This is a genomic window from Tardiphaga sp., assembly GCF_044336785.1.
Taxonomy (GTDB): domain Bacteria; phylum Pseudomonadota; class Alphaproteobacteria; order Rhizobiales; family Xanthobacteraceae; genus Tardiphaga.
In genome coordinates, this window is the sequence record NZ_JBIIOT010000034.1 from 1 (window position 1) to 48,703 (window position 48,703).

Here is a 48,703-nt window from a genome sequence, read left to right on the forward strand (position 1 = left end):
GAGGGCGACGAAGCGACCTTCGATCTCTCGGGCAGTTGCGACCGCGTCTCGAACTTCTGCAACACCACATCTTTCATTGCGCGCTCCGCAGTCGCCTATTCGGCCCGCATCATGAGCGGGCGTGACATGCAGCAGAATGGCGGCGCACTGCGCCCGCTCACCATCATCACCCGGCCTGGCTCGATCTTCGATCCTGGCCTCACTGCGCCCGTGGCCGCCGGCAATCACGAGACGTCGCTGCGCATCGTCGACGCGATCTTCCTCGCGATGAAGGATGTGATTCCGGAGCGCCTCTCGGCCGGTGGCGCGACCACGTCGGGGATGCTGTCATTCTCCGAGCCGCGCGCCGATGGATCGTGGAAGATGCTTTATGAGGTCCATGCCGGCGGTGAGGGCGCGCGCCATGATCGCCATGGCTGCTCGGCGACGCGCGTGCATCTGACCAATACGTCGAACACCCCGGCCGAGGTCATTGAGGCCAATTACAACATCCGCGTTGAGAAACAGGCCATCCGCTGGGGTTCCGGCGGCGGCGGCAAATATCACGGCGGCGACGGCGTCGTGCGCAGCTATCGCGTGCTGGCGCCGAGCATGCATCTGACAAGCTGCGTCGAGCGCAAGCTGATCCCGCCATTCGGGCTGAGCGGCGGTGAGCCCGGCAAGGGCGGTCGTCTGACGCTGCTGCGCGATGGCGTCACCACCGATCTCGACGGCAAGCTCAATCTTGTCCTGCAACGGGACGATGTCATCACCGTCGAGATGTGCGGTGGCGGCGGTTTCGGTACGGCGGTCTGAGGAGAGAACCATGAGCAGACTGCTACGCACCGGACTCAATGCCGGCGACAGCGCCCCGCTCACCGTGGTCGGCGGCGAGGGCGTGTATTTCCATCTCAAGGATGGTCGCAAGCTCATCGACGGCAGCAATACCGGCGGCGGCCTCGGCCATCGCCATCCCCGCATGGTGGAAGCGATCCGCAATGCCGCCGATACGCCGGTCGTCAACGAAGGCTGGACATGGATCGGCCGCGAACAGGCCGCCGACGATCTGATGGATACCGCCTTTGCAGGCGAGGACTGGGTCGGCGGCGTGCGCTTCTGCATCTCCGGCAGCGAAGCCAATGACATGGCGCTGTCACTGTGCCAGGCGCTGACGCAAAAGTCCGCGCTGGCGACGCGTGAGCGCGCCTATCACGGCATCGTCGGCCTGTCGCGCAGCATGACCGTGCAGCCGCACTGGCATGGCGGCCTTGCGGTGCAGGCCGGTGGCTCGCGCCTCCCGGCACCGATGGCGCCGGTGAAGATTCTTCCGGCACCGGATGGTGCGATCTATGGCTCGTTGCCGGACAATCGGCCGGTCGCGGCGCGTCTTGCCGAAGCGACGGACACACTCAGCGGCACCGCCGCCACCATCATCGACTACACCCAGGGTGGCAATTATTACGACGGCACCTATCAGGACGAAGTCGCACGCCATGCGGCGGCGGCGGAGTCGATCTGGATCGCTGACGAGGTCGTCACCGGCGCCGGCCGTGCCGGTCGCTGGTTCGCGTTTCAGGGCGCAGCGAGCCGGCCGGATATCGTGACCCTCGGCAAGTCGCTCGGTGGCGGCGCTGCGGCGGTGGCGGCGGTGGTCGTCTCGAAGCGGATCGTCGAGATGCTCAAGGGATCGAGCTGGCAGAATTACGGCACGCTGCGCGGTCATCCCATCAGCATGGCGGCCGTCAGCGCCTATCTGAAAGTGGTGACCGAAGAAGACATTCTGGCGCGCGTCCGCACGATGGAGGGGTTCTTCCGCAAGCGCCTGCTCGAGATTGCGCGCAGCCATCCGAGCGTCAGCCGCGTCGCCGGGCAGGGCCTGCACTGGACCGTCGAGCTGCACGGGCCGGACTGGCGCAACTGGGCCGGGGATACCACGGAAAATCCGATCGCCTCGCGTGTCGCTGCATTGGCCATGGAGGCCGGCGCGGTGATCGGCACCAGCGGGGAGCAAACCTCGCTATTCCTCGCCCCGCCCCTGATCATCAGCGAACAGGACGCCGAGCGGCTTCTGGCTGCGCTCGATCATGGCCTCGATCTTGCGGATCGGGAGCATGAACGATCGAGGCTGCATCATTGACGAGATTGCTGGAAAGGATGCCATGACTAACGCATCGCCGTTTTGGCCTTGCGGTGAGCCTCATGAATTGCCGATGCCGGACGGCATCCTGTATGACGCGCTGTCACGCGCGGCGCGGGATCGTCCTGATCATCCGGCAACGGTCTTCTATGACGGCGTGCTGGGTTATGCGGAACTGCTGCGGCAGGTGGATGCGCTGGCAGGCTATCTGCAGCACAGATGCGGCGTGCGAGCCGGCGACCGCGTTCTGGTCGCGCTGCAGAACTCGCCGCAATATGTGATTGCCTATCACGCGGTGATGCGCGCCGACGCCATCGTCGTGCCCATCAATCCGATGAACAAGGCTGCAGAGGTCAGCTACATGGCGACCGATAGCGGCGCCAGGGTGGCGATCGCCGGCAGCGAACTTGCTGAGGTTTTCACGCCGCTTCTTGCGGTTGATCTCGATGTGGTGATTGCTGCGCGCTATCGTGACTACCTGCCGGATCAGACGCCGTATGCGCTGCCGGCCTGCGTGACGCAGGATATTGCCATCCCGAACGCGCCGGGCTGGCACGAGTGGATGCATGTCATTGCAGCAGGAGAGCAACCTGCGCCGAAGACGGCAGGTCCTGATGATATGTGCCTCTTTCCCTATACGTCCGGTACGACAGGCAAGCCGAAAGCCTGCATGCACACGCATCGCAGCGTGCTGTTCACGGCCGTATTGCAAGCGCGCTGGTATGGCATGGGGAAAGACGATGTCATGACCGCGTTCATGCCGCTGTTTCATGTGGCCGGCATGCAGGGATCGATGAATTCAGCCATCGTTGCGGGGGCCACGCTGGTGATCACGGCGCGATGGGACAAGGAAATGATCCCGCCGCTGTTCGCGCGATACGGGGTCACGTTCTGGAACGCGGCGCCGACCATGATCGTGGACGTGTTGGCGAGCCCGAATTTCCGCGATGACTGCTTCGCACGGTTGAAGGTCATCACCGGCGGCGGAGCGGCGATGCCGGTCGCTGTCGCCGAACGGCTCAAATCGCGTTTCGGTCTCGATTTCGTCGAGGGCTATGGCATGACCGAAACCATGTCGCCGACCCATATCAATCCAATGGCCGCGCCAAAACGGCAGTGTCTCGGCATCGCCGTGCATGAAACGGACGCGCGGGTGATCGATCCGGATACATGCGTGGAGCTCGGTGTGGGCGAGACCGGCGAGATTATCGTCAGCGGTCCTCAGGTGCTGCGCGGCTACTGGAACAGGCCGGAGGCCGATGCGTCCACCTTCATCACAATCGGACATCGGCGCTTCCTCCGCACGGGCGACCTCGGCTATCGCGATGCCGACGGCTATTTCTTTGCCGTCGATCGGCTCAAGCGCATGATCAATGTCAGCGGGTTCAAGGTCTGGCCGGCTGAAGTGGAGGCCACCATGTATGGCCATCCAGCAATCCGGGAATGCTGCGTGATCTCCGCGCCGGACGGCTATCGCGGGGAAACCGTGAAGGCGGTGATCGCATTGCACGACAGTGCAAAAGGTTCGGTCACGCCCGAGGATATCGTGGCCTGGGGCCGCCAGACGATGGCGAGCTACAAGGCGCCACGTGCGATCGCATTCGTCGAGAGCCTGCCACGCTCCGAAAGCAACAAGATCAGTTGGCGGCTTCTGCAGGACGCCGAATGGAGCTGACGTTGACAGACGATCCGTCTCGCGGGAATTCGCGACGGTGCCTGGGGGAACCGAGACCGTATGACCAATGCAAACTGACCGGATTTGTGCGGCGAGGCTTAAATCGAGGCAGTGATTGCCTGTTAAAGCGCATTGACCTCGTTCCCACGTGCCTTCCAAATGCACAGTGCTTCGGGAAGATCACATGACGTTGAGTTTTGACTTCGCGGCCTGCAGCGGGCCGCAGCGTTACAAATTGCTGACAGGTCTGGTGGTGCCGCGCCCGATCGCATTGATCACGACGATATCTGCGGAGGGCGTCGTCAATGCCGCACCGTTTTCGTTCTTCAACGTGTTCTCCGAAAATCCGCCGCTGGTGGTCGTCGGGCTGCAGGCCAAGCCCGATGGCGTCGTGAAAGACACGACGCGCAATGTGCGGGCGACCGGACACTTCGTTGTCCACATGGTCGATGAAGCATTTTCCGCTGACATGGCCCACTGTTCGATCGGTTTTCCGGCTGAGATCGGCGAACCCGCTGCGCTGAATCTCGCCTTGGCCGATGGCATTCATGGACCGGTGCCCTATCTTGCCGGTGCGCCCGTGGCGCTCGAATGTCGCCAGGTCACGATGATGAATTTTGGCGCGGAGCGGGATCTGCTAGTTGGTGAAATTCTCGGCCTGCATGTTCGCGATGGCGTGGTTGACCCTGAAACGTTGCGGACAAACTATGAGGCCTATTGGCCGATCGGTCGCATTGGCGGCAACGTCTATGTGCGGATGGGCGACCGGTTCGAACTGAATGTGCCGAGCCTGGAGGCATGGCAGAGTGCGCGTGGGTAGAAAGTGCCCGATGCGTCACGATCATCTTGAAGATCATCACGGAGAAGCAGCGCGATGCGCGTGATCAATGTCGCAGCCGCCCAACTCGGGCCGATCCAGCGTGCCGAGGGGCGCGAGGTTGTCGTGAAGCGCATGCTTGCGCTGATGGACGAGGCGAAGAGCAAAGGCGCCGACCTCATCGTCTATCCCGAACTGGCGCTCACAACCTTCTTTCCGCGCTGGTATGTCGAGGATCAGGCGGAGGTTGATCTCTGGTTCGAACGCGACATGCCGAATGAAGCGGTTCAGCCACTGTTTGCGCGTGCCGCCGAATATCAGATGGCGATGAATTTCGGCTATGCGGAACTGACGCCGGATGGTCATCACTTCAACACCAGCATTCTCACCGATCGCACCGGGAAGATTGTCGGCAAATATCGCAAGATCCATCTGCCCGGCCATTCCGAATTCGATCCCGAGCGCGATTTCCAGCATCTGGAAAAGCGCTATTTCGAGCCCGGCGATCTCGGCTTTCCGGTCTGGCGTACGCTGGATGGGATTTTCGGCATGGCGGTCTGTAACGACCGACGCTGGCCGGAGACCTATCGTGTCATGGCCCTGCAGGGCGTCGAGATGGTGCTGATCGGCTATAACACGCCGTCTTTCAACTCGCAGAAGGGCAGCGAGGGGCCGGAGAAGCGGCTGTTCCACAACCGCCTGGCCGTGCAGGCCGGCGCCTATCAGAATTCATGCTGGGTGGTGTCGGTGGCCAAGGCCGGCGATGAGGATGGCTTTCCGCTGATCGGCGGCAGCCTGATCGTCAATCCGGATGGCGAGGTCGTCATCGAGGCAAAGACAGACGGCGATGAGTTGCTGGTCCATCCATGCGACCTCGACGACACCGTGTTCGGGAAAAAGACGATCTTCGATTTCGCCCGTCATCGGCGTATCGAGCACTATGGTCGCATCACCAGCCAGACCGGCGTGATCCTGCCGCCGGAAACGTGATGTGATTGGTTTCCGGCATGCACGACATCGGCCGGGGATCGCGTCGGCCGGCGATCAACTCGCCGCGAATTGCACCGCGCCGACCGCCATGGTGACGGCTGCCTGGGTTGGATCGATTACGGGGATGCCGAGCGCGTCTTCCAGCGGCTTGCGATGTCGCGCCATGCCGGCGCAACCCATCACAATGGCACCGGCGCCGTCCTCGTCCTTCAGCGCACGCCCGACGGCGATCATCTTGAGCAGCGTGCCGTCCCCCGATGCGGTCTCCGCAACGGTCATGTTGAGCGGGCGTTCGGCGGCAAGGCGATCCATCAATCCCATCTGCCGCAGGTACCGCAAGTGACGGTTGATCGAGCGCTGCGCGATGGCAATGACACCAAAGCGATCGGCGCGGGTCAGCGCGGTGAGCACGCCGCATTCGGCGATACCGAATACCGGGCGCGTCGTCGCCTCGCGGCAAACATGCAGCCCTGGATCGCTGTAGCAGGCGATCACGAAAGCGGCCGAAGTCGTATCGCGCGCGATCAGCTGTTGCAGCGGCATCGCGACGCGCTCGACATCGGCCTGGCTCTCCACGCCGAATGGTCCATCTTCCAGGGTCTCGCAAACAATCTCGGGCCCGGTCGGGAAGTCGAGCGGTTTCAGCGCATCGGCGAATCCTGCGGTCACGATACGGTTGGAGTTCGGGTTGATGACGAGGATGCGCGGTCGAGGCATTTCAATGCGTCCTGTATTGACGGATCCCAGAAAGGAGCAAAAATTATGCCGTGGGTGAAGACGATGATGTCACGCATCCGGCACACAGACACGCGGCAAGAGAAATGTCGTCCATATGTGCTCAGCATCGATAGTCACGGAGACAGCCATGACCGCCCCCGTATTTGACCTCATCATTCGCGGCGGACGTGTCGCCACCACCACCGACGTCTTCGAAGCCGATATCGGTATTTCAGGCGAAACAATCGCTGCCATCGGGCGCGGGCTGACTGGCGCCAAGCGCGAGATCGATGCGCGCGGCAAATTCGTGCTGCCGGGCGGCGTGGATACCCACTGCCATATCGAGCAGCTCTCGGCTGCCGGTATCGTCAATGCCGATACGTTCGAAAGTGCGACCACCTCGGCGGCTTTCGGTGGTACAACTTCCGTGATCTCCTTCGCTGCCCAGCATATTGGCATGCATTTGCCTCAGGTGCTCGAGGACTATCATGCACTGGCCCGCAAGGGTGCAGTGATCGACTATGCCTTTCACATGATCATTGCGGATCCGACCAAGGAGACGCTGGAGCGCGATCTGCCGGCCTTGATCAAGCAGGGGCATGGCTCGATCAAGATCTTCATGACCTATGACCGGCTGAAGATCGACGACGAGCAGCTCCTCGATATTCTGATGGCGGCCCGCGAGGGTGGTGCGATGTTCTGCGCCCATGCGGAGAATCACGGCATCATCTCCTGGATGGTGAAACGGTTGCTGGCACGCGGCTACACCGACCCAAAGTTTCACGCCACCAGCCATGCCCGGTTCTCCGAAGCGGAGGCGATCAACCGGCTCATCGGCCTCGCGGCACTGGTGGATCAGCCGATCATGATCTTCCACGTCTCGACTGCCGAGGGCGCAAAGGTGATACGGCAGGCGCGGGGCGAGGGGCTCAAGGTCTTCGCTGAAACCTGCCCGCAATATCTGTTCATGACGGCCGAGGATCTCGACAAGCCCGGCATTGAGGGCGCGAAATGGATGTGCAGCCCGCCACAGCGCACAGCCGCGGATCAGGAAGCGCTGTGGCAGGCCTTGTCGCTAGGCGATCTGCAGACGATTTCGTCCGACCATGCGCCCTATCGGTTCGACGACACCGGCAAGCTGCGCGCCGGACCCAATCCGAATTTCAAGCAGATCGCGAATGGTCTGCCGGGCCTCGAACTGCGCCTGCCATTGCTGTTCGATGCGATGGTGTCGAAGGGCAGGCTCGGGCTGGAGAAGTTCGTCGAGCTTACGGCGACGGCGCCGGCCAAGATCTACAACCTGCATCCGCGCAAGGGATCGATTGCGGTCGGCGCCGACGCCGATATTGCAATCTGGGATCCGGAGCGCCGCGTCACCGTGAGCGATGACATGATGCACGACCTCACAGGCTACACGCCATTTGCCGGACGCACTTTGCAAGGCTGGCCGGTGACCGTGCTGTCGCGTGGCCGCGTCATTGTTGATGATGGCAAGCGATCGGCAGAGCCGGGTTGCGGCCGTTTCCTGCCGCGGAGTGGTGGCGAAGCTGCCAGGCCGACGGGACGGCTGGTCGCGGATATGAATCCTGAGCTGAATTTCGGCGCCAAACTGCTGTGACCGCATCGCATATCAAAGAAGGAAACGGTCGATGCTCATGCACGGCGCTGGTTGCGGAGATGTAAATCCATGCATGTCCTGATCTTCGGCGGCACGGGCTTCGTAGGCCTGAATATTGCGGACAGATTGCTCGACGGCGGGCACAGCGTGACGTTGTTCGACCGCGCTCCGTTGCCGGCAGCGGCACAACGTGCCTTTGCTGCGCATGGGGAACGATTGCACGTCGTTGAAGGGGATGTCACCGATCGTGCAGCCGTGGCCGCAGTTGTCGGTAATCACGTCGACGCCCTGCTGCTTGGCGCGGCGATCACCGCGGGAGCGGCGCGCGATGCGGCCGATCCGGGCAGCATCCTGCAGGTCAATCTGGCCGCGCAAGTGCCGATCCTGGAACTGGCGCGGGATGCCGGGATCAAGCGGATCATCAATCTGTCCTCCGCGGCGGCCTATGGCGCGAGCGGCCAGCGGTTTGCGGTGCTGGAGGAAGAGACGCCATGCGATCCGGTCGCTCTCTATCCCATCACCAAATTTGCGTCCGAACGCGTCGCGGCACGGCTCGCCGATCTCTGGCAGATGGACATCATCAGCGTGCGCCTGTCTGGTGTGTTCGGGCCGTGGGAACGGGCGGGTGGTGTACGCGACACGCCATCGCCGCAAGCCTTGATCATGGCTTGCTGTACCGAACAGCGTTCGGCCCTGCTGAGCGATGCGGGCGAGAAAGACTGGGTCTATGCGCTCGATGTGGCGGCCGCCGTGCAGCTCCTGCTGGAGGCGGAGCGGCCGCGTCATGATCTCTACAATATTTCAAGCGGCATGACCTACACCGCGGAGGCCTGGGGTGAGGCATTCGCCACTCTGAATCCCGGCTTTACATGCAGGCTCGCGGGGACGGGCGAAGCACCAACGGTCATGGTGCATGGGCCGATACGTGCGCCGCTCTCGGTGCGGCGTATCGAAGACGAATTTAATTGGCACGCGAGCTTCGACTGCGGTGCATCGGCCGATCATCTGAGCCGTTGGCTGCGCGAACATGGTGGAGTGGCATGAAATGAAACTGGCTGGGCAGGTTGCGATCGTCACCGGTGCCGGATCGGGTATCGGTCGGGCCAGTGCACTGCTGTTTGCGGGCGAAGGCGCCTATGTCGCCATTGTCGATCGTGATGCGGACGGCGCCGAGGAGACGCTCGCGACATTGCGGGCGGCGGGAGGTGACGGCAAGGTTTATGTCGGCGATGTCGGCGACGCGGGGTTTGCGACGGCGACTGTCGATGCCATCGTCGCGGGTCATGGGCGCATCGATGTGCTGATGACGGCGGCGGGTTTCTCTTGCGGCGGCACAGTGGTCACGACCGATCCCGCAGATTGGGACGCGGTGTTCCGCGCCAATGTCGGCGGCACCTGGCTCTGGGCCCGCGGGGCGGTGCCGGTGATGCAGCGTCAGGGGAAGGGGGCAATCATCACGCTGGCCTCGCAACTCGCGGTCGCCGGTGGTCGGGGCAATACCGCCTATATCGCCGCAAAGGGCGCCATCGTCAGCCTGACCCGCACCATGGCAGTGGACTTCGCGCCCGATGGCATCCGTGTCAATGCGATTGCGCCAGGCGCGATCGATACGCCAATGCTCCGCCGCAGCTTTGCGCGCCATGCAGATCCCGAACCTGTGCGAGAAACCTCACGTCTGCGCCATGCCATGAAACGCTTCGGTCAAGCCGAGGAAGTGGCCGAGGCGGCGCTCTATCTGGCCGGTGACGGATCGTCCTTTGTGACCGGCATTGTATTGCCGGTCGATGGCGGCTGGCTCGCTGCGTGATCAGGACAGCGCAGGCTTGCGCTCGCGCGCCGGCCCGTTTTTTCCGCGCAGGATCTGCGCAAGCGCTGCGGCATTGTGTGAGAGCGGCTCGAAGCGGGGCGTAAGAAGATAGGCCTTCATGGCAGTTCGTGGCGCAAGTGGTCGTGAGACCAGGTCGGGCCATGCATGGCCGCGTAGCACGAATTCATCCACGACGGCGATGCCTGCACCGGATCGGACCATGGCGCAGGCATCGGGTGTAAAGCGCACCACCGTCGCGATGCGGACCGGCTCGGCGCTTGTCGCCAGCGCTTCGGTGACGATATGGCCGTAAGGCGTCTGACCACCGAAGCCGATCAATGGATAGGGCGCAAGCTCGCGGGCGCGAATGCTCCGTTGTTTGGCGAGCGGATGATCCGACGGCATGACCACATTCAACGATCCTTCGGCGATGACCTCGACATCGACGGTCGGCTCGTCGACCGGGAGCACCGAGATGCCCAGATCTGCACGCGCAGTGGCGACCCGACTGATAATCTCCAGCAGGGTCAGTGTTTCAAACTCCACCTTGAGATCGGGGAAGCGTCGGCGCAGTCTGGCGATCGCATCGGGCACCATGCTGTGGCCGGCGCTCGGGCTTGCCACGACCCGGACCGAGCCGATGCCATGGGCGCGCAATTCATCGGCGAGATCGTTGATACGCAGAACGCCGCGATGTACCTCGTCCACTTCGACGAATAGTCGTCGCGCCTCCGGCGTCGGCTGAATGCGGCCGCGGACCCGCTCGAACAACTGCAGTTTCAGTCCATCCTCGGTGTAAGCGAGCAGGCGGCTGATGGCCGGCTGGGATACGGACAGCAATCGCGCCGCACCGCTGATCGAGCCCGTCATCATGATGGCGCGAAATACTTCAATCTGCCGCAAGTTTAGGCGCATGTGCATTTACCGGTGCGAAAAGGAGGCGAGATCCCGCGTCTGACCTGCTGCCAGCCCCCATAACGACTGATTATGGCCGCAGGACAAATTAGCATACTTGGTTCTGATCTTGCTTTGCTAGTCTTCGACGTGTCGGTTTGAGCGAAGTGGAGAAAGCGTGAGCGATTGTTTCCGTCGGGCGCAGTGGTATCTGCTGCATCAAGATAAATCCTCAGCCGCCACTTGCTGTGTGCGGAGTCCTCGCTGTGAGGATTGTGTTTGATGGATGGTCTCGCTGCACATTCTGAGCTTGTTCGATCCGACCTCGCGAAGACGGCTCATCCGTCAATGCCGTGGCTGACGCCGGTATCCGCGCCGGACGGTACAACGGCGCTCGACGTTTTGATCGTCGGTGCCGGACAGTCGGGGCTTGCCATCGCATTTGCTCTCAGGCGTTCGCAGGTGACGAACATTCGCGTCATCGACAAGGCCGAGGAAGGTCGTGAAGGTCCGTGGCTCACTTACGCACGGATGCCGACGCTGCGCAGCCCGAAGGATTATACCGGCCCCGACCTGGATATTCCTTCGCTGACCTATCAGTCATGGCATGAAGCCAAATATGGCCCCGACAGCTGGCGTGATCTCAATCTTATCCCACGCGAACACTGGGCGGATTACCTGCTGTGGTATCGCCGCGTGCTCGATCTGCCGGTGCGCAACGGATGCGAGGTGATCGACATCGCGCCGGCCGATCATGACCTGCTCGCCGTGACCATGCGCACCGGACACGGCGAGGAACGCATTCATGCACGCAAGGTGGTGCTCGCCACCGGTCAGGAAGGCATGGGTGACTGGAGCATTCCGGCGCCGCTGCGTCACCTGTCGGCCGAGCGCTGCGTGCACTCCGCGGCATCCATCGACTTCGCAAGCCTGCGCGGCCGGCGCGTCGCGGTGATCGGTGCTGGCGCGTCGGCATTCGATAATGCCGCGACTGCGCTCGAACATGGCGCCGCCGCCGTTCACCTGCTTTGTCGCCGCACCGCCATCCAGCTGGTCCAGCCCTATCGCTGGCTGACATTCCGCGGATTCCTGCGCCACTTCTCGGATCTCGATGATGCATGGCGCTGGCGCTTCATGCGCGCCATTCTGGAAATGCGCGAGGCTTTTCCGCAGCCGACCTATGACCGCTGCGCGCGTCACGCTGCCTTTGATCTGCAGGAGGGTGTGCAGATCGAGGGCGCACGCGAGACGCCGGACGGCGTCGTGCTGCAGACGTCGCGTGGTGAGTGTGTTGCGGATCTCGTTGTCTGTGGCACCGGTGTCGAAATGGATTTTCGCGGGCGGGTGGAACTTCAGCACTGCGCCCACAATATTGCGCGCTGGGCAGATCGATACCGGCCGCCCGGAGATGAGCAGAGCGCACGGCTGGCGCAATTTCCCTATCTCGCCGACGACTATGCACTCTGCGAGCGCGTGGCGGGCCAGACGCCGTGGATACGCGACATCCACCTCTTCGCGATTGCGTCCACGATGAGCTTCGGGCCGTCGGGATCGTCGATCAATGCCATGACCACAGCGGTGCCAAAGCTGGTGCACGGTCTCACACGCGGCCTGTTTCGCGCCGATATCGACAGGCACTGGGCCTCGTTCAGTGCCTACGATGTTCCTCAGGCGGTCGTGCGGCAAGCGGGTGCGACCAATGCGTGAGAACCGCATCATTGCCGCATGTGATGCACGGCATTTCTGCGACATGCATCGGGATGTTGGCATGTCTATTGCTTCGATATTTGAGACTGCAGCTGCTGCCTAGATATAAACAAACGGGGACATCGTTGATGAGCATTGTGCATTCGAAGCGTGTGTGGATCGCGGCAACGTGCCTGACCTTTGCGATCGCAAGTAGCGCCCCATCCGCGCATGCGCAGACCCGTGCTGAAACGCTGCGGTATTTGACCGGCGCCGCAGTCAATACGCTCGATCCTAACATTCCGGGCTCGACCCGCGAAGCGTTCGCGGTCAGCCTGTCGACCTACGATCGTCTCGTGTCATTCGGTCGCAAGCAGATGAACGGCAAATGGGTGTTCGATCTCGACACCATTCGCGGCGAGCTCGCGGAATCCTTTGATGTCAGTCCGGACGGTCTGAAGATCACGTTCAAGCTGCGCAAGGACGCCAAATTCCAGGACGGCTCTCCGGTGACTGCGGAGGATGTCAAATGGTCGCTGGATCGGGTGGTCACCGCCAAGGTTCTCGGAAAGGCGCAGTTGCTGACGGGGTCGATGACCGATGCGAGCCAGTTCAAGGTCATTGATCCGCTGACCATCGAAATCACGCTGCCGCAGCCGGACAAGCTGGCCTTGCCGAACCTCGCCACCGTCTATCCGATCATCATCAACTCGAAGCTCGCCAAGGCCCATGTCACGGAAGATGATCCGTGGGCAGAGAAGTGGCTGAAGGAAAACACCGCGGGCAGCGGCGCCTATGTGATCGAGCAGTTCAAGCCGGGCGAGCAGGTCATCCTGAAGCGTAACGACGCCTGGAACCGCGGGCCGGATGGCAAGCAGGCCTTCTTCAAGCGCCTGATCGTGCAGTCGGTGCCGGAGCCTGCGACCCGCGCAAGTCTGGTGGAGAAGGGGGATGCCGATATCGTCATCGATCTCCAGGCCAGCGATGCACAGGCGCTCGAGGCCAAAGGCAAGCTGCAGGTGATCTCGACGCCGCAATACAATGCGATCACCTTTATCTCGATGAACAATCAGATGCCGCCATTCGACAAGCCGGATGTGCGCCGTGCGATCGCCTATGCGTTGCCGTATGACGATATGTTCAAGGCGGCGCTGTTCGGACGCGGCCTGCTGCTGGCCGGCGCGACCTGGGCCGACGGCAAGCCGCCGAGCGGCGCATTCCCGATCCCGCAGCCGATCAAGCTCGATCTCGACAAGGCGAAGGCTTACCTCAAGGCGGCCGGCTATCCGGACGGGTTCTCGACGACCTTCAGCTTCAATGTCGGCCAGTCGGCGACGGCCGAGCCGATGGCTGCGCTGCTCAAGGAGTCGCTCGGCAAGATCGGCATCAAGGTTGATATCCAGAAGCTGCCGGATGCGCAGATGTCGACGCAGATCACCGAAAAGAAGGTGCCGTTCTTCGCGGAGGGCATCGTCGCGTGGCTGCCGTCCACCGACTATTTTTATCGGAATTTCTACACCGGCAATCAGCGCTGGAATTACTCCTCCATCGACAATCCGGACCTGACTGCGCTGGCGCAGAAGGCCCGTTTTGAAGCCGACAAGGCGAAATATGAGGACGATGGCAAGAAGCTCAATGCGATGAACTTCGATCTCATGCCGCAGATCCCGCTGTGGCAGCCCAGCCAGGATGCGGTGATGGCGTCGAACATCACAGGCTACACCTATCAATTCCATCGCCAGGTCGATTATCGGGACCTCAGCCGGAAATGAACGTGATCCGGCTTCGGCACACCGCGAGCCGCCGCCTGACGGCGGCCCGCATTCCGGCAAACAGCGGCTGCGGTGACAACTATCGATGCAGCCCTGACGATCGCGGGTGTCTGACATGATGCTGCTGGTCTCGACAGCAAGACGCGCGATCATGCGCTTTGCGTCGTCGCTGCCCGCGCTGTTTGGCGTGCTTGTTCTGACCTTCCTGCTGATGCGGGTGTTGCCGGGCGATCCCGCAGTCTTCTTCGCGTCCGGCCCCAATTCGGGCAAGGAGGAGATCGAGACCATCCGCAAGCAGATGGGGCTCGATAAACCGGTACCGACCCAGCTCGTGCTATATCTCTATGATGTCGGTCGCGGCAATCTCGGCCGTTCGCTGATGACGGGGCAGGCTGTCACCAAGGACCTGCGCGAGCGCCTGCCGGCCTCGCTCGAACTCACATTCTCCGCGCTGCTCCTTGCGTTGATCTTTGCCATCCCGCTTGGCGTGATCGCGGCGTTGCGACCGGGATCGTTGATTGATCATGGTGTCCGGCTGTTCTGCGCGCTCGGGGTTTGCGTGCCAACCTTTGTCTCCGGCCTGCTGCTGATCTACATTTTCTACTACCTTCTCGGTGTATCTCCGGATCCCACCGGGCGCGTCGATATCTTCACGAGCCTGCCGCCCGCGCATTCGAGTTTCCTGCTGATCGATTTCGCAATCGCTGGAGACTGGAGCGGCTGGTGGGCAGCATTCAAGCAGTTGATCCTGCCAGCCTGCACCATGGCACTCTTCGTCATCGCCCCGTTGGCGCGGATCACGCGCGCCTCGATGCTGGCCTCGCTGGGCAGCGATTTCGTACGCACGGCGCGCTCGGTCGGCCTGTCGTGGTGGCGCATCATCGTCACCTATGCGCTGCGCAATGCCATCCTGCCCGTCATCACCATCGCCGGCATCGTGTTCTCGACCATGCTCGGTGCCAATGTGCTGGTGGAGAAAGTGTTTTCGTGGCCGGGCGTCGCGTCCTATGCCCTCGATGCGCTGCTGTCGTCGGACTATGCGCCGGTGCAGGGCTTCGTGCTGCTGATGGCCTCGGTTTTCGTCATCGTCAATCTCGTCGTTGACGTGCTCTACGGCATCGCAGACCCCAGGATTTCGATCGGATGAGCAGTGCCACCCTCCAGCACGCCGCCTTCATCCTGCGCGGCAACCCGGTCACCGGCATCGCTGCCTTCGGCGCGGCTGTGCTGATCTTCGTCGGCATCTTCGGGCCGTGGATCGTGCCCTATGATCCCATCGCGTCAAACGTCCAGAACGCCTTGATGCCACCCAGTGCCGCGCATTGGGCCGGCACGGACCAGCTTGGGCGTGACGTCTTCAGCCGGATCATCGTGGCTGCGCAGCTCGATCTCGCGATCGCGGTGTCGGCCGTCGGCATCTCTTTTGCGATTGGTGCCGTTGTCGGCGCGCTGTGCGGCTATATCGGCGGCCGGCTCGACCGCTTCGTCGGACGCTTCGTCGACGTGCTGATGGCATTCCCGCTCTTCGTGCTGGCCATGGCCATGGTCGCTGCGCTCGGCAATCGGGTCGAGAATATCGTGATCGCGACCGCGATCATCAACTTGCCGTTCTACGTTCGCTTCGCTCGTGCGGAGGTGAATGTTCGACGTAACCTTGGCTGGGTGGAAGCCGCGCGTGCCTGTGGTGACAGTCACGTCTCCGTTGTCCTGCGCTTCCTTCTGCCCAATGTGCTGCCTGCCATGGTGGTACAGATGTCGCTCAATCTCGGCTGGGCGATCATCAACGCGGCCGGGCTGTCGTTCATCGGCCTCGGTGTTAAACCGCCGACCCCGGAATGGGGTATCATGGTCGCTGAAGGCGCCCGTTTCATTTCCACCGGCAAATGGTGGCTCGTCGCTTATCCCGGCCTGGCGCTGATGCTGGCTGTGCTCTGCTTCAACCTGCTCGGTGACGGGTTGCGGGATATCCTCGATCCGAGACAGCGTACCTGATGATGACGAACAAGCCGCTGCTGGAGATCGACAATCTCAGTGTGACCTTTTCCACCCGTCACGGACCGGTCGAGGCGGTGAGGGGCATTTCGCTGTCGCTCGCCGAAGGTGAGACCCTGGGCATTGTCGGCGAAAGCGGATCAGGCAAGTCTGTGACAGGCTTTGCGATCACGCGTCTGCTGGAACGGTCCGGCCGGATTGCGCAAGGGCGGATCACGTTCCGGGATCGCGACATTACCCGGCTGACCGCCTCTGGCCTGCGCGAGATGCATGGCGCCGCAATGGCCATGATCTTCCAGAACCCGCGCGGTGCGCTGAATCCGATCCGTGCCATCGGCCAACAAATCGCCGATGCCATTCTCGCGCAGCGCAGGATCCCGGCGAGCCAGGCGCGCGAGCAGGCGCTCGAACTGCTCAAGGCTGTCAAGATCCGGGATCCCGAAAGGCGGATGGCCGCTTATCCGCATGAACTTTCGGGCGGCATGTGCCAGCGCGTGATGATCGCAATGGCAATCTCGAGTAACCCGGCGCTGCTGATCGCCGACGAACCGACGACCGGCCTCGACGTCACCACGCAGAAAGTGGTGATGGACCTGCTCGCCAGCATTGCTGCGGAGCGGGGCATGGCGATAATCCTGATCACGCATGATCTCGGCCTCGCTGCGCGTTACTGCCGCCGCGTGGTGGTGATGGAGAAGGGCAAGCTTGTCGAGCAGGCCGATGCGCTCGCTCTGTTTCATGCGCCGCAGCATCCCTATACGAAGCGTCTGGTGGCCGCATCGCCGACCGCGAGTTCACGGGTCGAGGACCTCGTCGCCGACGATGACCGGCTCGCGACGCCGACGGTTCAAGTCCCGCCGCAGATCAGATCACCCGCTGGCACGCCGCCATTGCTCGAGGTCGTCAAGCTGGTGAAGCGCTTCGATGACGGTACCGTCGGGGTCGCGGATTTCTCGATGGCCATCACGCCTGGCGAGAGCGTCGGGCTGGTTGGTGAATCTGGATCCGGAAAGAGCACGACATCGCGCATGATCTGCCGTCTGCTCGATCAGAGCGAAGGGACGATCAATTTCAACGGCGAATCCATCAGCCGGATTTCTGCGCGCGACTTCCATTCCGCGCCTCAGCGCCGCGAGATCCAGATCGTCTTCCAGGATCCGAACGACAGCCTCAATCCGCGCTACACGGCCTTCGACTGCATCGCGCATCCGCTGATCCGGTTGCTCGGCATGCGCAATGGCGCAGAACTACGGCAGCGCGTCGGCGAATGCGCCTATCGTGTCGGCTTGCCAGCCGAACTGCTGCAGCGCTTTCCGCATCAGTTGTCGGGTGGCCAGAAGGCACGGATCGGCATTGCACGCGCGATCGCTTGTCGACCGAAGCTGCTGGTGCTGGACGAGCCGACCGCAGCACTCGACGTTTCGGTGCAGGCAGTGGTACTGCAACTGCTCGACCGGCTGCGGCGCGAAGACAATCTCGCTTTTCTGTTTGTCAGCCACGACCTCAACGTTGTCCGCATGATGTGCCAACGCACCATCGTGTTGCGCAATGGCGCGATCGTCGAGCAGGGCGAGAGCCATGCATTGTTCACCAATCCGCAGACGGACTATACGCGCGAACTGGTCGCGGCCGTGCCGCATATCGAGGCCCCGCAAGAGCTCCTGAAGGCATGAAGTTGTGCGGTGGCGATGGGCATAACGCATGATTATAGGCGTCGGATAATTTGGTATTATCCGTATGGATGGTTCGGGATTAGGGTTCTGTTCGACGTGAACGACCGGGCATGGGAAAGTAATGGTGAGTACAGGCAGCGGGCTGATCGACAGGCTCAAAGAGATCGTCGGCACCGCAAACATTCTGACTGATCCACAGGATCAGGCGCCGTTTCTTTCGGACTGGCTGGGGAAATATCGTGGCACTGCCGTTGCGGTGGTGCGCCCAGGGACGACGCAGGAGGTCGCCGATGTGATGGTGGCTTGCGCCGCTGCATATGTGCCTGTTGTTCCGCAGGGAGGCCATACCAGCCTGTCCGGCGGCGCGACGCCGGACATGTCTGGCTGCGCAGTGGTTCTGTCGTTGGTTCGCATGAACCGGATCCGTGCGCTGGATCCCATCGGGCAGACCATGGCAGTCGATGCCGGCGTCATACTTGCCAATGTCCAGAACGCCGCACAGGAAGCCGGCTTTTTTTTCCCGCTCAGTCTCGGTGCCGAAGGCAGTTGTACCATCGGTGGTAATCTCGCTGCCAATGCTGGCGGTGTGGCGGTTTTGCGATATGGCGTGATGCGCGAGCTGACGCTTGGTCTCGAAGTGGTTCTGCCAGACGGCCGGATCTGGAATGGAATGAAGGCGCTGCGCAAGGACAATACGGGCTATGCGTTGCGTGATCTCTTCATCGGATCGGAGGGGACGCTCGGAATTATCACCGGCGCCGTGCTCAAGCTGTTTCCGCAGCCGACGGCCCGTGCCACGGCATTTGTTGCGGTGGCCGATGTGGGCGCAGCATTGCGTCTGCTGGGCGTAGTTCGGAAGCATTGCGGCGATCGCCTTACGGCGTTTGAATTCCTGACCGGCGAGACGCTGGCGATGATCCAGCGGCAGATCGATGATGTCCGCGTGCCACTCGGTAAGATACCGGCCGCGGGCGTCCTGATCGAGCTCAGCGATATCGATGACGAGATGGCGCTGTCTGCAAGACTGGAACGCGCGCTTGGTGCGGCAATGGACGACGCTCTGGTCACGGACGCAGTCGTCGCTCAGGACAACGCGCAGGCAAAGTCGATCTGGCGACTGCGCGAGAGCGTATCACAGGCGCTCGTGCGCGAAGGCAAAGCGATCAAGCATGATATTTCGGTGCCGGTGGCGGAGATCGCGGATTTTGTCGCCGCCGCCGATCTGGCGGTCGCGGAAGCATTGCCCGGTATACGGCCGATGGTGTTCGGTCATCTCGGTGACGGCAATCTGCACTATAATCTGATGCGCCCGCTCGCCATGAGTGAAGAGGCGTTCGTCGCCCAAGGCGGTTTGCTGACGCGGATCGTGCACGACCAGACCAGCCGGCGGCACGGCTCGATCAGCGCCGAGCATGGGATCGGTCAGCTGCGCGTCGGCGAGATGGCAGTCTGCAAGGCACCGCTCGAGCTGGAGCTGATGCAGGCGCTGAAGCGGTTGCTCGATCCGGACGGGCTGATGAATCCGGGCAAGCTGCTGCCGATGTGAATGATCAGGAATATCAGATGACATTGTTGAATGAGGCTGCGCGCGGTGTCTATGTCATCGCCGTCACGCCATTCATGGAGAATGGTGCCCTCGATCTCGAGAGCGCCGATCGTATGGTCGATTTCTATCTGGAAAAGGGCGCGACCGGCCTGACGCTGCTCGGCATGATGGGCGAGGCGCCCAAGCTCACGGCTGACGAGTCCCGTATTCTCGTCCGCCGGGTGCTGGCGCGGACGGCGGGGCGCGTGCCGATCGTCGTGGGCGTCTCTGGGCCGGGCCTCGCTGCCATGGGCGAGTTGACTAAAGCCGTGATGGACGACGGAGCTGCCGGCGTGATGGTGGCGCCGCCGGCTGGCCTGCGCACGGACGACCAGATCGTCGTCTACTACGACATGGTCGCCGAAGCGATCGGAATCGGGACGCCATTGGTGCTGCAGGACTTCCCGCAATCGACAGGCGTCCAGATCGCGCCGGCGGTGATCTTGAAGATCGTCGCGCGTCTGCCCAACATGGTCATGCTCAAGCATGAGGATTGGCCGGGGCTCGCCAAGCTCGCAGCAATCCGCGCCGCCAGCGACAATGGCACCGCACGGCGTATCTCGATCCTTGTCGGCAATGGTGGCGTGTTTCTGCCGGAGGAACTGACCCGCGGCGCCGACGGCGCGATGACGGGCTTTGCCTATCCGGAGATGATGGTCGATGTCTGGCGCGCCCATGCGGCCGGCGACGTCGAGCGCGCGCATGATCTGTTCGATGCCTATCTACCGCTCGCCCGTTATGAGCAACAGCCGGGGCCGGGTCTTGCGATCAGGAAATATATTCTGGCCAAGCGGGGGGTGATCGCATCCGCGACACTGCGGAAGCCGGGCGCACCACTATCGGCCGCCGACATCACCGACGTTGAGCGGTTGATGTCACGTCAGACGCACCGCTTGAAGGAGCTCGGCTGATGGATCTTGGACTGAGTGGCAAGACGGCGCTTGTGCTTGGCGCGAGCCGCGGCCTCGGTGCTGCCGTGGCGCAGACCCTGGTACAGGAAGGTGCGCATGTCGTCGGCGCCGCACGCCGTGCAGCCGACATTGCTGCCTGGGCAGCCGCCCTGCCTGCCGAACAGCAGGAGAGGGTAACCTCCATGCATGTGGATGTCGGCGACCTCGCCACGGTCGATACGCTTGTCGATCATCTCCTGGAGACATCCGGCGTTGATATCGTGATTGCAAACTCCGGCGGTCCACCGCAGCGCGAGGCCGGGGACGCCACGCGTGACGATTGGTTGCGCCAGTTCGAGGCCATGGCCGCGAACCTCTTCCATCTGGTGCAACGCCTGTTGCCGGCCATGCAGCAACGCGGCTGGGGACGTATCATCACCATCGGATCGACGGGCATCGAGCAGCCGATCCCGCGATTGGCGCTCTCCAATGGCATCCGAGCTGCGGTTGCGGGCTGGTCGAAGACGTTGGCGACGGAAGTGGCGGCTCAGGGCATCACCGTCAATATGGCGTTGCCTGGCCGCATCCATACCGAACGTGTCGATCAGATCGACAAAGCGGCGGCGGACCGTGCCGGCAGCAGCATCGATGCCGTTGCCAAAGCGTCGATGGCGACTATTCCAGCGGGGCGCTACGGCCGCCCGCAAGAATTCGCCGACATGGTTGCTTTTCTGGCCAGCGAACGCGCGTCCTACGTCACCGGCGCCATGATCCGCGTGGATGGCGGCCTGATCCGTAGCGTCTAGGATGAATCTCGCGCAAGACGCCTGCGCTGGGATGGCACGACTCTTGCTGCGTTCAGGCCAGGTAAAGCAGGCAGCGAGGGCAGGATTTGAAGAATGTTCTGATCCATCACGTCGGGGGCTTGTGCGCGCGGATCTGGCGCGAGATCAAAGAGTCGGTCAGGCACGCCCCGATGCATTAGGTTGTGTAATCTAGCGCCTAAGACACGCCAGGCGTTCTCATACCGAAATCCGTCGAAGCGCATAGTTTCTTTTGATTTCTGCTGAGGCGCATCGCTCTCTAAGCTTTCGCCCGCAAGCGGCTGCATCATGCTTCGCCATGAGTTGCCTGATTTTTCTGCGGACAGCTATGAAAGTGCGGCTATGACCTCTGCCACCGTCTATTTCCTGAACGGGCCCAATGCCAATCTCTACGGGCTCGACAAGAGCGGCACGTATGGCCGCGAGAGTTTCGTCTCTATCAAGAAGCGCTGTGAAGACCACGCTGCGTCGCTTGGGGTGAGCGTCGACTTCCGGCAGTCCAATCATGAGGGCATTCTGGTGGACTGGATCCAGGAGGCGCGCGAGAAAGCGGACGGGATCGTGATCAACGCGGCAGGCTTGACCTATTCGTCGGTCCCCATTCTCGATGCATTGTTGGCTTTCGATGGGCCGATCATCGAAGCGCATATGAGCAATATCTGGAAGCGCGAGCCGTTCCGCCATCATTCCTATGTGTCGCGCGCCGCAACGGGCGTCATCGCAGGCCTCGGCGCACTCGGCTACGAGCTGGCGCTAACAGCGGTGTCGCGCCTGATCGCCGAGAAGGCTGCGCAATGACGTCCGAGGTGATGGCGTTCTACAGCGCCTTCGATGACTTCGAGACGTGGCGTGAGGCCCTGAGCGCGGAAGGGATCGATCTTCGCCAGGCCGACGATATCGTGGATCCCGGGAGCGTCCGGCACGCGCTGGTGTGGAAGCCACCGCATGGCTTTTTTGCGCGCTATCCCAATCTTGGCTTAGTCGTAAATCTCGGCGCTGGCGTTGATGCGCTGGTGGGGCGTGACGATCTGCCGGACGTGCCGATCACGCGCCTGTCCGATCCCAAGATGGCGCGGATGATGGCCGGCTATGTGCTGTTCGCCGTGACGCGCCATGCACGTGACATCCCGACTTTCGAGCGTGCCCAACGAGCGCATCGCTGGCACTATATTCATCCGCGCGATCCCGAGACAATCACGGTCGGCATCCTTGGCCTCGGCGAACTCGGGCTGACCGCAGCGCGCGAATGCGCGCGGCAAGGTTATCGCGTGCGTGGCTGGTCCAATACGCTGAAGTTGGTGGAGGGCATCGAGGCATCTGCCGGGCTGGCTGCATTGCCGGATATCCTTGGCGCTAGTGACATACTTGTCTGCATGCTGCCGCAGACGCCACAAACTTGTGGGCTGCTTGATGTCGAGCGCCTCGCACAGATGAAACCCAGCGCGGTCTTCATCAACGTGTCACGGGGCAGCATCGTCGATGAGCGCGCGCTGATCGCGGCGCTGCGCTCGGGTCACATCGCGGAGGCAACACTGGACGTGTTTGCAGCCGAGCCGCTGTCGCCCGAAAGCCCGCTCTGGGCGATGGACAATGTGTTGATCACGCCGCATCTCGCATCCGTGGCGCTGCCGGGATCAGCGGCGCGGCAGATCGGCGAGAATGTCCGGCGGCTCGGGGCCGGGCAGGAGTTGTTAAGCCGGATCGACCCGCGGCGGGGCTATTGACCCCGGCGCGAACTGGCCGCCGACCGCAAAGGCGTCCCGGGCGTAATCGGCGAATGTCTGGACCGCCGGGCGTAAATCGTGGCGTTTCAGGCGCAGCGCCATGACATTCGTTGCCGGCAGCTTTTCGGTAATCGGCACCACAGCGATGCGGCTGCCGTCATAGCCGACCGTGGTCCGCGGCACGGCATTGTGGATCGAATAGCCTTGTCCATGTCCGATCAGTCCGCGGATCAGTTCCGTCGAGCGGCTGCGGAATGCGATGCGGGGCTCGATGCCAGCTGTGGCAAACAGACCGGCGAAGTAATCCCGCGAATGCGGCAGGTCGAGCAGGATGAAGGGCTCGTCGCGCAGCTCGGTCAGGCTAATGGAGGCGCGGTTCGCGAGCGGATGGTCCGCGGATAGCATGATGAAGGGTGGCAGCTCACATAGTTTCTCGCCAACGATCTCGTCGGGCAGGGCAAATGAGTAAGACAACGCCAGTTCGGTTCGCCCTGCGATCAGGCCGTCGATGATCTCCTGCTGGTTGCCGTCTTCCAACTTCACCGAGATGCCGGGCTGGCTGTTGCGAAAGCCAGACAGCAGGCCAGGCATGAAGCGCGTCGCCAGTGTGAGGAAGCACCCCACCACGATCTCGCCCTGTAAGGCACTGCCAAGTGACTGAGCACTCTGGGCAAAATCCCGCGCATGGTTGAGGAGCAACCGCGCGTCATTGACGAGCCTTTGGCCCGCCGGTGACAGAGTTACGCCCTTGGCCAAATGGCGGACAAAGATCTGGATGCCGAGTTCGGCTTCCATCTGGCTGAGCGCCGCCGAGATCGAGGGCTGCGACACATTGAGCCGCTTGGCCGCCTCCGTCACGCTGCCGGCGTCAGCCGTCTCCACCACATAGCGCAGCGCACGGAGCGAGAATTTCATTGCGTTTTCCTATGCATCTCCAAAGATAATCATATTTCCCTTATGATGTGACTTACGTCAACGTCTCTTCAGGTGAACGAGGAGCCGATGATGATCCGCACGGGCGAGCAGTACAAAGAGGGCATTCGCGATGGCCGCGAGGTCTGGGTCGATGGAGAGCGCGTCAAGGACGTGACCACGCATCCCGCGCTGAAGCCGATCATCGATATTAAGGCCCGCATGTACGACATGGCGCGTGAAGATCGCTACGCCGCCGATCTCACTTATGTTGAGAACAACGAAACGCATTCGATCTTCTACAAGCCGCCGACAGAGCAGAAGGACTGGCACGACAAGATCAAGGCCGTCGACCATGTGATGAAAGACATTGGCGGCGTCGTCACCCGCGTCGGCGACGAGACCATTGGCGAAATGTGGTCGCTGACCGATGGCCGCGACGTGTTGGCCGAGATCGATCCGCGATTCGCTGCCAATATCGATCACCACATCCGCGCGGTGATCGAGAAGGACATTTTTCACGTCTCGGCCAACACCGATCCGAAGGGTGATCGGTCGCTGCCGCCGCAGCAGCAGGATCCCGACCTGATGGTCCATGTCACCCGCGAAACGGATGCCGGCATCATCATTCGTGGCGCGAAATATGAGACCGCCGCCGCCTATGCCGATCAGGCCTATCTGAAGCCGACGGTCGGCGCCTGGGCGAACGAGAAACTATCGGATTATGCGGTCGGCTGTATCGTCAAGATGGGCGCGCCAGGGGTCAAGCATATCTGCCGCGGCGGTTTTGCCGGCCGCAACAGCTCGAAGGACTATCCGCTGGCCAACCGCTTTGACGAAGTTGAAGCGCTTGTGGTGTTCGACGACGTGCTGATTCCGTGGGAGGACGTGTTCTTCTATCGCCACACCCGCGCGGCGCAGTTCGTGCGCTCGACGTTGCATCGCTATTCGGCGTTCCCCTATGTGCTGCGTCTGCTCTACACCGCCGACATGATGATCGGCGCGGCGATGTGGAATGCCAAGCAGACCGGCCTCGACAAGCTGCAGTCGGTGAAGGAAAAGCTCGCGGATCTGGTTTGCTACCGCGAAGGTATCAACGCGCATCTCACCGCGTCGATCGCCATGGCCGAGAAGAGTTCGGGTGGCCTCCTGATGCCGCAGCAGTCAATGCTCTATGCCGGTCGTGTGTTTGCCTGTTCGCAATTGCCGGCGATGATGCACATCGCCCGCGAACTCTGCGGCGGCCAGATCTGCATCACCCCGAATGCCAATGCATTCGAGGCCGAAGGCAGTGGCAAGTGGCTCAACAAGTTCTATTCGCTCAACGACGAATGGCAGGCGGACGATCGTCGCAAGCTCCTGGCATTCGCGCGGGACCTGCTGAATTCCGATTATGCCGGCCATCGCCTGACCTTCGTGCAATTTGCGCAAGCCCCGCACTTCAATCATCTGGCCGCCGTCTACAACAATTTCGACTTTTCCGGCCCGCTGGATTTCGTCAAGAAGTCCGCCGGTCTGTCGGATCGCATCGACGGCAAGCAGTCGTGAGCGCCGCATCTCACGACGTCGTCGCCGTGGAAGACTTTCGCGACGCGATGCGAACCACCGCATCGGGCGTGGCGGTGGTGACAACGGATGGCGAGGCCGGGCGTGCGGGCGTCACGGTATCATCGCTGTGCTCGCTGTCGATGGAGCCGCCCTCGGTGGTGTTCAGCGTTCATCGTGACAATGGCGGTCTCGAAAAGCTGCTCGCGAACGGCGTGTTCGTGGCGAATGTCCTGTCCGATGTGCAGGAGCGCGTCGCCAGCAGTTTTGCCGGCCTGATCCCCGAACTGCGCGACAATCGCTTTCTCGCGGGCGAATGGTCGGACATGCTCACCGGCGCACCAGCGCTCGATGGGGCCTTGTGCAATTTCGATTGCCGCGTTGCCAGCGTGTTTGATTTCGGCTCGCATCGCATCATCACCGGCGAGGTCCTGAATGTGCGCAAGCAGACCGCGCAGCCTCTGATTTTCTTCGATCGTATGTTTCGTCGTCTCGCTGCCGCTTGAGGATTTTAGTTCATGACCCATCAGCGTTTCCGCAAGTTCAACACCAAAGAAGCCTATCCCGAGCAGTCGCTCGACAATGACGTCTGTATGGTGGTGCGCGCCAACAACACGGTCTATGTGCGCGGACAGACCGCAATGGATCTCGATGGCAAGATCGTTGGCATTGGCGATGCCGCGGCACAGACGGAAAATGCCATGGCATGCGCCAAAGTGCTGCTAGAAGAGGCAGGATCGAAGCTCGAAGATGTCGTGAAGATCGTGATCTATATCACTGATCGCGCCTATCGCGAGCCTGTCTATCGCGTTGTCGGCAAGTGGCTGAAAGGCGTCTACCCGGTATCGACCGGCATCATCGTGCAAGGGCTCGCCAAGCCCGAATACATGATGGAAATCGACATCATCGCGGAAATTCCGGCCTAGCGATACGCGTTCACGCCGGCTCGACCAGCATCGATCGGACGTTTGCAGCTTCGTCTTTCGCGAGATCGAGGAGCGTAGTCCTGTGCGCCCGCTGAATTGAAATTCTTGAGGTTTATCAATCGCCTGGCACGATGTTTGCTTTTAGTTCGTTGTCATAACTCATGTGGGGTTTCGAGATGAAGCGCGCTTTGAAGTTCACTGCACTGATGTTGCTGTCGACCCTCGCGGTCGGTGGCCAGGCCTCCGCCCAGGAGAAGCTGGTTGTCAGCACCTGGGGTGGAAGTTTTCGCGATTTGATCGACGAGGCGATCGCCAAGAAGTTCACGGCCGATACCGGTGTGAAGGTCGAATACATCACCGGCGGCACGATCGACCGTCTCAACCAGGCCAAGCTCGCGGCGGCCAAGCCGGAGAGCGACGTGACCTTCACGACCGCGCATGTCGGCTGGCTCTATGCCAATGACAATCTGTTCGAGAAACTCGACATGGCGAAGATTCCGAATGCCAGCCATCTGGTCGAGCAGGCCAAGATCAGCCCGTATCACATCGGCTCCTGGGCCTATGTCTACACGATCGGCTATCTGCCTGACCGCCTGCCAAAGGGCGTCAGCTTCGACAGCTGGGAAGGCCTGTGGAATCCGGCGCTCAAGGGCATGATCGCGTCGCCGGATTTCGATCCGAGCCATGTGATGGTGGTCGCCGCGAAACTCTCCGGCGGCGATGCATCGAACTGGGAAGTCGGCGAAGCCAAGATGAAGGCGCTCAAGACGAACTACAAGGCGTTCTACACCAATGACGCCAACAGCCAGCAGCTCTTCGCCACTGGCGAAACGCCGGTACAGGTCGTTCTGTCCATGAATGCCTATTACATGCAGGCCCAGGGCGTTCCGATCAAGCTGGCGATCCCGAAGGAAGGCGCCGTGCTCGGTGTCGACACCATGGGCATCACCAAGGGTACGACCAAAGCGGAGCTGGCCTACAAGTTCATCAACACGGCGCTCGATCCCGACGTGCAGGCGAAGATCGCCGAGCTCAAGAAAGGCAGTCCGGTCGTGGATAATGCCAAGGTGAAGCCCGAGATCGCAGCTCTGCCCGGCGTTTTCACGACTGCGGACCAGTGGGCGAAGCAGAGCCTCGTGATCGACGCCAAACTGCGCGCGGAAAAGACCGCGACCTGGCGGAAGTGGTTCACTGAAAACATTATGGCTCCGTAAGATCAGTCCTGCGATCCGGCGGCTCGCGCCGGATCGCATCTCTTTCCGCCCGAGTTTGTCCATGAACACACGACCGTTTCTGGGATGGTTCGTTTCGCCAGCCGGGCTTGTTGCCATCGGGCTGATTGCGGCGATGCTGGCCGTTTTCCAGTACAGTGTCCGCGCCCATGTGCCGGGCTCGCTTGAGGTTGGCGGATTCACCTGGGCGAATTTCGTGGCCATGCTGCGTCCGCTCTATGCATTGGCATTCTGGAACACGGTACTGATCTGTTTCGAGACCGCCGTGTTCACGCTGCTGCTGGCCTATCCACTGGCCTATGCGCTGACGCGGACCACCAGCTCCGCGTTGCGCTCCTTCATCCTGATCGTGTCGGTGACCCCGCTGTTCCTTGGCGAGGTCGTGCGCACCTATTCCTGGATGATCGTGCTTGGCAATAACGGCTTCCTCAATACGCTGCTGCTCAAGACCGGCCTCATCGAGCGGCCGCTGCAAATGATGTTCACCACCGGCGGCGTGATCGTGGCGCTGGTGCATGTCACCATGCCGATCATGGTGATCATGCTGGCCGCGGCACTGTCGCATATCGATCGCAATTACGAGAAGGCGGCCGAAAGCCTTGGCGCCGGCCCGATCCGCGTCTTCATGACCATCACCCTACCGCTATCGATGCCCGGCATCGTCGCCGGCTTCTCGACAGCTTTTGCCTGGACATTCAGCGCATTTGCCACGCCGCAGCTGATTGGCGGCGGGCGCGTGGCTACGGTATCGACGCTGATCTACCAGCTCGGCTTCTCGTCGTTCAATTTTCCCTTTGCCGCGAGCCTGTCCATCATCGGCCTCGCGCTATCACTTGCCGTCATCGCGCTGCTGAAGCAAAGCGCCAAGCCGCTCGAACGCATGGCGAGCCTGTCATGAAGCGGTCACCCGCCATACGCGCATTGCGCTGGTCAGGCCACGCTCTCGTTGCCACCATTCTTCTATTCGTGCTTTTGCCTGGCGCCGTGGTGGCAATTTCGGCCTTCAACGATCGCGCGATCCTGCAATTCCCGCCGCAGGCGTGGTCGCTGCGCTGGTTCTATCGCGCTTTCTCCTACAGCGATTTCGCAAAGGGGTTCTGGAACGGGTTGACGGTGACAATCTGGGCATCGAGCATCGCCGTTGTGGTGGGATCAGCCTTTGCCTTCGCCATCCATCGTTACAAATTCGCGTTGCGCGATCTGCTCGAAGGCATTCTGCTGTCACCGCTGATCATACCGCACTACACGATCGGTCTCGGCATGCTGATTCTTGCCTCGCAGACCGGCGTCAGCCGCGGCTTTCCGCTGGTGATCTTCGCGCATGTGGTGATGGTGTTGCCCTTCGTGATGCGCAGTACCTACATTTCGCTGGAAAATCTCGACACGCGGCTCGAACTCGCTGCCTCCAGCCTCGGTGCCACACCGTTGCGCATCATGTTCACCGTCACGATCCCGCTGCTGATCCCCGGCCTCCTCAGCGGGTGGCTTTTTGCAGCGATCCTGTCCTTCAACGAGTTTACGGCAACGCTGTTCGTCTCCAGCCAGGCGACGCAGACGCTGCCGGTGGCCATGTACAATTATGTCCGCGAATTCGCCGATCCCACGCTTGCGGCCTTGTCGGTGATCTACATCGTCGTCACCGCTACATTGCTGACGATCGCCAATTCCTTCCTGGGTCTCGGGAAAGTCCTCAATGTTGATGCGCACTGATCCAATGACCGAATTCACACCAGGCGCGGCCAGCGACCGCATCCGTCCCGCGGTGCAACTCGACGGCGTCACCAAACGATTTGGCGACTCCATGGCGCTGCATGAGGCCTGGCTGAAGATTCGCCCGAGCGAGTTCATGACATTGCTTGGCCCGTCCGGCTGCGGCAAGACCACGCTGCTCAATCTGGTCGCTGGATTCCTCACTGCCGACAATGGTGAGATCTTCATCGATGGCGAGCTGGTCACCGCGACGCCCGCGCATATGCGCGAGATCGGTATCGTGTTTCAGAATTACGCCCTTTTTCCGCATATGAGCGTAGCGAAGAATATCGCCTACGGGCTCAGGACCCGCGGTATCGATAACAAGGAGATCGCACGCCGTGTCGATGAGGCGCTGGCGCTGGTCAAGCTGACGGGCTTTGCCGACCGCAAGCCGAAGCAACTCTCCGGTGGCCAGCAGCAGCGCGTGGCACTCGCACGCGCGCTGGTGTTCCGGCCGAAAGTGCTGCTGCTGGACGAACCATTCTCGGCGCTCGACAAGAACCTGCGCGGCTCCATGCAGGTCGAGCTCAAGCAGATCCAGCGCGAACTCGGCGTCACTACGATTTTCGTCACGCATGATCAGGGCGAAGCGCTGTCGATGTCGGATCGCATCGCGGTGATGTCGGCGGGACGCATTCGCCAGATCGCCGCACCCGACGACATCTATCGCCGCCCGGTTGATCGCTTCGTCGCGTCCTTTGTCGGCGATGCCAATGTGCTCTGCGGCAAGCTGGTCGATAAGCAAGGCGACATGGCCCTGGTTGCAGTCGGCGACATCAAAGCCAGCGTGCCGTGCGCATCGGTCGCAGAGCTATCCACGGGCGCGACCATTGACGTGTTCGTGCGGCCCGAACATCTCGCCGTCACACGGCGCGATGCGCCCGGTTCGCTGCTGGGCACCGTGGTCACCCAGGTGTTCCAGGGCGGTCATGTCGATCTCTATATCGATATGCCAGGCATCGCTCGCGAGCGCGTGTTGGTGCGGGTGCCGGGCATCGCGGCGCTGTCATCTTGTCCCGTTGGCGCTGAAATCGGATTGATTATCGGCGCCGACGACATCGTGGCGTTTCCGCCGGACGCAACACCGTGAGCCACGTGCGGCTAGAACGAGGGCGCCGCGCCCGGATTCATCGCGCGCGCGACATAGTCCTTCTGCTGCGGGCGATAGCGCTCCCACAGTGCGCGGAGTTCGCCGATCGGCGCCTCATGCCAGTCCACCCGCAGATCGACGACCGGCCAGTCGAACATGTGGGCCACATGCAGCCCCGCGGCATGTTCGTCGTCGGTTTCACCGCCGGCATCGAGGCCGGCTTCCAGCGCCGACATCAGCCGCTCCGCCAGAGGCTGTCCGACCATGGCCTCGAATTTGGCCAGCATCACGCTCGGCACTTTCTCGTCCACCAGCAGATTGCCCATCGCAAGACAGCCGGCGCCTTGCGCGATGCCGATAATGGGCAGCGCCTGTTCGCCACTATGCCAAGCTACCTGGCCGTAGCGATCGATCACGCCGACCTGCCGCCATGCCGGCTGCGGCGTGCCAAGGGCGAGATTGTGAAGCACAGCGCCCGCGCCGAGGCCCTGGCGCAGCAACGCGAGACCCGTCGGACCGAGCGCGGGGTCGGTGACATTCTGCGACACCACAAGGCCGAGAGGCCCCACCCATGCGCAGCGCGCCGGCACTGCGATCGAGGACGACGTGATGGCAATGCCGAACGCGCCGGTCTCCGGACAACGTGCCGAGATGGAATAGGTCATCGTGATGCTCCTGCAAACGTAACGTGGGGGCAGTGTAGATGATCGACACCGCAGCTCAAATACTTTGCGAGCTGATCCGCATCGAAAGCATCAGCGCAAATTCGAATCTCGACATCATCGCTTATATCGAGCGCGCGCTCGCAGCGGCAGGCGTGACATCACGGCGCGTCCCATCGGCCGATGGAAACAAGGCGTCGCTGCTCGCAACCATCGGTCCTGCAGACAAGCCCGGCATCGTGCTGTCGGCGCATACGGATGTCGTGCCGGTAGATGGACAAACCTGGACCGTGCCGCCATTCGGCGGCGTGATCCGAGATGGGCGCGTCTACGGCCGCGGCGCCACCGATATGAAGGGCTTTCTCGCCGTGGTACTCGCTGCTGTGCCACGGCTGAAGCAGGCTGCGACGATCGCGCCGGTGCATCTGTGCTTCTCCTATGACGAGGAAGTCGGCTGCCGCGGCGCGCCGGATCTGGTGCGTGCTCTGATGCAATCGGTGGTGCCGCCGGCGCTGGCCATTGTCGGCGAGCCCACGACCATGCGCGTCGTCCGCGCGCACAAAGGTAAGGTGGCTCGCCGGATCACGGTGACCGGCCGCACCGGTCATTCGGCGATGCCGCATCGCGCCGCCAATGCCGTCGATGCCGCGGCAGCGATCGCATATGCGCTGCGCAGTCTCGCCGATGAGGAAATTGCGCGCGGCGGTGATACGGCCTTCGATCCGCCTTTCACCACCATCCATGTCGGCTCGCTGCATGGCGGCAGCGCCGTCAATCTGGTGCCGGAGCGCGCGGTGCTGGAATACGAAATCCGGACCATGCCGGGACGTAGTGCTGGCGACATCCTTGCACGGATCGATGGACTGGTTGACCGCGAGCGCGATCGGCTCCGCGCCACTGCGCCGGAAGCCGATATCGTCTCCGAGGAGATCTCTGCCTATCCGGGTCACGATATCCGCGCCGACCATGCAGCCACCCTGCTGATTGGCCGGCTCGCCGATGACCCGCAGCCGGCAACGACCGTCGCTTTCGGCACCGAAGCAGGCCTCTATGGGCAAGCCGGGATCCCGACGCTGGTCTGCGGACCCGGCGACATGGCGCGAGGCCACAAGGCTGACGAATGGATCGGTCTCGACGAGCTCGAAGCAGCGGATGCGATGATGGTGCGGCTGGCTGATCTTCTGCGACGACCAGGCGAACACTGGATGCAGACCGGAGGAGCCCATGGCGACGACTAAAGCCTCTTTGAAACTGACACATGAAGGCGCGCTCAAGGCGCTGGCGGGCGCCGTGGCCAAGGCGGAAGCTCTTGGTGTTCCGCAAAACATCACCATCGTCGATGACGGCGGCAATCTGCTGGCTTTCGTTCGTATGGATGGCGCGAAGATGCTGTCGCGGGAGACCTCGTTGTCGAAAGCCATCACCGCTGCTTCGCACCGGCAACCGACGTCGCGGCTCAATCCTTCCGACGAGATCAAGCTGGCCATCGCGGGTGGTGGCCGGCTCACCAATCTCGAGGGCGGATTGCCGATCGTGATCGCAGGTCAGTGCGTGGGTGCGGTCGGCGTCGGATCTGGAACCGGCGCGCAGGACGTCGAAGTTGCACGCGCGGCGCTGGCGGCGATCGACGCCGAGGATCAGAAGCCATGACCGACAAGATCGAGCTGTTCTATGCCCCGACATCGCCTTACGTCCGCAAGGTCATGGTCTGTGCGATCGAGCTCGGGATGGCCGAGCACATCGTAAAACTGCCAAGCGCCGCACATCCGCTCAAGCGCGATGCACGGATCGCGAATTTCAACCCGCTGGCCAAGGTACCGGCTGCCAAGCTCGCCGATGGCACGTTGCTGTTCGACAGCCGTGTGATCTGCGAGTATCTCGACGACCTCGGGCAGGGCGCATTGTTTCCGCGCGGGCCGGAACGCTGGCAGGTTCTTGCCGAACAGGCGCTTGGCGATGGCCTCCTCGATGCCGCGCTGCTCGCGCGTTATGAGAACACCTGTCGCAGCGAGGAGATGAGATCGCAGGGATGGATCGACGGTCAGATGACCAAGGTCGCCGCAGCGCTCGACGACATGGAGCGCTCCGTTTTGGTGTTCGGCACCCGTATCACCATCGGCAGCATTACCATCGCCTGCGCACTCGGCTATCTCGACTTCCGCTTCGCGTCATATGACTGGCGATCGTCGCGCCCGGCGCTGGCAAAATGGTTCGCGATCACATCGCAGCGGCCATCTCTGCAACAGACGGTTCCGGCGGATTAGCAACGTCATGGTCGCGCGAGACGAAACGTATGCTCTGCGCCATTAGTGAGCCGCTGTAGATCGGCCGCCTCGCTTGCGGAGCAGGCGATCTGCAAATTCGACGACCGACGCCGTGTCGCCGGTCGGCTCGTGCGCGCCACGCGCGACGATCCCGGCGTGGTGGAAGCCCTCGGCAAGTCTGTGCTGTCGGTCCGCGTCCGCGTCTTTGCGCTGGGCGGCGCCATTCTCGGTATCGCCGGCAGCCTGCACGCGTTCTATTACACCTATATCGATCCGACCCAGTTCGGCCCGATCATCACCGCCTACGCTTTCATGGCTGTCGTCGGCGGCGGACGCGGCAGCAATCGCGGTGTGCTTGTCGCGGCCTTAACGCTGATCTTCCTGCTCGAAGGCAGCCGCTTCCTGATCGACCTCGTGCCCAGCCTCGGCGCCTCGGAACTCGCCGCGATCCGGCTGTTCCTTGTCGGAGTGGGGCTGGTTGGTCTACTGATCTTCAAACCCGACGGTTTTGGCCGCGAGCCGCGTTCGGCGCTCGCAAACAGGACCAATTGATCCCAGGAGTTTCCCATGGCCCGCGTCACCCTCAAGCGTCGCGACGATCTGCCCGACCATCTCAAGCCACTGTGGGACCGCATGGTCAGCTATGGCCCATTTGCGGGACAGGCCGGCGCGATGGCCCAGCGGTTGCCGATCTTCGAGCATATGTGGCGCCTGCTGACCGATCTGTCCGACGAGGGCGTGCTGAAGAAGCGCTATCTCGAACTCGGCATTGTCGCGACCTCGCTGGTCAATCAATGCGAGTTCTGTGTTGCCCAGCACTCGCCCAAACTCGCTGTGGAAGGCATCACGCCGGACGGCGCCGCCAATCTGCTCGACTGGGAGAAGCATCCGGAACTGGACGAGGTCGATCGTCTCGTCGTGGAATATGCCATCGCGGTGACATCGAACTGGAGCCGCATCCGCGACGCCATGTTCGAGCGCCTCCGCGCGCATTTCAGCGAACCGCAGATCGTGGAGCTGACCTGGCGCATCGCGCTGTGCGGCGCGTTCAATCGCTTCAATGACGTGTTGCAAGTGGAAGTGGACGTTTGAGGCACACCGTCGTCCCCGCGAAAGCGGGGACCCATACACGCTGTCGGCGTATTTGGCTGTGAAGGAGAGGCCATCCTTTAGACGATAGGACGGTGCTTACGGGTCCCCGCCTTCGCGGGGACGACAGAGCTACTGCCGATACTGCGCCGCCGGATGACTCGTCGGTAGCAACGCGCCGCCACCGGCGAACAGCTTTTCCCGCAACGTGCCGTCGCGATACGCGCTCTTGTAGAGCCGGCGCGATTGCAGCTCTGGCACCACCAGATCGACAAAAGCCGCCAGCGATTCCGGCGCCACCAGCCGCACCAGATTGAAACCGTCGATATCTGTTTTGTCAGCCCAGTCAGCGATCTCGTCGGCGACGTCCTGCGGCGAGCCTACCACGAAAGGCGCCCGCGCGCCGGCAGGGCTCAGTGTCGCGAGATCGCCGACCTTCATCGGCACGTCGCTGCGTTTGGTGAGATTTTCCACCATCGACTGGATCGCGTTGCTCTCGACATATTGCAGTGCCTGATCCGGCTCGTACTTGGAAAAATCCATGCCGGTCCAGCCAGACAGCAGCGCGAGCTGTCCGCGTTGATCCACATAGGATGCATATTCCGCGTGCAGATCCTTCGCTTCGCCACGCGTGGGCGCGACGATGACGGTCAGTCCGGCGAACAGCTTGATGTCATAGGGCGAGCGGCCGAATTCCTTGGTCGCCATGCGGATCGCCTTCACCGTCTCGGCCAGCATCGGCTTGGTCTGGCCGTTGAGGAAGATCGCTTCGGCATGTTTGGCGGCAAAGCTGCGCCCGCGCTTCGAAGCGCCGGCCTGATAGAGCAAGGGCGTGCGTTGCGGTGACGGCTCCGACAGATGGATGCCATCGACCCGGTAATGTGGCCCGTTGTGATGGACCGCGCGGACCTTGGTGGGATCGGTAAAGACGCGGCTCGCACGGTCGCGCATGACTGCATCCTGCGCCCAGCTGCCTTCCCAGAGCTTGTAGGTGGCGGCGAGGAAATCCTCGGCGACGTCGTAGCGATCATCGTGCGCGCGGTTGGCATCAAAGCCCATGCCACGCGCGCCGCTTTCGAGATAGCCGGTGACGATGTTCCAGCCGATGCGGCCCTGGGTCAGATGGTCGAGAAGCGGCGTGCAAAGTGATAGGGGTGATCCAGCGTCAGATTGGCGGTGATGCCGAAACCGAGATGTTTCGTCACCAGCGCCATCGCTGAGACGAACAGGGTCGGATCCGCATTGGGAATCTGCATGCCGTGCTTGATCGCTGTTTCCGGGCTGTCGCCGAACACGTCATAGACGCCGAACACATCGGCCATAAAAATGCCATCGAGCAGGCCGCGTTCGGCGGTTTTCGCAAAGGTCGTCCAGTAATCGAGCGTGTTGTAGCCCGTCGATGCATCGCGCGGATGCGACCACAGGCCGGCCCAGTTGTGGCTGGGCGCAGTCATATTGAAGGCGTTGAAGCGAAGTTCTCGTTTCGAAGTCATGCAGTCTCGTCGCGGAGAAGAGGGAGAAGCGTGCGGCCCTGCCGTTCGATTTCCGCAAGATAGGGTGTATCGGACAGAATGAAAGTTCGGATGCCGAGATCGCGATATTTTCGCAGCGAACGCGCGACCTCCTCGGCGGATCCGACAAGCCAGGTCGTGCCGGCGCCGGCTGCACCGTATTTTCCGGGCGCCGTGTAGAGATTGTCATCGAGCACGTCGCCACGAGCTTGTAGATCGAGCAAGCGGCGCTGGCCAACGGCGATGGGCGGGCCGTGATCATTCCAGCCGGCACCGGCCTTCTTGGCCATCGCGGCCACCTTGGCTTCGGCGACGGACCAGGCTTCGGAGGATGTCTCGCGCACCACCGTGGTGATGCGCAGTCCGAATTCCAGCGGAGCGAGATCGCGATCGAAACGTTGGCTGAGATCCCTGAGCCTTGCGATGCGCTCCTTCACATCGGCGAGCGGCTCTCCCCAGAACAGTTGAACATCGGCTTCTGTGGCGGCAACGCGCTCGGCAGCTTCAGAGGCGCCGCCGAAATACAGCTTGGGGTGCCTGCGTTCGTCGCGCGCTGAAATCCGCGGTGCTGCGGTTGAGTTGGCCACGCGAAAATGCTCGCCGGCGTAAGTGACGTTTTCTTCGGTCCAGAGGCGGCGCACGAGCCGCATGAACTCCTTGGTGCGATCGTAGCGATGAGTGGAGTCGGCTTCCTCATCTCCGTAAGCAGCGAGGTCGTCCTTACCGGATACGATATTGACGCGGACACGGCCACCGGTGAGCTGATCGAGGGTGGCTGCTGCCGACGCAAAATGCGCCGGGCGCCAATAGCCAGGGCGGATCGCGATCAGAGGTTGGAATTCCGTCGTCCGTGCTGCCAAAGCGGCTGCGACGGTGAAAGTATCTGGCCGCCCCCAACCGGTGCCGATCAGCGCGCCGCGCCAGCCGTTGCGTTCGATCGCCTGCGCCTGGTCGGTGAGTGTGGCGAGACTGTTATGGTTTGCATCGCCGGTGTCGCCGCGGTGGCCAGACTTGACGTCATTCGGGATGTACCAAAGAAACTCCGACTGAGCGCTCAAGGTGATCTCCAGTGTCGTTATCTAGCGGCGCGCCACGATACCACGCAGTTCCATGGCATGTCATGCGCGCCGCCAGTGTCATTTCTCAGGCGGCGCGCAAGCGGCTATTGCTTATCCGCCCATTGTCGAGCAAAGCGCGCGCGGCGCGTTCAGCAGCGCGCGCTGACCCGAAATGCGTCCCTTCGAGGGCATCAAAGGCGGTCTCCGACGAAAAGAAGCGGAAACCACGCTCCTCGGCGACGACGATGCCGGCGGTCTGGTTGGCGATTTCGATGATATAGGCGTGAGGCATGTGTTTTTTCACTGCAGAGCAGCGATCCCATTCAAGAATTGCGATGTCACGAGAGTAACGATTGACGTCTGGCTGGGATCAACAACACGCGCCGGTGGCCGCGGACACGCAGCGGCGTGTCACGCTTTTGCGCAACTCGCTCACGACTATCCTTTTGATCGCGGTCATGGGTGCCTCAAAGCACTGGGTCGTCAGGCGAGATGTCGCCTGAATTACCGTTCTGGTCAATGAAATGGCTATCCATATTCGCGCAGGACGCGCGTGGGATATCCTGCGATGGATGCGCTCTGCGGAAAGTCTTTCGCGCTGTTGCCGTCGCCTGGCTGTTCATCGTTAGCTGTTAAAGCCGGCAGGAATGAAAGCCGGCAATTTTTCCTCGATGAAGCGCTTTACCTCGGGAGACTTGAATACCTTGATGAATGCGGCAAGGCGTGGATCGTCCTTCTTGTCCGCGCGGGCGGTGAAACGAAGCACAAGCCCTTCGTCGATGGTGCGATCGATGATCAAAGCCGATTTGGGATCGCCGCCGGCAGGGATCAGATAGGTGATATTGACCAGCCCGAGCGTGACGTCATCCAGCGAGCGATAGGTTTGCGCTGGATCAAGTTCGACGATTTTGAGGTTATTCGGATTTTCAACGATATCGAATTTCGATACCGAGAAGCCTTTGCCGGGTGCAAGCTTGATGAGGCCGGCGCGCTCCAAAAGGATCAGCCCGCGTGCACCATTGAGCGGCTCGTTCGGAATGGCGACGCTATCGCCGGATTTGATCTCGCTGAGGCTTTTGACCTTTTTCGAGAACAGACCGACCGGGGCAATCACGCCGACCTTGTCGGCCTGCGCGAGATTGAATCCGCGCGTCTTGTTCTGGATCGCCAGATAAGTGCTGTGCTGGAAGAAATTGGCATCGGCGTCGCCGTTCTGCACCGTCTCGTTGATCACGATCCAGTCGGTTATCTCGATCGTCTTGACATCAATACCTTTCGCCTTGGCGAGATTGGCAGCGAAAGAAATGAGCTGGCCAACGGGACCTGCGCTTGCGGCAATCCTGAGCGGCTGGTCTGCAGCAGCTGCGCCATTCAACGCCAGCAGTATGGCGCCGGCCTGGATGATGCGAGACAACATATGTTTCATGTGGCGATCTCCCCATTTGATGCGCAAAGTGTAGAGATGCGCGGGCCGAAAGCGATGAGATCGATTTCGTTTTTTGCGGGCGGGCCGTAGATCAAACGTAATTTGCAGGAATGTCCGCACAGGCCGGATATTTTGCCGGGAAATACGGTTCTCGTAGCGAAGCAATGCGGAGACGTTTCCTCGCAGCTCGTAAGACTCGATCTGGTCGTCACTCCATGAGTGTGCCTCGCAGCAGACTGATCAGGGCGAGGAGCCTCGAATCCCTATCGTTAACGGCATCAGCGAGCGATTAACCTGAAACGGTCCGCCGCTCGATTTGCGTTGCTGCTGTTTCTTATGCTCGGCGGAGTTCTTGTCGTCGTGCCTGCGACAGGTCGCCACGACCGGAAGGATGTTCCTCGCGCTGGTCTTGGGACTGCTCGGCGGCACCTTGCTGGGCTGGGGTGCCATGATCGGGTTGGTATGCACCGTGGGCACGCTGTTCTCGGGCATCTCGGCTGGTGCGCTGTCAGGCTGGGTGTTTGCGGCGGCGGTGTTCGGCGGAACGGCCATCATGCTGTGCGGCGGCCGGCGCACCGGGCTGCGTCTGCGGCCGCGTTGAGGCCGCAGACGACGGTGTCAGGATGAATGCTGCCCCCAGCGCTCGACCGTCAGACGGCTGATTGTCTTGAACACCAGTTCCTCGACGATGAGGCCGATCAGGATGACGGTAAGGAGGCCGGCAAACACGCTGTCGGTCTCCAGCTGCGCGCGGTTCGTATAGATGAACCAGCCGAGACCGCCGGACCTTGCGCTGACGCCGAACACGAGTTCGGCTGCGATCAGCGTGCGCCAGGCAAAAGCCCAGCCGATTCGGAGACCCGACAGGATATGCGGGAAGGCGGCCGGCATCAGGATTTCGGTGATGAAGCGGCCATGGGACAGGCCGAGATTTCGTCCCACCATGCGCAAGGTCGGCGACACCGACAGGAAGCCGCTGTGAAGGGCGAGCGCCACCGGCCATAACACCGAATGCACGGTGACAAAGAGCAGGCTGGGCACGCCGATGCCGAACCACAGCAACGCGACCGGGAGCAGCGCGATCGCTGGCAGTGGATTGAACATGGATGTCAGCAGCCCCAGCGTATCGCTGCCCCAGCGCGACATCATCGCAAAGGCCGTCAGCACAATGGCGATGGCAATGGCCAGGGCATAGCCGGTTGTCAGCACCCGGAGTGATGTCAGCGCCCGATCAGGTAGTTCGCCGGACAGTGTAGCTTTCGCCAGTGCACTGAAAGTGGCTGTGAGTGTCGGCAGTAGCAGCGAATTGTCGAGCCACCGCGCATACAGCTCCCAGATGGCGGCAAGCACCGCGAGGATGACGATCCGTCGAAAGGTGCTGCTGCCGGTCCATCGCGCTAAGCGCGGCAGCGAGCGGGCGTGCACGACCTCACGCATGGGCGGCACTTCCGTCAAAGACGCTCTGCTGGATGCTGCGTTCGAGCACGCCAAAGCCGGCCGAACCGCGGGTGCGATCATCGGCCGACACGGTGAAACTTGCGGCGAGGCGGCCGGGATGTGCGGTCAATGCCAGGATGCGGGTACCGACCACGATGGCTTCGTCGATCCCATGGGTCACGAACAGCGCGGTGCTGCCGGTTTCCTCACAAAGTGCCAGCAGCTCGTCCTGCATCTGGCGCCGCGTCAGCGCATCCAATGCGGCGAAGGGTTCGTCCATTAGCAGCAAGCGTGGTTGTAGCGCAAAGGCGCGGGCGATCGCCACGCGCTGTTTCATACCACCGGACAACGTATGTGGATAGGCGTCGAGGAAACGCCCGAGGCCGACACGCGTCAGCCAGTCGCGCGCCTCGCGCTCCGCCTGCCGGCGCGACAGCTTGCGGCCGCGCTCCAGCGCATAGCGGACATTGCCCAACGCGCTGCGCCACGGCAGCAGCTGGTCGAATTCCTGGAACACGGTCATCCGGTCGGGGGCGGGGCGGGCGATCGGTGCGCCGTCGATCAGGATCTTGCCATGGGTCGGCGCGACAAAACCGCCGATGGCACGCAGCAAGGTCGACTTTCCGGAGCCGGAGGGGCCGATCAGAACCAGCCTCTCGCCGGCATGAAGCGCAAAGGAGACGTCATCGACGGCGGTGAGCGTGCCTTCGCGCGTCGCATAGTCGATGCCGACATGATTGACCTGAAGCAGCGGTGCGGAACTGGCGTTGCTGCTTGCTGTGGGACGCGTCAGTGTGGCGATGGACACATCAGCTTCCGGGCTTGTCCTTGAGGCCAGACCAGAACATATCCTGCCAGCGTGCTGGCGCCTGCTTGATCAGGCCGACCTTGGCTTCGAAATCAGCAAATTTCTGCGCGCCTTCGGGAGCGGTGGTGAAGCGCACGCCGGGATCGCGGATGATGGCCTCGATGAAGTCCGGTGCCAGCTTGGAGCTTTCCGCCTTGTTATACAGCGCTGCCGCGTCCTTCGGATTGGCGGTGATCCAGGCATTGGCGCGATCGAGCGCATTGACGAAGGCCTCGATGGTCTTCGGATTATCGGTGGCGAATTTCGTGGTCGAATAAACGACGTTGAAGGTGTGCGGCCCGCCCAGCACATCATAGCTGTTCAGGATGCCGTGAACCTTGCCGGTAGCGAGCTGCTGCTGCACGAAGGGCGGCGAGGTGAAATGCGCGGTGATTTCCGATCTGCCCGACAGGATCGCCGCGGTCGCATCCGGATGCGGCATGCTGACGGTGAGATCGTCAAGCTTGTCATATTTGCCGAACTCCTTGTCCGCTGCCATCTGCAACAGGATCGGCTGGAAGCCGACCTTGACCGATGGCAGTGCGATGCGGTCGCGTTCGGTGAGATCCTTGATGCTCTTGATATTCGGATTGTTGGTGGTCAGCACATTGGCCGTTGATCCCAGAGCCGCGATGCCGATGATCTTGGCATTGCTGCGGGTCTTGTCCCAGGTCAGGATCATCGGTGTGATGCCGGCGGTCGCAAAGTCGAGGCCGCCGGAGATCAGCGCCTCGTTCATCGCCGCTGCACCGGACAGCCGCAGCCATTCAATGGTCGGCGGCTTGATGCCAAGCTTGCGGGCCTCTTCTTCGACAAAACCCTTCTCGTTCGCCACGATCAGCGGCAGATAGCCGATGCCGAATTGCTGGGCGATGCGCAGTCTGTCGGTCTCCGCGCGCGCGACCTGGGTGCCACAGAACGACATCACGAGTGACAGGCAGGCAATGATCCAGGCACGAAGCTTTGCCCGATGGGCGGGTGGTTTGCTCATGACGATCTCCAGAAACAGCGTGCAATGAAATGTTGCGCGGACTGTATTGAAATCCGATCCCGGTTCCAGCGGAGAATGCTGTAACACCTAAAATGGAAAGGCGAGTCTCCGCGGAATGCCGCAAAGGGGTAAGATTTCCCGCGAAATATGTTGATAGTAGAAAATACGGCACGCGAGAGAAATGTATCACGCGAATGAGCACCGATGGGGATCGTTCGAATTGGATAGCAGCAGGATACAGTGCTTCTTTTGCTATTTTCGTTAGGGCGTTGCGGTGCGAGTTGGTTATGCCAGAGTTCCTGCATCAATCATGATGCAAGGAGAAGAGTAACGATGTTGGGAATTGATGCGATGCCGAGACGGCTCGCAAAACTGGCTGCAGCGGTATCAGTGCTGGCGACGGTCGGCGCCGGCTTTGCGCATGGTGAAACCATTCGTGTTGGTGTGACAGCCGGTCCGCATGCGGAGGTGCTTGAGGCCGTCCGCAAAGTCGCCGCCGAGCGCGGGCTTGAAATCAAGGCGGTGGAATTCACCGACTATGTATTCCCCAATCAGGCGCTCGCCAACAAAGATCTCGAAGCCAATTCGTTTCAGCACGAGCCCTATCTGAAAAACCAGGTCGCCAAGACCGGCTGGAAGATCGTCAAGGTCGCCACTACGGCGGCGTCGCCGATGGGCATCTATTCAAAGAAGTACAAGAGCTTTGCCGATGTCCCGAATGGCGCGACCATTGCCATCCCGAACGATCCCAGCAATGGGGCGCGTTCGTTGCAGATCCTGGCGGTGAATGGAATCATCACGCTGAAGGATCCTGCCAATACCACTGCAGGCATTGCCGATATCGCCCAGAATACAAAGAAGCTGAAATTCGTCGAACTCGACGCCGCGCAGCTTGCTCGCTCGCTGGGGGACGTCGATGCTGCCGCGGTCAACAATAACTATGCGGTGCAGGCAGGTCTCGATCCGGTCAATGACAGCCTGATCAAGGAGCCGCCAGTGACGCCGTGGGTCAACATCATCGCCGTCCGTGAGGAGGACAAGGACAAGCCATGGGTCAAGACCCTGACTGAATCCTATCGCTCGGAACCCGTGAAGCAGTTGGTGCTGACGCGCTTCAGGGGCGCTTACGTGCCCAGCTGGTAATGACAGAACGTGTAGGGTGGGCAAGCTTCGCTTTGCCCACCCTACAAACGGTAACGCGGCTAGAAAAATCCCTTGGCCGGCAGTGGCGTGCCATTGACCTCGAAGGCGCCGATGGCCTGCGCCTTGACGGTGACGGGATTGTGCGAGGACAGCGTCCGCGCGTTGCGCCAATGCCGATCGAGATTGTCGGACGTCTTGGTTGCCGATGCGCCGCCGGCATCGAACAGAAGGCTTCCGCTGCGGATGGCGAGTTCGTCGGTGATGACCTTCGCCTGCGCCGAATGCAGCGCGGCTGCATGAGCAAGCGTCGTGTCTTCGCCGTCGCCCGCGCGGCTGGCAGCATCCAGCGCATCAGCAGCGGCCAGCACCACGGCTTCGGCGGCGAATGCATTGCTTGAGATTTGCCCCACGGTCTGTTGCAGGACAGGATCTTCGCGCGGATTCAGTGAAGGCGAATAATAGAAGTTGCGCGCGCGGCGACGGACGAGGTCGGCGGCGTCACGGCGGATGGCTCCAACGATGCCGGCATTGATGGCTGTCAGGAACAGCTGGGCGAATGTATTCGCATAGGCCGCGCCGTAACCGACATTCGGCGCATCCACGATCAGCTCCGACGCTTCGACACGGACATTGTGAAAGTGCGTCGTACCGCTGCCGGTGAGGCGCTGTCCGCTGCCGTCCCAGTCATCAACAATTTCGATACCCTCGCGCTTCACCGGGATCACGGTGGTCGCGATTCGCTTGTCATGCGTGGCCACGCGCACCAGCACGTAGTCGGAGTAGATCGTGCCGGTGCTGTAATATTTCGTTCCGTTCAGGCGATAACCATCGCCATCGTGTGTGACGTTGGTGGCCGGTGCGATGTCGCCGACCTGCGAACTGCCGAGCTCGGTGGTCGCCAGGCCGATCAACGCGCCGCCAACCACATCGTCGCGCCATTTGCGACTCTGCGCGCTCAGCGGCGTCAATGCCAGGCGCTCGACGACACTAAAATGGTTGCGCAGGATATGCGCGACATTGGCGTCGGCGGTGCCCAGCCTGATGACAGTGGAGAACAGCTCACGCAGCGATACGCCGCCGCCGCCATCGGCCTTGGGGATGCGCAGCGCGCCTATCCGCGACTGACGGATCAGATCCACGATATCGTAGGGCAGGGTGCGTTCGCGCTCGCGCTTGGATTCGTCCTGCGCGATATAGTCGAATAGCGCCGTCAGCGAGGGCGAGTCGATGTGAAGCGGTTGCGATTGACCGGGAAACTGTGGCGCTGCTGCTTTGTTCATGGCTGTCTCACGAGGGGTTGAGTGGCGTTCAGTGCGCCATGGATTGAACGAGGATGATGGGCCGGCTGGTGGAATCCGGGCGGTGCGCCGATTGATAAACCGAAGCGGCTATCGCGATGGCAAGGGCAGCCGATACGGTCACAGTGAATACAGGGGGATGCGACACGAATGGCTTCATTGCCGTCATTAAGACCGCGGTCGCATCCCTTTTTGAATTCCAAAATTCAACCGAACGCGACGGGATCGTGCTGCCGGATGGCCGGTCACGAGTGGTTGGTTTCAGGCGGATACCGCTGTCGCGTCCCGATCGGCATAGCGGCTCGGCGGACGCGCAAGGCCGAGATGCTCGCGCAGCGTCGTGCCTTCATAATCCCGCCTGAAGATGCCGCGCTTCTGCAGCAATGGCACGACTTCATCCACGAATGTCGCAAGCCCGCTCGGCAACACATCGGGCATCAGATTGAAGCCATCGGCAGCACCCGCGGCGAACCACGCCGCAATGTCGTCAGCGATCTGCTCGGGCGTGCCGACAATGATGCGATGGCCGACCCCGCCGCCCAGCGCTTTAAGTAGTTCGCGGACGGTAAGATCGCCTTTTCGTGCGAGATTTACTGTGCCGTGGAACATGGTCTGGTTCGCGTTGACCGGAACTGGGAGGTCAGGTAACGGCTTGTCGAGTTCGAGCAGATCAGGCGAAACCTGCAACGTGCCGGCAAGGCGCGACAGGCTGTACTGGATCGGCACCAGATCCCACAATTCGTCCTGCCGTCTTTTCGCCTCGGCCTCGGTGCCACCGATGACGGTGGCGAGGCCAGGCAGGATGACGATGGAATCCGATGGTCGCCCATAAGCGACCGCCCGCGAACGCAGGTCGCGCGCATAGGCGACGCCGTCTGCGATCGATTGCGACAATGTGAACACCGCTTCCGCCTGTGCTGCGGCGAGATCGCGACCATCGCTCGAACCGCCCGCCTGTACTGTTACCGGCCGTCCTTGCGGCGAGCGGGGCACATTCAGCGGCCCATCCACATTGTAATGTGCACCGCGGTGCTTGATGGCATGGACTTTCGACGCATCCACGAAACGCGCCGTTGCCTTGTCGCCGACAAAAGCATCGTCCTCCCAGCTATCCCACAGCGCATGAACCACCTGGACGAATTCCTTGGCGCGATCGTAGCGCGCCTTGTGCTCAAGCACCTGCGGCAGGCCGAAATTGCGGCCGGCGGCGGCGTCCGCCGTCGTCACCGCATTCCAGCCGACACGGCCGCGGCTGGCATGATCGAGCGTCGCGAAGCGTCGTGCGATATTGTAGGGTTCGTTATAGGTCGTCGATGCCGTCGCGATCAGGCCGATACGGCTGGTCGCGGCAGCGACCGAGGCGAGGACGATGGTTGGCTCCATAGAGAGGAACGGCCGCAAGTCGATGCGGTCGGTCACCGCCGGCGTATCGGCCAGAAAGATCGCGTCGAATTTTCCGCGTTCGGCGATCTTCGCGACATTGATGTAATGACCGACATCGAAGAATGCACCGGGATCGCTGTCCGGCAGCCGCCACGCCGACGCATAGACGCCGGAATGAAGCAGGTTCACGTTGAGATGCAGTTGACGCTGGCTCATATGTCCTCGTGGTGATGATCTTGGAATGATGCGCCGTTACTCGGCGGCAAGCGCAGGCGCGTGTGCGTGACGGAACGACGCCGCCGGATGCGGAGCAGCAAGCCGCGCGCGGCCGGTGCCGAACAGTTTTTCCCGCAACGTGCCAGGTTCGTACTCTGCCTTGTAGAGGCCTCGGCGCGTCAATTCGGGCACGAGCAGATCGACGATGTCCTCGAATGTGCCGGGCGAGATGGCGAAGGCCAGATTGAGGCCGTCCACGTCGGTCTCGCGCACCCATGCCTCGATCGCATCTGCGGCCTGGGCCGGTGTGCCGATGATGATCGGCCCGATGCCGCCGATGCCGACATGCTCGGCGACCTCGCGCACGGTCCAGACGCGGTCGGGGTCCGCGCGAGTGATGTTGTCCATCGCCGTGCGGCCGGCATCGTTGAGAACGTGCTGAACCTTCTGGTCGAGGTCGTAGGTTGAAAAATCCACCCCGGTCCAGCCCGACATCAGGGTCAGCGCGCCTTCGTGATTGATGTGGCGGCGATAGTCCTCATGTTTCGCGCGCGCCTCGTCTTCGGTCTTGCCGAGAATAACCGTCATCATGCTGAAGATCAGGATCTCCGAGGGGGGCCGGCCAGTCTCGGCGGTCAATGCGCGGAGCGAGGCAACGCGCGGCGCGATCACCTTGGCGGATGGGCCGGAGATGAAGACGCATTCGGCGTGCTGGGCCGCGAACAGTTTGCCGCGCAGCGAGGACCCGGCCTGATAGAGAACGGGTGTGCGTTGCGGTGACGGCTCAGCGAGATGGATGGCATCGACCGTATAATGCGTGCCGTAGTGCTGGACGCGATGCACGCGCGATGGATCGGTGAAGACGGCCGCATCCCGGTCGCGCACTGCCGCATCGTCCTCCCAGCTGCTTTCCCACAGCCTGTAGACCACTTCCATATATTCTTCGGCGATGTCGTATCGATCGTCATGAGCGGTTTGCTTCGCCTTGCCCATGCCGCGGGCGGCGCTGTCGAGATAGCCGGTGACGATGTTCCAGCCGATGCGGCCGTCTGTGAGATGATCGAGCGTCGATATCCGGCGCGCAAATGTGTAGGGCGGCTCATAAGAGAGCGTGCAGGTGACGCCGAAGCCGAGGTGACTGGTGACGGATGCCATCGCCGACACCAGCATCAGCGGATCGTTGACCGGAACCTGTGCTGCGTTGCGCAGCGCCGCATCGACATTGCCGCCATAGACGTCATACACGCCGAGCACGTCGGCGAGAAACAGGCCGTCGAAACGTCCGCGCTCCAGCGTCTTGGCAAGATCGAGCCAGTAGCTCAAGCGATTGTAGTCGCTGGAGCGGTCATCGGGATGCGTCCACAGGCCCGGCGATTGATGCGCGACGCAGTTCATTGCGAAAGCGTTGAGACGGATCTGTTTCGTCATGCTGTGCTCCATAGGGCCGCTAGGCACGCGCAGCGGGCTGACGTCCGCCGAGCGGCTCACCGAACGGGCCCGTGTTGGCGCGTGCGCGTTGCGTTCCGGCGTTAGGCGTCAGGTTCAGCAACGGGAAGACCAGCTCAGCGAACCGGTAGGCCTCCTCGAGATGCGGATAGCCGGACAGGATGAATGTATCGATGCCGAGTGCCTGATATTCGCGGATACGCGTCACAACCGTTTCGGGATCGCCGACCAGTGCCGTACCGGCCCCACCGCGCACAAGGCCTACGCCGGCCCACAGATTGGGGCTCACTTCGAGCTTGTTGCGCCGTCCTCCATGCAGCTGCGACATCCGCTGCTGTCCAACGGAATCCATGCGACCGAGAATGCTTTGTGCCGATGCGATCGTTTCGTCGGTGAGATGTTCGATCAATTCATCGGCCGCCTGCCAAGCAGCTTCATTCGTGTGGCGGACGATGACGTGCAGCCGAATGCCGAAGCTGACGGTGCGACCGCGGGCCTTGGCGAGCTTGCGGACACGGCCAATCTTTTCGGCGACCTGATCCGGCGGTTCGCCCCAGGTGAGATATTTATCGACGGTATCGACAGCGACATCGATGCCGGCTTCGGAGGAGCCGCCGAAATAGAACGCCGGGCGCGGGTCCTGTGCGGGCGGATAGAGGATGCGGCCGTCTTCGATGGTGATGTGCTTGCCCTTCACATTGACGGGTTCGCCCTTGAGCAGATCTCCATAGACGTTGAGAAACTCGCGCGTCACCTCATAACGCTCGTCATGATCGAGAAACACGCCATCGCCACGATTCTCGATGGCGTCACCGCCGGTGACGATATTGATCAGCAGGCGGCCGTTGGTGAGGCGATCGAGTGTCGCCGTCATGCGCGCCGCCACCGTGGGCGACTGCAGGCCCGGCCTTACCGCGACGAGATAGCGTAGGCGCTTTGTCCACGGCGCGATCGCTGATGCGATCACCCATGAATCCTCGCAATTGCGTCCGGTTGGCAGCAGGACGCCATAATAGCCAAGACGATCAGTCGCCTGCGCGATTGCGCGGAGATAGTCGAAATCGACATCACGTCCGCCGATGGTGGTACCGAGATGGTGGCCGTCGCCGCTCGTGGGCAGGAACCAGAGGACTTTCAGATCATCATTCGCAGCAGTCATGGTGCAAGCGGTCCCGCGGCTTCGGAGATGGAGATGGCTTTGGGGATAAGGCCCAGCGCGTGGAAGGTGTCGGCCACCTGCTGCTGTTCGGCGATCACCTGCGTGGTGATCGGCTTGATACCGTAGGACTGACGCGTCAGCGCGACTTCGAGAACCGGGACTGGCAGCCCGACCGAGGGGCTCAGCTGTTCTGCCACGGCCTTGATGTCGGTCCTGGCCCAGTCATCGACTTCACGCAGGCTTTCCAGGATCACATCGACCAGCTTCGGTTCGCTTTCCAGAAACTTCTGTGAGGCCAGATAGAACTGATAGTTTGAGACTGTGTCCGTTCCATCGGCCAGCGTGCGTGCGCCGATGGCAGCTTCGGCTGAAGCCTGGAACGGATCCCAGATCACCCATGCATCGACGGCGCCGCTTTCGAACGCTGCACGGGCGTCGGCAGGAGCGAGAAACACCGGCGTGATGTCGGCATATTTGACATTCACCTTCTCCAACGCCTTGACCAGCAGATAGTGGACATTGGAGCCCTTGTTCAG

47 protein-coding genes and 1 pseudogene are annotated in these 48,703 nt (G+C 61.8%); 32 read left to right on the top strand and 16 right to left on the bottom strand.

The annotated features are described in order from the left end of the window. The 5 genes from ACIQ2A_RS12020 to ACIQ2A_RS12040 form a co-directional block, all read left to right on the top strand. Positions 1-795, top strand: a 795-nt coding sequence (locus ACIQ2A_RS12020) for a hydantoinase B/oxoprolinase family protein (RefSeq protein ID WP_398479279.1), incomplete at its 5' end; no start/stop codon positions are given. A 10-nt stretch (positions 796-805) separates the two neighbouring features. Next, entirely contained in the window at positions 806-2,116 is a 1,311-nt protein-coding gene (locus ACIQ2A_RS12025; protein WP_398479281.1) for an aminotransferase class III-fold pyridoxal phosphate-dependent enzyme, read from the top strand. A 22-nt stretch (positions 2,117-2,138) separates the two neighbouring features. Then, entirely contained in the window at positions 2,139-3,791 is a 1,653-nt protein-coding gene (locus ACIQ2A_RS12030; protein WP_398479283.1) for a long-chain-fatty-acid--CoA ligase, read from the top strand. A gap of 184 nt (positions 3,792-3,975) precedes the next feature. Continuing rightward, positions 3,976-4,611, top strand: a complete 636-nt coding sequence (locus ACIQ2A_RS12035; protein WP_398479285.1) for a flavin reductase family protein — start codon at positions 3,976-3,978, stop codon at positions 4,609-4,611. Positions 4,612-4,665: 54 nt separating this feature from the next. Then, on the top strand, positions 4,666-5,598 hold the full coding sequence (locus ACIQ2A_RS12040; RefSeq protein ID WP_398479287.1) for an N-carbamoyl-D-amino-acid hydrolase: 933 nt from the start codon (positions 4,666-4,668) through the stop codon (positions 5,596-5,598). A gap of 54 nt (positions 5,599-5,652) precedes the next feature. On the opposite strand, the gene ACIQ2A_RS12045 is transcribed toward ACIQ2A_RS12040, so the two are convergent. Beyond that, positions 5,653-6,315, bottom strand: coding sequence for an aspartate/glutamate racemase family protein (locus ACIQ2A_RS12045; protein ID WP_398479289.1), 663 nt, complete (start codon positions 6,313-6,315; stop codon positions 5,653-5,655). 148 nt (positions 6,316-6,463) lie between these two features. Between ACIQ2A_RS12045 and hydA the strand changes: the two genes are divergently transcribed. The 3 genes from hydA (at position 6,464) to ACIQ2A_RS12060 (ending at position 9,740) form a co-directional block, all read left to right on the top strand. Continuing rightward, a complete protein-coding gene (gene hydA / locus ACIQ2A_RS12050) occupies positions 6,464-7,933 on the top strand; it encodes a dihydropyrimidinase (protein ID WP_398479291.1) in 1,470 nt (489 codons plus the stop codon). Positions 7,934-8,002: 69 nt separating this feature from the next. Next, the gene (locus tag ACIQ2A_RS12055; protein ID WP_398479293.1) at positions 8,003-8,977 is read left to right on the top strand and encodes an NAD-dependent epimerase/dehydratase family protein; all 975 of its coding nucleotides are present in this window, start codon (positions 8,003-8,005) and stop codon (positions 8,975-8,977) included. 1 nt (position 8,978) lies between these two features. Continuing rightward, complete coding sequence (locus ACIQ2A_RS12060) at positions 8,979-9,740, top strand: SDR family oxidoreductase (RefSeq protein WP_398479295.1); 762 nt, start codon at positions 8,979-8,981, stop codon at positions 9,738-9,740. Here the strand turns inward: ACIQ2A_RS12060 and ACIQ2A_RS12065 are convergent, their stop codons facing one another. Beyond that, a complete protein-coding gene (locus ACIQ2A_RS12065) occupies positions 9,741-10,655 on the bottom strand; it encodes a LysR family transcriptional regulator (RefSeq protein ID WP_398479297.1) in 915 nt (304 codons plus the stop codon). It lies immediately after the preceding gene. 261 nt (positions 10,656-10,916) lie between these two features. Between ACIQ2A_RS12065 and ACIQ2A_RS12070 the strand changes: the two genes are divergently transcribed. From ACIQ2A_RS12070 to ACIQ2A_RS12115, 10 genes are all read left to right on the top strand, one after another. Continuing rightward, positions 10,917-12,341: an NAD(P)-binding domain-containing protein gene (locus ACIQ2A_RS12070; protein WP_398479299.1), complete on the top strand. Its 1,425-nt coding sequence runs from the start codon at positions 10,917-10,919 to the stop codon at positions 12,339-12,341. Between the two features lie 128 nt (positions 12,342-12,469). After that, entirely contained in the window at positions 12,470-14,092 is a 1,623-nt protein-coding gene (locus ACIQ2A_RS12075) for an ABC transporter substrate-binding protein (RefSeq protein WP_398479301.1), read from the top strand. Between the two features lie 115 nt (positions 14,093-14,207). Further along, positions 14,208-15,239 (top strand): ABC transporter permease, encoded by a 1,032-nt coding sequence (locus ACIQ2A_RS12080; protein ID WP_398479303.1) that lies wholly within the window; start codon positions 14,208-14,210, stop codon positions 15,237-15,239. After that, the gene (locus tag ACIQ2A_RS12085) at positions 15,236-16,084 is read left to right on the top strand and encodes an ABC transporter permease (RefSeq protein ID WP_398479305.1); all 849 of its coding nucleotides are present in this window, start codon (positions 15,236-15,238) and stop codon (positions 16,082-16,084) included. The genes ACIQ2A_RS12080 and ACIQ2A_RS12085 overlap by 4 nt, the downstream gene beginning before the upstream one ends. Further along, positions 16,084-17,757, top strand: coding sequence for a nickel ABC transporter ATP-binding protein NikE (nikE, locus tag ACIQ2A_RS12090; RefSeq protein WP_398479307.1), 1,674 nt, complete (start codon positions 16,084-16,086; stop codon positions 17,755-17,757). The genes ACIQ2A_RS12085 and nikE overlap by 1 nt, the downstream gene beginning before the upstream one ends. 121 nt (positions 17,758-17,878) lie before the next feature. Beyond that, positions 17,879-19,303: an FAD-binding oxidoreductase gene (locus ACIQ2A_RS12095; RefSeq protein ID WP_398479309.1), complete on the top strand. Its 1,425-nt coding sequence runs from the start codon at positions 17,879-17,881 to the stop codon at positions 19,301-19,303. 17 nt (positions 19,304-19,320) lie between these two features. Further along, positions 19,321-20,253 (top strand): dihydrodipicolinate synthase family protein, encoded by a 933-nt coding sequence (locus ACIQ2A_RS12100; protein WP_398479311.1) that lies wholly within the window; start codon positions 19,321-19,323, stop codon positions 20,251-20,253. Further along, positions 20,253-21,038 carry an SDR family oxidoreductase gene (locus tag ACIQ2A_RS12105; protein ID WP_398479313.1) on the top strand — a complete coding sequence of 262 codons (786 nt, stop codon included), beginning with the start codon at positions 20,253-20,255 and terminating at the stop codon, positions 21,036-21,038. Before ACIQ2A_RS12100 ends, ACIQ2A_RS12105 begins: the two co-directional genes overlap by 1 nt. 360 nt (positions 21,039-21,398) lie before the next feature. After that, positions 21,399-21,854, top strand: a complete 456-nt coding sequence (locus tag ACIQ2A_RS12110; RefSeq protein ID WP_398479315.1) for a type II 3-dehydroquinate dehydratase — start codon at positions 21,399-21,401, stop codon at positions 21,852-21,854. Continuing rightward, positions 21,851-22,780, top strand: a complete 930-nt coding sequence (locus ACIQ2A_RS12115; RefSeq protein WP_398479318.1) for a 2-hydroxyacid dehydrogenase — start codon at positions 21,851-21,853, stop codon at positions 22,778-22,780. The genes ACIQ2A_RS12110 and ACIQ2A_RS12115 overlap by 4 nt, the downstream gene beginning before the upstream one ends. On the opposite strand, the gene ACIQ2A_RS12120 is transcribed toward ACIQ2A_RS12115, so the two are convergent. Beyond that, the gene (locus ACIQ2A_RS12120; protein ID WP_398479320.1) at positions 22,748-23,695 is read right to left on the bottom strand and encodes a LysR family transcriptional regulator; all 948 of its coding nucleotides are present in this window, start codon (positions 23,693-23,695) and stop codon (positions 22,748-22,750) included. The two genes, ACIQ2A_RS12115 and ACIQ2A_RS12120, sit on opposite strands and share 33 nt — an antisense overlap. Positions 23,696-23,785: 90 nt before the next feature. Between ACIQ2A_RS12120 and ACIQ2A_RS12125 the strand changes: the two genes are divergently transcribed. The 7 genes from ACIQ2A_RS12125 (at position 23,786) to ACIQ2A_RS12155 (ending at position 30,237) form a co-directional block, all read left to right on the top strand. Next, positions 23,786-25,240 carry a 4-hydroxyphenylacetate 3-hydroxylase family protein gene (locus ACIQ2A_RS12125; protein ID WP_398479375.1) on the top strand — a complete coding sequence of 485 codons (1,455 nt, stop codon included), beginning with the start codon at positions 23,786-23,788 and terminating at the stop codon, positions 25,238-25,240. Further along, complete coding sequence (locus ACIQ2A_RS12130) at positions 25,237-25,743, top strand: flavin reductase family protein (RefSeq protein ID WP_398479322.1); 507 nt, start codon at positions 25,237-25,239, stop codon at positions 25,741-25,743. Before ACIQ2A_RS12125 ends, ACIQ2A_RS12130 begins: the two co-directional genes overlap by 4 nt. Positions 25,744-25,755: 12 nt before the next feature. Further along, positions 25,756-26,163, top strand: coding sequence for a RidA family protein (locus ACIQ2A_RS12135; RefSeq protein WP_398479324.1), 408 nt, complete (start codon positions 25,756-25,758; stop codon positions 26,161-26,163). Positions 26,164-26,339: 176 nt separating this feature from the next. Continuing rightward, entirely contained in the window at positions 26,340-27,377 is a 1,038-nt protein-coding gene (locus ACIQ2A_RS12140; RefSeq protein WP_398479326.1) for a PotD/PotF family extracellular solute-binding protein, read from the top strand. Between the two features lie 61 nt (positions 27,378-27,438). Further along, positions 27,439-28,293, top strand: a complete 855-nt coding sequence (locus tag ACIQ2A_RS12145; RefSeq protein WP_398479328.1) for an ABC transporter permease — start codon at positions 27,439-27,441, stop codon at positions 28,291-28,293. After that, the gene (locus ACIQ2A_RS12150) at positions 28,290-29,105 is read left to right on the top strand and encodes an ABC transporter permease (protein WP_398479331.1); all 816 of its coding nucleotides are present in this window, start codon (positions 28,290-28,292) and stop codon (positions 29,103-29,105) included. The genes ACIQ2A_RS12145 and ACIQ2A_RS12150 overlap by 4 nt, the downstream gene beginning before the upstream one ends. Next, complete coding sequence (locus ACIQ2A_RS12155; protein WP_398479333.1) at positions 29,089-30,237, top strand: ABC transporter ATP-binding protein; 1,149 nt, start codon at positions 29,089-29,091, stop codon at positions 30,235-30,237. The genes ACIQ2A_RS12150 and ACIQ2A_RS12155 overlap by 17 nt, the downstream gene beginning before the upstream one ends. 11 nt (positions 30,238-30,248) lie before the next feature. Here the strand turns inward: ACIQ2A_RS12155 and ACIQ2A_RS12160 are convergent, their stop codons facing one another. Then, positions 30,249-30,902, bottom strand: a complete 654-nt coding sequence (locus ACIQ2A_RS12160) for a DUF1028 domain-containing protein (RefSeq protein ID WP_398479335.1) — start codon at positions 30,900-30,902, stop codon at positions 30,249-30,251. A 38-nt stretch (positions 30,903-30,940) separates the two neighbouring features. Here ACIQ2A_RS12160 and argE point away from each other — a divergent pair, with 38 nt between their 5' ends. Genes argE through ACIQ2A_RS12185 form a run of 5 tightly spaced genes read left to right on the top strand, consistent with a single transcriptional unit; the run spans position 30,941 to position 34,255 of the window. Then, the gene (gene argE, locus ACIQ2A_RS12165; protein ID WP_398479337.1) at positions 30,941-32,137 is read left to right on the top strand and encodes an acetylornithine deacetylase; all 1,197 of its coding nucleotides are present in this window, start codon (positions 30,941-30,943) and stop codon (positions 32,135-32,137) included. Continuing rightward, positions 32,124-32,549, top strand: coding sequence for a heme-binding protein (locus tag ACIQ2A_RS12170; protein WP_398479339.1), 426 nt, complete (start codon positions 32,124-32,126; stop codon positions 32,547-32,549). The genes argE and ACIQ2A_RS12170 overlap by 14 nt, the downstream gene beginning before the upstream one ends. Positions 32,550-32,557: 8 nt before the next feature. Further along, entirely contained in the window at positions 32,558-33,163 is a 606-nt protein-coding gene (locus ACIQ2A_RS12175; RefSeq protein ID WP_398479377.1) for a glutathione S-transferase, read from the top strand. Between the two features lie 45 nt (positions 33,164-33,208). Beyond that, complete coding sequence (locus tag ACIQ2A_RS12180) at positions 33,209-33,715, top strand: branched-chain amino acid ABC transporter permease (RefSeq protein WP_398479341.1); 507 nt, start codon at positions 33,209-33,211, stop codon at positions 33,713-33,715. A gap of 15 nt (positions 33,716-33,730) precedes the next feature. Continuing rightward, positions 33,731-34,255 (top strand): carboxymuconolactone decarboxylase family protein, encoded by a 525-nt coding sequence (locus tag ACIQ2A_RS12185; RefSeq protein WP_398479343.1) that lies wholly within the window; start codon positions 33,731-33,733, stop codon positions 34,253-34,255. A 129-nt stretch (positions 34,256-34,384) separates the two neighbouring features. Here the strand turns inward: ACIQ2A_RS12185 and ACIQ2A_RS12190 are convergent. The 4 genes and pseudogenes from ACIQ2A_RS12190 to ACIQ2A_RS12205 all read right to left on the bottom strand — a co-directional run bounded on the left by ACIQ2A_RS12190 (position 34,385) and on the right by ACIQ2A_RS12205 (position 38,247). Next, positions 34,385-35,745 (bottom strand): annotated as a pseudogene (locus tag ACIQ2A_RS12190) (LLM class flavin-dependent oxidoreductase). Then, a complete protein-coding gene (locus tag ACIQ2A_RS12195) occupies positions 35,742-36,821 on the bottom strand; it encodes an LLM class flavin-dependent oxidoreductase (protein ID WP_398479345.1) in 1,080 nt (359 codons plus the stop codon). Before ACIQ2A_RS12195 ends, ACIQ2A_RS12190 begins: the two are co-directional and overlap by 4 nt. 85 nt (positions 36,822-36,906) lie before the next feature. Continuing rightward, on the bottom strand, positions 36,907-37,113 hold the full coding sequence (locus ACIQ2A_RS12200) for a hypothetical protein (protein WP_398479347.1): 207 nt from the start codon (positions 37,111-37,113) through the stop codon (positions 36,907-36,909). 333 nt (positions 37,114-37,446) lie between these two features. Beyond that, positions 37,447-38,247 carry a MetQ/NlpA family ABC transporter substrate-binding protein gene (locus ACIQ2A_RS12205; protein ID WP_398479350.1) on the bottom strand — a complete coding sequence of 267 codons (801 nt, stop codon included), beginning with the start codon at positions 38,245-38,247 and terminating at the stop codon, positions 37,447-37,449. A gap of 391 nt (positions 38,248-38,638) precedes the next feature. On the opposite strand from ACIQ2A_RS12205, the gene ACIQ2A_RS12210 reads away from it, so the two are divergent. After that, positions 38,639-38,848 (top strand): YeeE/YedE thiosulfate transporter family protein, encoded by a 210-nt coding sequence (locus ACIQ2A_RS12210; protein ID WP_398479352.1) that lies wholly within the window; start codon positions 38,639-38,641, stop codon positions 38,846-38,848. 17 nt (positions 38,849-38,865) lie between these two features. Here the strand turns inward: ACIQ2A_RS12210 and ACIQ2A_RS12215 are convergent, their stop codons facing one another. From ACIQ2A_RS12215 to ACIQ2A_RS12225, 3 genes are read right to left on the bottom strand one after another with little or no spacing between them, the layout of a single operon-like run. After that, complete coding sequence (locus ACIQ2A_RS12215; RefSeq protein ID WP_398479354.1) at positions 38,866-39,684, bottom strand: ABC transporter permease; 819 nt, start codon at positions 39,682-39,684, stop codon at positions 38,866-38,868. Then, a complete protein-coding gene (locus ACIQ2A_RS12220) occupies positions 39,677-40,492 on the bottom strand; it encodes an ABC transporter ATP-binding protein (RefSeq protein WP_398479356.1) in 816 nt (271 codons plus the stop codon). The genes ACIQ2A_RS12215 and ACIQ2A_RS12220 overlap by 8 nt, the downstream gene beginning before the upstream one ends. 1 nt (position 40,493) lies before the next feature. Continuing rightward, the gene (locus ACIQ2A_RS12225) at positions 40,494-41,522 is read right to left on the bottom strand and encodes an ABC transporter substrate-binding protein (protein WP_398479359.1); all 1,029 of its coding nucleotides are present in this window, start codon (positions 41,520-41,522) and stop codon (positions 40,494-40,496) included. A 351-nt stretch (positions 41,523-41,873) separates the two neighbouring features. On the opposite strand from ACIQ2A_RS12225, the gene ACIQ2A_RS12230 reads away from it, so the two are divergent. Further along, entirely contained in the window at positions 41,874-42,665 is a 792-nt protein-coding gene (locus ACIQ2A_RS12230; RefSeq protein WP_398479361.1) for a MetQ/NlpA family ABC transporter substrate-binding protein, read from the top strand. A gap of 59 nt (positions 42,666-42,724) precedes the next feature. Here ACIQ2A_RS12230 and ACIQ2A_RS12235 read toward each other — a convergent pair whose 3' ends face one another. The 5 genes from ACIQ2A_RS12235 to ACIQ2A_RS12255 all read right to left on the bottom strand — a co-directional run. Further along, positions 42,725-43,945 carry an acyl-CoA dehydrogenase family protein gene (locus tag ACIQ2A_RS12235; RefSeq protein WP_398479363.1) on the bottom strand — a complete coding sequence of 407 codons (1,221 nt, stop codon included), beginning with the start codon at positions 43,943-43,945 and terminating at the stop codon, positions 42,725-42,727. A 279-nt stretch (positions 43,946-44,224) separates the two neighbouring features. Beyond that, positions 44,225-45,562 carry an LLM class flavin-dependent oxidoreductase gene (locus ACIQ2A_RS12240; protein WP_398479365.1) on the bottom strand — a complete coding sequence of 446 codons (1,338 nt, stop codon included), beginning with the start codon at positions 45,560-45,562 and terminating at the stop codon, positions 44,225-44,227. A gap of 36 nt (positions 45,563-45,598) precedes the next feature. Continuing rightward, on the bottom strand, positions 45,599-46,990 hold the full coding sequence (locus ACIQ2A_RS12245) for an LLM class flavin-dependent oxidoreductase (RefSeq protein ID WP_398479368.1): 1,392 nt from the start codon (positions 46,988-46,990) through the stop codon (positions 45,599-45,601). Between the two features lie 19 nt (positions 46,991-47,009). Then, complete coding sequence (ssuD, locus tag ACIQ2A_RS12250; RefSeq protein ID WP_398479370.1) at positions 47,010-48,167, bottom strand: FMNH2-dependent alkanesulfonate monooxygenase; 1,158 nt, start codon at positions 48,165-48,167, stop codon at positions 47,010-47,012. Next, the coding region (locus ACIQ2A_RS12255) for an ABC transporter substrate-binding protein (protein WP_398479373.1) at positions 48,164-48,703 on the bottom strand (540 nt) is incomplete at its 5' end. The genes ssuD and ACIQ2A_RS12255, both read right to left, overlap by 4 nt.

Coding starts and splice junctions, on each gene's coding strand:
- ACIQ2A_RS12025 (WP_398479281.1), top strand. CDS start 806: ATGAGCAGACTGCTACGCACCGGACTCAATGCCGGCGACAGCGCCCCG.
- ACIQ2A_RS12030 (WP_398479283.1), top strand. CDS start 2,139: ATGACTAACGCATCGCCGTTTTGGCCTTGCGGTGAGCCTCATGAATTG.
- ACIQ2A_RS12035 (WP_398479285.1), top strand. CDS start 3,976: ATGACGTTGAGTTTTGACTTCGCGGCCTGCAGCGGGCCGCAGCGTTAC.
- ACIQ2A_RS12040 (WP_398479287.1), top strand. CDS start 4,666: ATGCGCGTGATCAATGTCGCAGCCGCCCAACTCGGGCCGATCCAGCGT.
- ACIQ2A_RS12045 (WP_398479289.1), bottom strand. CDS start 6,315: ATGCCTCGACCGCGCATCCTCGTCATCAACCCGAACTCCAACCGTATC.
- hydA (WP_398479291.1), top strand. CDS start 6,464: ATGACCGCCCCCGTATTTGACCTCATCATTCGCGGCGGACGTGTCGCC.
- ACIQ2A_RS12055 (WP_398479293.1), top strand. CDS start 8,003: ATGCATGTCCTGATCTTCGGCGGCACGGGCTTCGTAGGCCTGAATATT.
- ACIQ2A_RS12060 (WP_398479295.1), top strand. CDS start 8,979: ATGAAACTGGCTGGGCAGGTTGCGATCGTCACCGGTGCCGGATCGGGT.
- ACIQ2A_RS12065 (WP_398479297.1), bottom strand. CDS start 10,655: ATGCGCCTAAACTTGCGGCAGATTGAAGTATTTCGCGCCATCATGATG.
- ACIQ2A_RS12070 (WP_398479299.1), top strand. CDS start 10,917: ATGGATGGTCTCGCTGCACATTCTGAGCTTGTTCGATCCGACCTCGCG.
- ACIQ2A_RS12075 (WP_398479301.1), top strand. CDS start 12,470: ATGAGCATTGTGCATTCGAAGCGTGTGTGGATCGCGGCAACGTGCCTG.
- ACIQ2A_RS12080 (WP_398479303.1), top strand. CDS start 14,208: ATGATGCTGCTGGTCTCGACAGCAAGACGCGCGATCATGCGCTTTGCG.
- ACIQ2A_RS12085 (WP_398479305.1), top strand. CDS start 15,236: ATGAGCAGTGCCACCCTCCAGCACGCCGCCTTCATCCTGCGCGGCAAC.
- nikE (WP_398479307.1), top strand. CDS start 16,084: ATGATGACGAACAAGCCGCTGCTGGAGATCGACAATCTCAGTGTGACC.
- ACIQ2A_RS12095 (WP_398479309.1), top strand. CDS start 17,879: ATGGTGAGTACAGGCAGCGGGCTGATCGACAGGCTCAAAGAGATCGTC.
- ACIQ2A_RS12100 (WP_398479311.1), top strand. CDS start 19,321: ATGACATTGTTGAATGAGGCTGCGCGCGGTGTCTATGTCATCGCCGTC.
- ACIQ2A_RS12105 (WP_398479313.1), top strand. CDS start 20,253: ATGGATCTTGGACTGAGTGGCAAGACGGCGCTTGTGCTTGGCGCGAGC.
- ACIQ2A_RS12110 (WP_398479315.1), top strand. CDS start 21,399: ATGACCTCTGCCACCGTCTATTTCCTGAACGGGCCCAATGCCAATCTC.
- ACIQ2A_RS12115 (WP_398479318.1), top strand. CDS start 21,851: ATGACGTCCGAGGTGATGGCGTTCTACAGCGCCTTCGATGACTTCGAG.
- ACIQ2A_RS12120 (WP_398479320.1), bottom strand. CDS start 23,695: ATGAAATTCTCGCTCCGTGCGCTGCGCTATGTGGTGGAGACGGCTGAC.
- ACIQ2A_RS12125 (WP_398479375.1), top strand. CDS start 23,786: ATGATCCGCACGGGCGAGCAGTACAAAGAGGGCATTCGCGATGGCCGC.
- ACIQ2A_RS12135 (WP_398479324.1), top strand. CDS start 25,756: ATGACCCATCAGCGTTTCCGCAAGTTCAACACCAAAGAAGCCTATCCC.
- ACIQ2A_RS12140 (WP_398479326.1), top strand. CDS start 26,340: ATGAAGCGCGCTTTGAAGTTCACTGCACTGATGTTGCTGTCGACCCTC.
- ACIQ2A_RS12145 (WP_398479328.1), top strand. CDS start 27,439: ATGAACACACGACCGTTTCTGGGATGGTTCGTTTCGCCAGCCGGGCTT.
- ACIQ2A_RS12150 (WP_398479331.1), top strand. CDS start 28,290: ATGAAGCGGTCACCCGCCATACGCGCATTGCGCTGGTCAGGCCACGCT.
- ACIQ2A_RS12155 (WP_398479333.1), top strand. CDS start 29,089: ATGTTGATGCGCACTGATCCAATGACCGAATTCACACCAGGCGCGGCC.
- ACIQ2A_RS12160 (WP_398479335.1), bottom strand. CDS start 30,902: ATGACCTATTCCATCTCGGCACGTTGTCCGGAGACCGGCGCGTTCGGC.
- argE (WP_398479337.1), top strand. CDS start 30,941: ATGATCGACACCGCAGCTCAAATACTTTGCGAGCTGATCCGCATCGAA.
- ACIQ2A_RS12170 (WP_398479339.1), top strand. CDS start 32,124: ATGGCGACGACTAAAGCCTCTTTGAAACTGACACATGAAGGCGCGCTC.
- ACIQ2A_RS12185 (WP_398479343.1), top strand. CDS start 33,731: ATGGCCCGCGTCACCCTCAAGCGTCGCGACGATCTGCCCGACCATCTC.
- ACIQ2A_RS12200 (WP_398479347.1), bottom strand. CDS start 37,113: ATGCCTCACGCCTATATCATCGAAATCGCCAACCAGACCGCCGGCATC.
- ACIQ2A_RS12205 (WP_398479350.1), bottom strand. CDS start 38,247: ATGAAACATATGTTGTCTCGCATCATCCAGGCCGGCGCCATACTGCTG.
- ACIQ2A_RS12210 (WP_398479352.1), top strand. CDS start 38,639: ATGTTCCTCGCGCTGGTCTTGGGACTGCTCGGCGGCACCTTGCTGGGC.
- ACIQ2A_RS12215 (WP_398479354.1), bottom strand. CDS start 39,684: ATGCGTGAGGTCGTGCACGCCCGCTCGCTGCCGCGCTTAGCGCGATGG.
- ACIQ2A_RS12225 (WP_398479359.1), bottom strand. CDS start 41,522: ATGAGCAAACCACCCGCCCATCGGGCAAAGCTTCGTGCCTGGATCATT.
- ACIQ2A_RS12230 (WP_398479361.1), top strand. CDS start 41,874: ATGCCGAGACGGCTCGCAAAACTGGCTGCAGCGGTATCAGTGCTGGCG.
- ACIQ2A_RS12235 (WP_398479363.1), bottom strand. CDS start 43,945: ATGAACAAAGCAGCAGCGCCACAGTTTCCCGGTCAATCGCAACCGCTT.
- ACIQ2A_RS12240 (WP_398479365.1), bottom strand. CDS start 45,562: ATGAGCCAGCGTCAACTGCATCTCAACGTGAACCTGCTTCATTCCGGC.
- ACIQ2A_RS12245 (WP_398479368.1), bottom strand. CDS start 46,990: ATGACGAAACAGATCCGTCTCAACGCTTTCGCAATGAACTGCGTCGCG.
- ssuD (WP_398479370.1), bottom strand. CDS start 48,167: ATGACTGCTGCGAATGATGATCTGAAAGTCCTCTGGTTCCTGCCCACG.